This is a genomic window from Neoroseomonas marina, assembly GCF_012927745.1.
GTDB lineage: Bacteria > Pseudomonadota > Alphaproteobacteria > Acetobacterales > Acetobacteraceae > Neoroseomonas > Neoroseomonas marina.
On sequence record NZ_JABBKX010000007.1, the window covers coordinates 164,387 to 218,446 of the forward strand.

Genomic DNA, 54,060 nt, shown 5'->3' on the forward strand with positions numbered 1-54,060 from the left:
CGCCGCGCATCGGGGACCATCGCTCGGCGGCGGTCACGCGGGTGTCGCCGGCGCTCGCCGCGCTGCCGCGCCCGCGCAAGCACTACCACTGGCACTACGCGCAGCGCGGCGCGAACGGGGAGCTGATGGCCTGCCCGCAGGGCCTGCACGCCTTCTTCCGCGCCTACTACCACCACAAGTCGGGCGACTGGGCCGGCAACGACGTCTTTCCGCTGAAGGGCTGGACCGCCGAGGAACTCGCGAAGCTGCCGACCTACTACGTGATGGACCTGGCGGAGACGATGCCCGAGACCGTCGCGCACGAGATGCCCTCGCCCGCCCAGATCGCCGCCTGCGCCTGGATGACCGAGGCCGAGATGGCGGTCTACGCGCAGGAATACGGCCGCAGCGGCTTCCAGGGCGGGCTCAACTGGTACCGCACGCGCTTCACCGGCACGAACATGGAGATGGAGGCCTTCGCCGGGCGGCGCATCGACGTCCCCGCCACCTTCATCGGCGGCGCGCGCGACTGGGGCATCCACCAGGGCCCCGGCGCGCTCGAGGCGATGGCGACCACCGCGACCTCGGATTGGCGCGGCACGCATCTGGTGCCCGGCGCCGGTCACTGGGTGCAGCAGGAGAAGCCGGAGGAAACGGTCGCGCTGCTGCGCGACTTCCTGCGTTGATCGCAAACATCCGAATGACCGCACGCAACTACACGCGATGCGCGAATGTCTCCGCGACATGCTGTCGATCGCGCGACTCACACATGCCGTGAGGTCGAATCAGTATCGGTTTTGAGAATTCTCGCGGACAATTGACTGTTTCGCTGAGGTCTCGGCACCTGAATCGTTAAGTACCGCGTGGCGATCCATGATTGATATCGGGACGCAGAATCGCATCGCGCCCGTGACCTCATCCGCCGCCCCGCCCTTTGCCGTCCATGCGCCTGCCGCCTCAGCGCGGCGGGCGCGGCGCGTGCTGCGACGGCTGCGGGCCGGGCGGCGCCTGGCGATCTTCTCCGCCCCGGTGCCGCTGCCCACGACGCCCGACCTCGCCGAGGCCGAGCGCGAGGGCCTGTCGCTGGCCCTTGCCCCCTCGGTCACCGGACGCGCCAGCCCGCGCGGCCCGCGCCCGACGACGCCGGCCGCGCCGCCGGTCCGCACCCGCAGCCGCACCCGCCGGCGCCGACGAAGACCGGCGCCGGCGCAGCCGCGTCCGGCGCCTCCTCCCAGCCCGACCTGAATCCGGCGCCATCCCCGCCACGGCCCCCGTGGGCGTGTGGGCTGCGTCATGCCCAACCCCACGCCCCGACGGGCGACGCGATTGGATGAACACATGTCCTGGTCCGCAGGCGGTCCCAGCAACGGCAACGACACCTACACCGGCAGTGGCAGCGGCGATTCGCCGGCCGGCGCGCAGAACGGCAACGACAGCCTCCTCGGCAATGGCGGCAACGACTCGCTGCGCGGCGAGAGCAACAACGACACCATCCGCGGCGGGGACGGGAACGACACGCTCCTCGGCGGCAACGGCAGCGACTGGCTGTTCGGCGATGCCGGCAACGACCGCCTGCTCGGCGACGGCCAGGGCAGCGGCGGGTCCGAGGCCGACACGATGGACGGCGGCACCGGCAACGACACCATCATCGGCGTCGACGGCAACGACAGCGTCCTCGGCGGCGACGGCAACGACAGCCTGGTGCTCGCCGGCGGCAACGACACCGGGCTCGGCGGCGCCGGCAACGACACGATCGACGGCGGGTCGGGCAACGACGTCCTCGACGGCGGCGCCGACAACGACCGGCTGATCGGCGGGTCCGGCAACGACAACCTCCTCGGCGGCGCGGGCGCGGATTCCCTCGACGGCGGCTCGGGCGACGACACGCTGCAGGGCGGGGCCGGCGCCGACACCTTCGTCGATTCCGGCGGCGTCGACGAACTCTCCTACGCCTCCGACACGGTCGGCGTGACCGTGAACATGCAGCTCGGCACCGCGAGCGGCGGCGACGCCCAGGGCGATGTCTTCGCCGGCAACACCTTCGAGAACCTGCGCGGCGGATCGGGCAACGACTTCCTCACCGGCAGCACCCACTACGACAACATCATCTATGGCGAGGGCGGCAACGACACCATCGTCACCAACCTCGGCGACACCGCCTATGGCGGCGCGGGCGACGACAGCATCTACGGCTCGCCCGAATCCGGCAGCGGCAGCGAGGACATGCTGTTCGGCGGCGACGGCAACGACATCATCGTCGCGCGCGGCGGCACCGACACGGTCGGCGGCGGCGCCGGCGACGACACGGTCATCGCCGGCAACGGCGACGGCAACGACAGCCTCGACGGCGGGTCGGGCAACGACACGCTGCTGCTGCGCAACTGGGTCGGCCCGAACATCAACAGCGACGACATCACCAGCGGCGTCTACGGCAACTGGACGGTCAGCGGCGCGACCGGCACCGACGCCCTGCGCACCTTCACCTACAGCGATGGCACCATCCTGCGCGTCCGCGACTTCGAGGCGATCGTCTGCTTCACCGCCGGCACGCTGATCACGACCCCGCGCGGCGAGGTCCCGGTCGAGGCCCTCCGCCCCGGCGACGAGGTGCTCACCCTCCATAACGGCCCCGTGATCCGGCCGCTCGTCTGGACCGGCCGCACCAGCGTCGACGTCGCCCGCCATCCCGATCGCGTGAAGGTCGCCCCGGTGCGCATCACGCGCGGCGCCCTCGGCGACGGCATCCCGTTCCGGGATCTGGTGGTCTCGCCCGACCACGGCATCCTGCTCGACGGCCATCTCGTGGCCGCCGGGCTGCTCGTGAACGGCACCACCATCCTGCGGGAGACCTGGCACCACCGCGTCACCTACTACCACCTCGAGATCGAGGGGCATGGCCTGCTGCTGAGCGAAGGCGCCGTGACGGAGACCTACCTCGACGACGGCAACCGGCATCTGTTCGACAATGCCGCGCTCGCCACCATCGCGGTCGACTTCGCGGCGCTGCGCGGGAACGGCCGGTATGCGGCGGCCGCCTGCGCGCCGCTGCTCGCCGAGGGCGACCTGCGGCTGACCGGCATCCGCGCCCGCCTCGACGATCGGGCCGCCGGCGCGGACGCCCGCCGGCGCGCGCGCGCCTGAACCGCGTGGACGGAGCCGGGATCATGGAACCGACACAGGGGCCGCGGCGACGCGACGGCCAGGGGCCGGACGGGCGGCGCGATCCCGCCCGGGGTCGTGCCGACCCGCGCGACGTCCGCGCCTGGGCGACGCATCCGGTGTATGTTTCGCCACGGGGGGGTCCGGTGCGCATGCCGGCCCTGCCGTCCCGCAGCAAGTCAGAGGGCTCCGTGCCGCTCGAGAATTTGACGGCCCTTGCCAATCCCGTCCGCCACGAGGCCAACAACCTGTTGGCCGCGATCTCCGGTACCGTCGACATCCTGCTCCGCACGGCGGCGACGGACCGCGACCATGCGCGGGCGTCCCGGCTGCGCGAAGCGACCGATCGGCTCGAGGCCCTGCTGAAGGCCTACCTGTCGCTCGCTCACCCGCCATCGGCCGAGGACGGCATCGACGGCGCCCAGATGCTGCAGCTCATGCGCCCGCTGCTGGTGCTGACCATCGGGCCGGGACGCGTGGTCGAGATCGAGGCCGAGCCCGGCCTGCCCCGCCTGTCGGCCTCCCCGGCGATGCTGCAGGCCGGCATCCTCCGCCTGGCGCGCGAGGCCGCGGCGGCGGCGCCGGCCGGCGCGTCGCTGCGCGTCACGCTCACCCGCGTGCAGGACGGCGTCGCGCTCGCCGTCACCTCGAACCCCGAGGGCGCCGGGCCCGCGCCGCTGCTGCTGCATCCCTCCGGCGGCTAGCGGCCGCCGGATCGCCGGCTCAGGTGCGGATGTTGAGCAGCGTGTAGGCCGGGCAGAATCGCATCACGCCCGTCGCGAGGGGCACCAGGCCGACCAGCCCCCACCAGCGAAGGGGGCCGAACGCCCCGAGCGCGAGGATCGCGAGCCCCGCCAGGATGCGGAGCACCCGATCGGCATTGCCGACGTTGCAACTCATGCTTCCGGTTCCCTCGTCCGGCGGGCGCCGGTACGCCGCGCGCCCTCATTCATCGTCCCGGTCCGCGGCCCCGTCCTTGATCCGCATCAGTCGCAGCCGAGTCGCGTGGCCGCCGTTCCGAAAGGCCACCCACCCGTCTCCGACGGGCCCGGCGTGGCGCCCGGGCCACGCCAGCCGCCGATCTGGGGCAAAGCGATGCGCGCCAGCATCTTCGGGTGTAGGATTGCGACGAAGCCTGAACATTGACCCACATGCCCCGTGCCGCCCTTTCCGATGACGTGCGCAGCTCCGGTCGCCTGAGCGGCGCAAGCTTCCGTTTCGCCTCCCCGGCGGTCCGGGCCGTGCTGCGCCGCCGGATGAACGAACTGGCGGGCGTGCTGGTGGCCCTCGCCGCCGTCGCGCTGCTGGTCGCGCTCGGCTCGCACAACCCGTCCGACCCCTCGCTCAACACCGCCACCGACCGCCCACCCACCAATCTCGCCGGTCATCCGGGGGCGATCATCGCGGACCTGCTGCTGCAGACCTTCGGCTTCGCCGCGGCGCTGCCGGTCGTGGCCATGCTCGCCTGGGCCTTCCGGCTCGCGACGCAGCGCGGCTTCGGCTCGGTCGCCGGACGGATCGGCGGGCTGCTGGTCGGCCTGCCGCTGGTCGCCGCCGCCCTGACGCTGGTGCCCATGCCCGCCGCCGTGCCGGTCGAGGCCGGGCCGGGCGGCGCGGCCGGTCTCGTGCTGTCCTCGGCGATCGTGGACGGCCTGGCAGGCTGGCTGGGCCCGCTGGGCGGCATGGCCGCGAGCGCCTTGCTGTCCGTCGCCGCGGTCGGGTCGGCCTTCATCGCCTGCGGGCTGACCTTCGGCGAATGGCGCGGCGCGGGCCGCGCGGCCGTCGGCGCCGGCCAGGTCGCGGTCGGCGCGGCCTGGAGCGGTGCCGCCGCCCTGCGCCGCACCCCCGGTCCGCCGGACGACATGATGGAGGTCGAGGAACCGCCGCGCGCCCCGCTCTCGCGCCCCGCGCGCCCCGGCCTGTTCGCCCGCCTCGGCGCCCGGCTGCGCACCGCCCGCGACGGCGCCGGCGCGATGCTGCGGCGGGAACCGCGCGAGACCTCCCTCGGCGCCATGCTGCGCGCCGCGGACGAGGCCGCCGCGGCCGTGCCGCCCAGCCCCGCCGCCCCGCCCCCGCCCCTGCCGGGCGAGGAGGGCGACATTCGCCGCGGCACCGAACCCGAGGCGAAGCCGCGCCTCGCCCCGCGCACCCGCGTCACCACCCCTGCCGCCGACCGTCCGCGCCGCGTCCCGGAACAGCGCGCGCTGGATCTCGGCCCCGGCTGGCGCCTGCCGCCGCTCGACCTGCTGACCGAGGCGCCCGCCAAGCGCACCGGCCGGCCGTCGGAGGAATCGCTGCAGGCCAATGCGCGGCTGCTGGAATCGGTGCTCGAGGACTACGGCGTGCGCGGCCGCATCGCCGAGATCCGCCCGGGCCCGGTCGTCACCCTGTACGAACTCGAACCCGCGCCGGGCACCAAGTCGTCCCGCGTCATCGGCCTCGCCGACGACATCGCGCGGTCGATGTCGGTCATCGCGGTGCGCATCGCGACCGTCCCGGGCCGCAACGTCATCGGCATCGAGATGCCGAACGCGAAACGCGAGACGGTCTACCTGTCCGAGATGTTCGTCGACGAGGGCTGGGCGCGGAACCAGAGCCGGCTGCCGCTCGCCCTCGGCAAGGACATCGGCGGCACGCCGGTCATCGCCGACCTCGCGCGCATGCCGCATCTACTGATCGCGGGCACCACCGGGTCGGGCAAGTCGGTCGGGATCAACACCATGATCCTGTCCCTGCTGTACCGCTTCGGGCCGGACGAGTGCCGCTTCATCATGATCGACCCGAAGATGCTGGAACTGTCGGTCTACGACCGGATCCCGCATCTGCTCGCCCCGGTCGTCACCGAGCCGCCCAAGGCGATCGGCGCGCTGAAGTGGACAGTGCGCGAGATGGAGCGCCGCTACCGCGCCATGTCGCAGCTCGGCGTGCGCAACATCGGCGGCTACAATGAGAAGGTCTCCGCCGCCCGCCAGCGGGGCGAGGTCCTCACCCGCAAGGTGCAGACCGGCTTCGATCCCGACACCGGCAAGCCGGTCTTCGAGGAACAGCCCCTCGCGCTCGAGCCGCTGCCGATGATCGTCGTCGTCATCGACGAGATGGCCGACCTGATGATCGTCGCCGGCAAGGAGATCGAGGCCGCGGTGCAGCGCCTGGCGCAGATGGCGCGCGCCGCCGGCATCCACGTCATCATGGCGACGCAGCGCCCGTCGGTCGACGTCATCACCGGCACCATCAAGGCCAACTTCCCGACGCGCATCTCCTTCCAGGTGACGTCGAAGATCGACAGCCGCACCATCCTCGGCGAGCAGGGTGCCGAGCAGCTGCTCGGCCAGGGCGACATGCTGTTCATGGCCGGCGGCGGCCGCGTGACGCGCGTGCACGGCCCCTTCGTCACCGACAACGAGGTCGAGCGCGTGGTCGAGCATCTGCGCGAGCAGGGCGAGCCCGCCTACATCGAGGAAGTCACCGAGGAAGCCGACGAGGACGGCACCGGCGCGCTGCCGGGCATGCTCGGCGGCAACACGGATGGCGAGGCCTCGCTCTACGACCAGGCCGTCGCGCTGGTGACGCGGGAGGGCAAGGCCAGCACCTCCTTCGTCCAGCGGCACCTGAACATCGGCTACAACCGCGCCGCCAAGCTGATCGAGCAGATGGAGAAGGAAGGCGTGGTCGGCCCGGCGAACCATGTCGGCAAGCGCGAGGTGCTGGCGCCGGGGCCGCGGGACTGAGACGGGGTGGGGCGCTGCCCCGCCGGACCTTCCCAGCCAGGGCCGGCGGGCCTTTGCAGACCACGACCCGCGCCCGAAGTGTCTCGGTTTCCAAAGGCCTTTCGGCCTTTGGCGGGGAGAGCCCGGGGGGGGCGGGGCCCCTCTCGGTGCCCCATCACCGCTTCAGTACTGCCCTGGCCACTTCCGCGCGCCCCTGGGGCCGCGGCCCCTCGTCCCGCGCCACCGGCCCCTCCAGCAGTTCGAGCACCTCCAGCCCCGCGAAGTGCTGCTCGACCAGCGCGCGGGACCACAGCAGCGAGACGTCCTTCGGCCCGCCGCTGCGCCGGCCTTCCTGCGCCGGCGTGAAGCATTCCATCACCAGCAGCCCGCCGGGCGCGAGCGCGCGCATCGCGCCGGCGCAGGCCGCCGCGCGGTCGGCGGGCGGAAGATGCACGAAGATCCAGGCGATCAGGTCGAAGCCGGCGTCCGGCCAGTCCCACACGGAGACATCCGTGGTCACCGTCCGCAGCCCGACGCCGCGCCGCTCCGCCAGCGCCGCCGCCTTTGCCTGCCCGACCGGCGACCAGTCGACCGAGGTCGTGACCAGCCCCTGTTCCGCCAACCAGACGCCGTTGCGACCCTCGCCGTCGCCAACGGCCAGGGCGCGCATCCCGCGCCGCAGCCGGTGCGCCTGCGACAGCAGATACAGGTTCGGCGCCTCGCCGAACTGGAAGCCGCCGCCGGCGTAGCGTTCGTCCCAGGCGAGCGAGGTGCTCATGCCGGCAGCACCACCGGCTGCGGGTCGAGGAAGGTCTGGAACCAGGACAGCGAGAAATGCAGGTGCGGCCCCGTCACCCGCCCCGTCGCACCGGACAGCGCCACGCGATCGCCCTTCGCGACCATCTGCCCCTCCCGCACCTCGAAGGCCGAGAGATGCGCATAGAGCGTGTTCACGCCGTGCCCGTGGTCGATCACCACCAGATTGCCGAAGAAATGGAACGCGTCCGCGAGCGTCACCCGCCCCGCCGCCGCGGCCCTGAGCGGCGTGCCCGTCGGCACCGCGAAGTCGAGCCCGTAATGCGGCTGCCGCGGCTGTCCGTTCAGGATGCGCCGGCTGCCATAGACGCCGGAGATCCGCCCGCTCGCCGGAGGGACGAAGCCTTCGGCGAAGCCGGTCAGCGCGCTGTCCACCGCGCGCACCGTCGCGAGCTTCTCCCGCTCGCGCAGGATGCGCTGCAGCGTCTCCTCGTCGGGCGTGACCTGGGACGGCGGCAGGCCGTTGATGCGCTGTTCCTGCCACTGCCGCCGCGCGATCGACAGGCGCCGGTCCTCCCGCCGCCCGCCGGGCTCGGCGACGGACAGCGTGGCGCTCGGCCCCTGATCGCGCCCGAAGCCGAAGGCGAAGGCGCCATCCGCGGCGACGCGCACGGCACGGCCGTCGAGGGCGAGGCGCGTGCCGGGCGCGGCACGACCGACGACGAAGCCACCCTGGGCCAGGCCGCGGTCGGGGAAGGACACGGCGGCGGCGGCAGGGCGGGCGACAAGCAGTGTCGGGGCGGCCAGCACCGCGCGGCGGGAGATCGTGGAGGGGCCTTGCCCCTCCACACCACCCCACCAGAGGCCGAAAGGCCTCTGGACACCGTGTTGGTTTCCAAAGGCCTTGCGGCCTGAGCGGCTCCTTGGGCGTTGCTGCGCAACGTCCATGGGACCCGTGGCGGGGAGGCCCGAAGGGGCGGCGCCCCTCCGGTCATCATCGACCGTCACAGCAACGACCCCTGTTCCGGCACCGAACCCTTGCGGCGCGGCGCGCCCCCTTCCGCCTGCGCGCGAACGTCACCATCGGCGAAGGTCAACCGCAGTGCCTGGCCCGGCGCGACGCGCCTCGCAGCCGTTACCGGATGCCCCTCCGCGTCCCGCACCAACGCAAAGCCGCGCGCGAGCACCGATTGATACGACGCACTCTCGAGCCGCGCCGACAGCCCCTCCAGCACCGCCCGCTTCTGCCGCACCAGCGCCTGCACCGGCGCCGGCGACAGCCGGGCGAACGCCGGCGCACGCGCCCGCGCATCCCGCTGCCGCCCCCAGGCCGCCGACAGCCGCAGCGACAAGGACTGCACCGCCGCGCGCCGCGCCAGGATCCCCTCCCGCGGATGCGGCACGCGCAGCCCCGCCAGCGCCTGCCGCCGCGCGCCCAGCAGCGACACCAGCGCCCGCGGCAGCCTTTCCCCGATATCGTCCAGCCGCTGCCGCGACTGCGCGAGCCGCGCCGGCACGTCCGGCAACCCGCGTTCCGCCCGCAGCAGGCGCAGCCGCGCCCCGTTCAGCAGCCCCGCCGCAGCCTGCGCCAGCCGCGCCCCGGTCTGCGCCAGCCCCGCCATCAGGTCCGCCCGCGCCGGCACCGCCAGTTCGGCCGCCGCCGTCGGCGTCGGCGCCCGGCGGTCCGAGGCGAAGTCGATCAGCGTCGTATCCGTCTCATGCCCCACCGCGCTGATCAGCGGGATGGAACAGGCAGCGGCAGCACGGACCACGATCTCCTCATTGAAGGCCATCAGGTCCTCGAGCGACCCGCCGCCGCGCGCGACGATCAGCACGTCCGGCCGCGGCACCCGCCCGCCCGGCGCGATGGCGTCGAAGCCGCGGATGGCAGAGGCGATCTGCTCCGCCGCGCCCTGCCCCTGCACCATGACCGGCCACAGGATGATCCGGCGCGGGAAGCGCCGCGCGATCGTCGTGCGGATGTCCTGAATGACCGCGCCCTTCTCGGAGGTCACCACGCCGATCACGGCGGGCAGGCGCGGGATGGGCTTCTTGCGCGCCTCGTCGAACAGCCCTTCCTCGAGCAGTCGCTTCCGCAGCGCCTCGATGCGCGCGAGCAGCGCGCCCTCGCCGGCATATTCCAGCTGCTCGATCACCAGCTGGTACTTCGACCGGTCGGCATAGGTGGAGATCCGCCCCGTCGCGATCATCTCCACGCCGTTCTCGGGCAGGGTGCCGAGGTTGCGAACGGCGGACTTCCAGATCACCGCCTCGATCTTCGCATCCGCATCCTTCAGCGACAGGTAGATGTGCCCGGACGGATACCGCTTCATCTCGGTGATCTCGCCGCGCACGCGCACGCGGCCGAAGGCGCCCTCGAGGGTGCGGCGAATCGCCCCCGCCAGGTCCGAGACGGCATATTCCGGGATGTTGGTGGTCGCCGGGGTGTCCATCCGGCCACCCTATGCTAAGGCGCCGCCCGTCAGAAGCGGGGTGCGGGCGATGAAGGTCCTGGTGGTCGGCGGCGGCGGTCGCGAACACGCGCTGTGCTGGGCGATCGCGGCCTCCCCCCTGCTGGGCAAATTGTGGTGTGCCCCGGGCAATGCGGGCATTGCCGAGGTCGCGGAATGCGTGGCGATCGATTCGCTCGACATCCCGGCCCTGGTGGCCTTCGCCACGGCGCATGCGGTCGACCTGGTGGTGGTCGGCGGCGAGCCGCCGCTGGTCGCGGGCCTCGCCGATGCCTGCGCCGCCGCGGGGATCAAGTGCTTCGGCCCGAGCCAGGCCGCCGCGCGCCTCGAAGGCAGCAAGACCTTCACGCGGGAGGTCGCGGACGCCGCCGGCGCGCCCGGCGCGCGGTGGCAGCGCTTCACCGACCCGGCGGCCGCGAAGGCTTATGTCCGGGACCAGGGCGCGCCCATCGTGGTGAAGGCCGACGGCCTCGCCGCCGGCAAGGGCGTGGTCGTCGCCGCGACGGTCGAGGAAGCCGAGGCCGCCATCGCCGACATCATGGAATCCCGCATCCACGGCGAGTCCGGCGCGACCGTGCTGATCGAGGAATGCCTGATCGGGCAGGAGGTCTCCTTCTTCGCGCTGTGCGACGGGACGACGGCGCTGCCCCTCGGCGCCGCGCAGGACCACAAGCGCGTGGGCGACGGCGACACCGGCCCCAACACCGGCGGCATGGGCGCCTATTCGCCCCCGCCGGTCTTGGACCAGGCGATGCAGGACGCGACCATGTCCCGCATCGTCCGGCCCGTGCTGGCCGAGATGGCCCGGCGCGGAACCCCCTTCCGCGGCGTGCTCTTTGCCGGGCTGATGATCACCGCGGACGGACCGCGCCTGATCGAGTTCAACGTCCGCTTCGGCGATCCCGAATGCCAGGCGCTGATGGTGCGCCTGCGATCCGACCTGCTGCCCGCGCTGATCGCCGCCTGCGACGGGGAACTGGCGCAGTTCGACCTGCGGTGGGAGGCCCTGCACTCCCTCGTCGTGGTGATGGCCGCGAAGGGCTATCCGGGGTCCTACGCCAAGGGCAGCGAGATCCGCGGCCTCGAGCGCGCGGCGCAGGTCGCGGGCGTGCAGGTGTTCCACGCGGGGACGTCGCGGCGGGAGGATGGCGCGCTGGTCGCGACCGGCGGGCGCGTGCTCGGCATCACCGCAACGGGCGCCACCCTCGAGGCGGCCCAGGTCGCGGCCTATGCGGCGGTCGACGCGATCGACTGGCCGGGCGGCTTCTGCCGGCGCGACATCGGCTGGCGGGCCCTCTAGGCCCCGCTTGCCTTCGCACCTGCCTGAGCCCATTCTGTAGCGATCGTTAAAAAAGACCGTCGCGCGCGCCGGTCTTCCGCCACGGATCGGGACGCGATGGGCAAAGCAGCGGCCGGAGGCGCACCGCGCGGCTTCCTGGGCCAGGCCTGGGCGGGGGCGGCGGCGACGGCCTCCGGCAACGGCCTGGCGCGCTTCGCCTTCGTCCCGCTGTTCCCCGCGATGGTCGCCGCCGGCTGGGTCGATGGCGCGGAGGCCGGGGTGCTCGGCGCCGTGACCCTGTTCGGCTCGCTCATCGGGACGCTGGGCGGTCGGCATGTCGCGCTGCGGCTGCCGGTGCCGCTGCTGCTCGACCTCGGCATGGGAACGATCCTCGTCTCGCTGCTCGCCTGCGCCTGGAACGGCGGGCTGTGGTGGCTGATGCCCTGGCGCCTGCTCGCCGGCATCGGCGGCGGCATCCTGATGGCGCTGGCCGGCCCGGCCGCCGTGGCCGCCGCGCCGGCCGACCGCCGGGGCATGGCGGGCGGCATCGTCGTCGCCGGCGTCGGCCTCGGCATCGCCGGCGGCGCGCTGGCCGTGCCGGCCTTCCTGACGGCGGGCGGCGTGGCCGGAAGCTGGGCGGGGCTGGCGGGCCTGGTCGGGCTGCTCTGGATCCTGGCGCGCGGGTCCTGGCCGCTCGCGACCCCCGATCGCGCCGGGGGCGCGGCGCCGACCGGCGGCACGCTGCTGATCGCGACCTATGCGCTGCACAGCGCCGGCATGGTGCCGCCGATGGTCTACCTCGCGGACCTGGCGGTGCGGGGCCACCACCTCGCGCTCGGCATCGGCTCGCTGCTCTGGTTCGCCTTCGGCGCCTCGGGCGTCGCCGGCGGTATGCTCTCCGGGCGCCTCGCCGACCGGTTCGGCAGTCGCCGCGTGCTGATCGGCCTGCTGGTGACGCAGGCGACGGCGCTCGGACTGTGCATGCAGCCGCTGACGGCGCTGATCGTTCCGGCGGCGGCGCTGGCCGGCTTCGCGGCGGTGGGCACGACGACGGTGATCCTCGCCCTCGCGCGGGATGTCGCCGGGCCGCAGGCGACCCTGCTCTGGGTCCGCTGCACTGCCGCCTTCTCGGTCACGCAGGCGGGCATCGGCTTCCTGCTCGCCGCCGTCTTCGCGGCGACCGGTGAGAGCCATGCAGTGATCTTCGCCATCGGCACCGGCTTCTCGCTCGCGGCGCTGGTCTCCGCCCGGTACCTCTGACCTGGCCGCCTAGGCGACCAGCGCGTCGATCGCCTTCGCCAGCGCCACGTCCCGGGCGCTCAGCCCGCCCGCGTCATGGGTGGACAGCGTGATCTCCACGCGGTTCCACACGTTGAACCATTCCGGGTGGTGGTCCTGCTTCTCGGCCAGCAGCGCGACGCGGGACATGAATCCCCAGGCCTCGCTGAAATCCTTGAAGCGGAAGGTGCGGGCGATGGCGTCGCGGCCGTCGACCATCGCCCAGCCGGGCAGGTCCCGTGCCAGCGCCGCGCGCCCCGCCGCGTCCAGTTTCTCGACCATCGCGCCCTCCTCTGCTTGACGCCGGCGGGGCCGCCCGCGCATGGAGCGCCATGCGCTTCTCGACCCCGCCCGGCCTCGATGACCTCGTTGAGATGGCCGAGCACGCGCTCGCCGCAATCCCCGCGCCGCTGCGCGATCTCGTGCGCGGCACCGCCATCCTCGTCGAGGACACCCCCGATGACGAGATCATCCGCGACATGGGCCTCGAAAGCCCCTGGGAACTGACCGGCCTCTACCAGGGCGTGCCGCTGACCGCGAAGTCGGTCGGCGACATCCCGCGCGAACCGGACCGCATCCTGCTGTTCCGCGAACCCATCCTGCTCGAATGGATCGAGACGGGGGAGGACCTGTTCCGCCTGGTCCGCAACGTCCTCATCCACGAGATCGGCCACCATTTCGGCCTGTCGGATGACGACATCGCGCGGCTGGAGGAAGACGACTAGGTCGTCGTCCGATCGCGCGGCACCGGCCACCCGACGACAGTCTCCTGGATGGGTGGCCTGGTAGGATGCGGGACGGTGCCGTTTCCGGCAGGGCGCGGAAGGCGCCCTACCGGTTCTGCCAGTTCGGCTTGCGCTTCTCCGCGAAGGCCTTCGGCCCCTCGATGTAGTCCTGGCTGTCCCGGTTGCGCTGCTGCGACGGGTACATGGTGGTGATCGCCGTCTCGAGTGTCGGCTCGTCGAGCCCCGCATAGACGCATTGCTTCGACGCGCGCACCGCGAGCGGCGAGCATTCCAGGATCTGCGCCGCCCAGCGCTTCGCCCCGGCCAGCGCCTCGCCCTGCGGCACCACCTCGTTGACGAAGCCGAGCGTCCTGCCTTCGGCCGCGCTCACCCGCCGCCCGGTCAGGATCATGCCGAGCGCCTGCTTCTGCCCGATCATGCGCGGCAGCCGGTGCACGCCGCCCGCGCCCGCGACCAGGCCGACCCGCGGCTCCGGCAGGGCGAAGACCGCGTTCTCGGCGGCGACGACCAGGTCGCAGGCGAGCGCGATCTCGAAGCCGCCACCCATGGCGATGCCGTTCACCGCGGCGATCAGCGGCTTGTCGAGGTTGAAGCGCAGCGTCAGCCCCGCGAAGCCCGAAGGCGGCGTCGGCCCGCGCTTGCCGGCCGCCTGGACCTTCAGGTCGTTGCCCGCGGAAAAGGCGCGATCGCCCGCCCCGGTGACGATCGCGACCCAGAGGTCCGGGTTCGCCGCGAATTCGTCCCACACCTTCTCGAGCTCGAAATGCGCCTCGCTGTGCAGGGCGTTCATCACTTCGGGCCGGTTCAGCGTGACGATGCGCAGGCGGCCTTCGTCCTCGACGCGGCAGTATTTCAGTTCGCTCATCGACCCAGAACCTCCTCGTTATGTTCGCCCAGTTTCGGCGCGCCGCGCTGCGACCGCGGACGGACGCCGTCGAAGGCGATCGGCAGCCCGACCACCTTCGGCCCGCCGGGCAGTTGCTGCACGATCTCCATGGCGGCGAACTGCTCGCTCGCCACCACCTCCCCGATGTCGTTGACCGGCGCGCAGGGCACGCCCGCGCCTTCCAGCGCCGCAATCCATTCGTCGCGCGGGCGCGTCTTCAGCACCGCCGCGATCAGCGGGATCAGCGCGGGCTTGTTGCGCACGCGCGCGGCACCTTTCGCGAAGCGCTCGTCGGTCGCCCATTCCGGATGCCCCAGCACCTTCGCGCAGCGGCCCCAAAGCCGGTCATTGCCCGCCGCGAGGCACATCGGCCGGTCCGCGCAGTCGAAGACCTGGTAGGGCACGATCACCGCGCCGCCCGTCCCGTGCCGCTTGGGCACGTCCCCGGTCGCGAGATGGTTGTTCACCTGCCCCTCGACCCAATGCACCGCGGTCTCGAACAGGGAGGTGTCCACCAACCCGCCCTTGCCGGTGATGTCCCTCCGGCGCAGCGCGCCGAGCGCGCCGATCACGGTGAACATCCCCGTCGCCTTGTCGTTGATGGACGCGCCGCAGAAGGTCGGCGGATCCTCGGGGCGGCCGGTCACGCTCATCATGCCGCCATAGGCCTGCAGCAGCGGGTCGAAGCCCGGCTTCATCCTCATCGGCCCACGGTCGCCGAAGGCCCAGATCGAGCAATAGATCAGCTGCGGATGCCGCCCGAGCATCGCATCAGGCCCGATGCCGATCTCGTCGACCACGCCCGGGCGCAGGTTCTGGATCAGGATGTCGGCGGTCTCGCACAGCCGGTGCAGCGCCTCGACGTCCTCGGCCTTCTTGAGATCCAGCGTAACGGATCGCTTGTTGCGGTTCTGGCCGTGGAAATAGAGGGACGTCACACCATCCGCCGCGAAGGGTGGGCCCCAGCCGCGCGCGTCGTCGCCGCCATCGGGCTTTTCCACCTTGATCACGTCGGCACCCATGTCGGCCATGATGGCGCCGGCGAGCGGCCCGGCCAGCGCCTGGCCCACCTCAATCACGCGCACCCCGTCGAGCGGCAGCATTCCTCGCATTCCCTCCTGCAGTCCTTGCACGCAGCATAGGCCCCGCGCGCCCTTGCCGGCAGAGGGGGCGCCGCTACCCTGCGCGCGATGCCCGACACCGACGACTTCCGCGCATGAGCGCGCCCCGCAGCCGCTGGGCGGAGCTCGGCATCCTCGCCGCCTCGCGCGCCGCCATGGGGGCGCAGTTCCAGGTGGTCGGCGCGCTCGGGCCGCTGCTGATCGGTACGCTTGCGGCGGACTGGACCGAACTCGGCACGCTGATCGGCGCCTATTCGCTCGCGGGAATCGCCATCGCGCTGCCGGCCGGCTGGGTGATGGCGCGCATCGGGGACCGCGCGGTGCTGCTGTGGGGCGTGGGGCTGATGGGCCTCGGCGGCGCGGTACTCGCGCTGGCGCCGGGCTTCGCGGTCGCGATCGTTGGGCGGTGCATCGCGGGGCTGGGCGGCGCGCTGCTGTCGATCGCCTGCGCGAAGATGGTGCTGGACCGCTTCCACGGGGCCGCGCTCGCGCCCGCGCTGGGACTGATGCTGATGGCCTGGCCGTGCGGCATCGGCATCGCGCTCGTCGTGCTGCCGCTGCTCGGGACGGATTGGCGCGCCGGGCTGTGGCTGTCCGCCGTCGTGTGCGCCGCATCCTTCCTGCCCCTGTGGTTCCTGCTGCCCCGCCGGGATGGCGCGGGGGCGGCGCGGGCGCGGCGCGGCGGCCTGCTGCGGAGCGAATGGGCGCCGCTGCTCAGCGCCGGAACCATCTGGGGCTTCTACAACGCGGCTTTCGTGGTCGCACTCGGCTTCGGGCCCGCCTTCCTGGTGGCGCGCGGCTGGGGCGCGGAGCAGGCGGGCGTCGCGGCCTCGCTCGTCGGCTTCGGCATCCTGCCGGTGCTGCCGATCGGCGGTGCGCTCGCCGAACGCTGGGGGCGTCCTGTGCTGACCACCATCGCCTGCATGGCGGGCATGGCGGGCTGCCTGCTCGCCGTGATCGCGGGGTTCTCGCCCTGGGTGTCGCTGCTGCTGTTCGGGCTGCTCGCGGGGCCGCCCGCCTCGCTGGTGATGGCGATGGTGGGCCGCGCGCTGTCGGCACCGAGCCGCGCCTTCGGCATGGGCGTGCACTACACGCTGTTCTACGGATCGCTCGCGCTGCTGCCGCCGCTCGCGGGCCTGGCCCGCGACGTCACCGGCGCGCCGGAGGCGCCGCTGCTCGCAGGCGTCGCCTTCCTCGTCGTCGCGCTCGCCGCTGTGCCGGTCCATCTGCGCCTCGCGCCCCGGAGCCCCGCATGACCGCCCCGCCCGATCCCGACGCGCTGCACCCGATGCCGGAACACCCGGGGATGGTCTTCCTCAAGCCCCTTCTGGCGAGGAGCCCGCAGGTCGCGAACGTCATCGCGGGCGACTTCTCCTACTATCACGACCACGAGGACCCGCTGCGCTTCCTCGAGCTCTGCGTGCGCTACAACTACGGCTTCGGCAGCCTCGCGATCGGGCGCTACTGCGCCGTCGCGCATCGCGCGACCTTCCTGATGCCGTGCGCCAACCACGCCATGGTCGGGCCGTCCACCTACCCCTTCGGGATCATGGGCGGCGCCTTCGCCGAGGCGCTGCCGCTGGCCGAATACCCTTGGCGCGGCGGCGGGCCGATCGTGGTCGGCAACGATGTCTGGCTCGGCACGGAATGCCTCGTGCTGCCGGGGGTGACGATCGGCCATGGCGCGGTCGTCGCGGCGCGCGCGGTCGTCGCGAAGGACGTGCCGCCCTATGCCGTCGTCGCGGGGAATCCCGCGCGGGTCGTGCGGATGCGCTTCGACGCCGATACCATCGCCGGGCTGCTCGACATCGCCTGGTGGGACTGGCCGGCGGAGCGCGTCGCGCGCGCCGTCCCCGCGTTGGTGAAGGGCGACCTCGCCGCGCTCACTCGCGCCTGAGCACGCCGTCCACGAGGCGGTCGGCCCAGGGCGTGCTGCGGAACTCGGCGCGCAGCGCGTCTTCCGAATAATCGTCGCGCACCCAGTCGAGGAAGGGCTTCGGCCCCTTCTCCTTCACGAAGGCGGCATAGGTGCGGAAGAAGGCGTCGAGGATGCCGGTCCGCGCCGCCGCGACATGCCCGTAGCGCAAGGACAATTGATCGAGCGCCTGTTCCACAGGCCGTCCCTGCAGCAGCAGCCACAGCCCGGCGGCCAGCCCGGTGCGGTCCGCGCCCGACTTGCAATGGATCAGGGCCGGTTCCTCCATCCGCGCGAAGATGCCGGCGAGGCGCAGGATGCGGTCCCTGTGCGGCGCCCCCCGGCTTTCGAGCGGCGCGTCGATGTGCTCGAGCCCGAGATCCGCGGCGGCCTGTCGCCCGAGCGCGTCCGACCCGCAGGCCTCCCGGTGGCCGCGCAGGTTGATCACGGTGCGGATGCCGTAGCGCCGCACCGCCTGTTCGAGCTGCCAGGGCATCGGGTGGTTGGAACGGTACAGACGGCCGCTCTCGACCACGCCCCAGTTGCGCCAGCCGAGGCGCAGAAGGGCATGGTCGACGAAGAGGCTGTTGAGCCAGGCAGCCCGGCGGCTGCCTGGCGATGCAAGGTCGCGATCGGACATGAACGGCGGTGCTTATAGCGGTCGGGACCGCCCTTGGCATCCCGGGGGTTTCCCCCTGGGCGCCCAAGGAAGGTCGAGGGGGGTCCGGGGGGAGAAGTTTCCTTCTCCCCCCCGCCCCTTCACCCCTGCGCGAGCCGCCCCGCCACCTCCGCATGCAGGAAGAAATCCGGCTCCGCGCGGTGCTCCTCGAGAAACGCCGCGAAGCCCGCGAAGGACGCCGTCGCCGCATCCGCCGGCAATGCCCCCATCGCCTGCCAGAACCGCAGCAGCACGAGGAAGGTCGCCGCGACATCGGTCTCGCAATAGGTCGCGACCTCGGCCCCGCGGCCTGCCGTCATCGCCGGCTCGACCTCGGCGCCGTGCATCCCCGCCTTGGCGGTCAGCCCGATCAGCGCCGATGCCTCGGCGAGCGAGGGCATGGGCGAGGCACGGAAGCCCGAAAGCCGGTCCGCAAGGTCGATGTGGTCCTTGCCATAGCGGTAGCCGTAGTCGCGCCCGTTCGCCCCGTTCAGCGACGGCATCGGAACGCCGCAGGCCATGGCGCGATAACGCAGCACCGGCAGGTCGAAGCCCGATGTGTTGAAGCCCGCCAGCATCGGGCCGGGACGCCCCTGCGCGAGGGTGCGCTCGAACAGACCGAGGATCTCGGGCTCCGGCGTGTCGCCGGTATGCCGCGCGGCCATGCGGCGCACGCGCCAGGGTTCCTCATGCCCGTCGCGCTCGGCGACCAGCAGCGCCAGGCACGCGACGGCGTGCAGCGGCGGCTTGAGGAAGGCCGTCGCCGGGTCCTGCCCCTCGCGTGCGTAGCGGGCGCCGAGGCGCTCGCGCAGCGCGGCCTCGGGCAGGCCCTCGGCCTCCTCCCCCAGCAGCGCGCGCCCGGCGACGAGGTCCGGGACGGTCTCGATGTCGAAGACGACGACGCGTTCCATCGCGGCGATGCTGCCCGGCCTAGGCGCGCCGCCGCAACAGCAGCAGCGCGAGCAGCGCGCAGAAGCCCGCGAGCCAGACCCAGAAGCCACCCAGCGCGGCGCCGGCGCCGAAGCGGTCCACCGCGAGGCCCGTCAGCAGCGGCGGGATGCAGAACCCGGCATGGGCGACGAGGAAGACGCCGGCCGCCGCCCGCGCCCGATCCTCGCCCGAGGCCGCCTCCGAGGCGGCGGCGAGCGCGCCGACGAACAGGAACCCATAGGCCGCGCTGCCCACCAGCGCTCCGCCGGCGAGCAGCAGCGGCAGCGACGCCTGCAGCGTGCCGGTCAGCACCAGCGCCGCGCCCGCCAGCAACACCGGCAGCCCCGTCAGCGACAGCCGCCGCGCCGGCCAGCCGCCGATCGCCTGCTGCATGGCGGTACCGACCATGATCATGAAGCAGATCGCGAGCGGCCCGAGCCGCGGATACCCCGCCGCCGCAAGGGTGCTCGGCACCGAGGTCAGCGTGACGCCCGTCACCCCCCAGGCCGCGAACATCCCGAAGGAGGATGCGACCGTCCCGCGCGGGAAGGCCGGCACGCGCAGCCAGGCGACGCGCTCGGGCCGGCGCCGGTCCGGCAGGCGCGCGACGATCGGCAGCACCAGCAGCACGATCGCGACATGCGCCCAATAGGTCAGCGGCGGCGTATCGCCCCCATGCAGCCACAGCGCGGTCAGCGTGGTGAGCCCGCCCAGCGCATAGGACCCCGCGGTCGCGAAGGCCATCACGCGCGCCGCGCTCCGCCCGGCCTCCGGCCCGCCGGCGAGTTCCGCCGCCCAGGCCGTCGCCCCGCCGGCGATCAGCCCGATGGCGAAGCCCTGCAGCACGCGCGCGACGGTCAGCGCCGCGAGGCCGGGTGCGAGGATCAGCGCCACCGTGCCCAGCCCGGCGAAGACCAGCGCGGCCATGACGCAGGGCTTGCGCCCGACGCGGTCGGACAGGCCGCCGAGCAGCGGCGCGGTGACGATCAGCGTCGTCGCATAGGCGATGAAGGCGGCGGCCAGGCCGCTCGCCCCGCCGCCATCCATCGCCGCATAGGCGGTGTACAACGGCATCGGGAGCGTCGTGGAAGCGCCGATCGCGAATACCGCCGCACCGACCGTCACCACGCCCGGAGTCGTTGTCATGGCGCGGATGCTCTGCCGCGCGGACGGGGGCGTCAACGCGGGGGCGCCTCGCGAAGCGTTTCATCGTGCTGCCACGATCGGCGGTGCAGGATCCGCGCCCCGAAGGAGACCCGCCATGCGCCACGCCCTCGCCGCCGCCCTGATCGCCGCGCTGCCCGTCGCCGCCGAGGCGCAGGACCGCCCGCAGATCTATCCGACGCGCGACGTCGCCGTGACCTACCGCGTCGCCGGCCAGGGCCAGCAGGCCGAGCTGACCATGCTGTGGTCCGCCGCGCAGCGGCTGATGCGCATGAACATGCCCCAGGGCATGGGCTACATGGTCGCCGACCACCAGGGCCAGCGCGGCTTCATGGTCATGGAACAGATGCGCATGATCATGGACGTGCCGGTGGCCCAGGCCGCCGGCATGCAGCGCGACCTCGAGAATGCGCGCTTCACCCGCGGCGGGGTCGAGAAGATCGCGGGCCTCGACTGCACCGTCTGGCGCTACCAGTCCGCCTCCTCCCAGGGGGAAGCCTGCATCACCAATGACGGCGTGATGCTGCGGGGCAACGGGGCGGCCCAGGGCGCCGGCCAGGGCCGGATCGAGGCGACCCGCGTCGTCTACCAGCCGCAGGATGCCGCCCTGTTCCGCCGGCCGGAGGGGTACCAGACGATGCAGATGCCCCAGGGCGTGCCGCAGGGCATGCCGGGCATGCAGGGGGCGCCGCGCTGAGAGGGGCTTTCCCCGGGACGCCCGGCGGGCCACATCGGGTGGCGATGAAACGCCGTCCCCTCCTCCTCACGCCCCTTCTCCTCGCCACGCCGGCGCTCGCCCAGCGGGCCCAGGCCCCGGCGCGGCCGCCCGCCGCGGCGCTGACCGACCGCGACCGCGCCGACCTCGCCCGCGTCGAGACCTACCTCAACGCCCTGACCACCCTGCGCGCCCGCTTCCTGCAGATCGCCCAGAACGGCGCCTCGGCCGAGGGCACGGCCTGGATCTGGCGTCCGGGACGGATGCGGTTCGAATACGACCCGCCCGAGCCGCTGCTGCTGGTCGCCGATGCCGGCCAGTTCCTGATGTACGACCGGGAATTGCGGGCGCCGACGACGCTACTGATCAGCCAGACCCCGCTCGGCATCCTGCTGCGGCGGGAGGTGCGGTTGTCCGGCGACGTGACGGTCACCGGCATCGAACGCACCGGGCCGTTCCTGCGCGTCAGCATGTACCGCACCTCGGAACCCGGCGAAGGCGTGCTGACGCTGGTCTTCAACAACGAACCGCTCGAACTCCGCCAATGGGCGGTGATGGATGCGCAACGGCGCGAGACGCGGGTGACGCTGTCGCGCATCGAGACCGGCCAGCGATTCCCCGCGGGATTGTTCCAGTTCAACGACCCCCGCTTCTTCGAACCGGGCGGCTTCGGCGCCCCCCAGGGATCGGGGAACTGATCCGCGGACCGCGAAGTCGTGGCCGTCGATGCTCTGCCCTCAGACGCCGGGCGGACCCGCATCCGCGCTCCTTGGCTTCGCGGCACCCGCCGCGGGCCGCAGTCGCGGCCTCGGCCCTTCAGGCCGCGGTGTCCTTTGCCCTCAGACGCCGGGCGGACCGCATCCGCGCTCCTTGGCTTCGCGGCACCCGCCGCGGGCCGCAGTCGCGGCCTCGGCCCTTCGGGCCGCCTGACTGTCGGCGAGGCAGTCGCTTCGTGGATGCGCGGCATGCAGGCAACGCTTGTCCGCAATCCGCGAAAATCCTGTCTGACGCCTTGATCCCGCCATCACGTCGCGGAAGTGTAGCAATCGATGAAACCGCTCATCGGCATTTCCTGCTGCCAGAAGCCCTTCGGCATCTTCGGAACGCCCAACCACGCCGCGTCGGACAGCTATGTCCGCGTCGTGCGCGGTCCCGTCTCCGGGACGCCGGTGCTCCTCCCCGCCGCCGGGGAGGATCTCTCCGCGGAACTCCTGCCGCATCTCGACGGGCTGATCCTCACGGGCAGCCGGTCGAACGTGTGGCCCGGCCATTATGACGGCCCCGCCCATGCGGAAGGCACGCCGGAGGACCACCAGCGCGACGCCACCACGCTGCCGCTGATCCGGGCGGCGATCGACCACGGCGTGCCGCTGCTCGCCATCTGCCGCGGCATGCAGGAACTCAACGTCGCCCTCGGCGGCAGCCTCGACCAGCGCATCCAGGACCTGCCCGGCCGGATGGACCACTCGACGCCGTCCGACCAGCCGATCCCGCGGGTGCGCACCGGCAAGGCGCACGGCGTGCGTATCGAGACGGACGGCGCCCTCGCCGACGTCATCACCCTCGCCGCGCGCCGCGCGGGCCGGCTGGCGGTGAACTCGCTGCACAACCAGGGCGTGCAGCGCCTGGCTCCGCGCCTGGTCGCCGAGGCCTGGGCCCCGGACGGGACCGTCGAGGCGGTGCGCGTCGAAGGTGCGCGCGCCTTCGCACTCGGCGTGCAGTGGCATCCGGAATACGACTGGGATCGCGACGTCGACAGCCGTTCGATCTTCGAGGCCTTCGGCCGGGCCTGCGCCGCGCACCGCGCCGCCCGCCTCGCGCCCCTGACCCTCGCCCAGGCCGCGGAGTAACGTTCCGCGGCGCGATCGCGTGCCGGGATGGACGTCGAACGCGATTTGTCTTTTGCTTCTGCGGCTTGGCCGGGGTAGCTTGTTCTTGCCGGTTCATAATCGACCGGCGGTCGAGCCCCCCGGTGTCCCCTGCCGGCTCGCCCGACCATTCCGATCGGAATAAAATACGGCGCCCGGTCACCCCCCTGACCGGGCGCTACTTTTTTGTGATCAGGTCCTGAATTCATCGCCATGACTTCGCGATGGGGCACGAACTTCATGTGAAATCTCAGGAAGACGGCCTGCCATCCCCGGTGGCTTCCGGCACCGGCCGACCGCCTGTATAGACCCCGCACCATCCCGTCATCGGAGCCTCGCCCGCATGGTGTCCTACGTCCTGCCGCCGCCGCCGGTCGCCGCGATTCCCGTCAAGGGCAGCGACGCGCTGTTCCCCGTGCACCGCATCTACTGCGTCGGCCGCAACTACGCCGAACATGCGATCGAGATGGGCTCGGACCCGACGCGCGAGCCGCCCTTCTACTTCGCGAAGCCGGCCGATGCGGTGGTGATCAACGACGCCGACATGCCCTATCCGTCGGTCACCAAGTCGCTGCACCACGAAATGGAACTCGTCGTCGCCATCGGGAAGGGCGGGAAGAACATCCCGGTCGCCGAGGCGCTGGGCCATGTCTGGGGCTACTGCTGCGGCCTCGACATGACGCGCCGCGACATCCAGAACGAGGCGAAGAAGACCGGCCGCCCGTGGGACATGGGCAAGGGCTTCGACAAGTCCGCGCCGATGGGCGCGCTCGTCCCGGCCGCCGGCATCGACCCCACCAAGGGCAAGATCGAGCTCAAGGTGAACGGCAAGGTCGTGCAGACCTCCGACCTGTCCAAGCTGATCTGGTCGGTGGCCGAGGTCATCGCGAACCTCTCGGAACTCGTGGAACTCGTCCCCGGTGACCTCATCATGACCGGCACGCCCGAAGGCGTCGCCGCGGTCGTGAAGGGCGACGTGCTGGAAGGCTTCGTCGAAGGCGTGGGCGAGGTCCGCACGAAGATCGTCTGATGGCCGGCACGGCCGCTATCGGGCGGGCGCCGCTGCGCATCGCCACCTGGAACATCAACAGCGTGCGGCTCCGGCTGCCGCTGCTGACCGACCTGGTGGCCGCGCTCGAGCCCGACGTGCTCTGCCTGCAGGAGACCAAGTGCCCGGACGAGCTGTTCCCGCATGAGGGCGTCGCCGCCCTCGGCTTCGAACATCGCCTCGTCCGCGGCATGAAGGGCTACAACGGCGTCGCCATCCTCTCGAAGCGGCCGCTGCTGATGCGCGCCGAGGATCCCGACTGGTGCGGGAAAGGCGACTGCCGCCACCTCGGCGCCAGCATCGACGCCCCCGGCGGGCCGATCGAGCTGCACAATTTCTACATCCCCGCCGGCGGCGACATCCCCGACCGCGAGAAGAACCCGAAATTCGGCCACAAGCTCGACTTCGTGGCGGAAGGCACCGCCTGGTCGGCGGCGCGCCCGGCGAAGCGCGCGATCATGGTGGGCGACCTCAACATCGCGCCGCTCGAACACGATGTGTGGTCGCACAGGCAGCTGCTCGACGTCGTCTCGCATACCCCGGTCGAGGTCGCGGCGCTGACCGCCTGGCAGCAGGCCGGCGGCTGGCACGACGCGCTGCGCCACTTCGTGCCGTCGGACCAGAAGCTCTACACGTGGTGGTCCTATCGCGCGGCCGACTGGCGCGCCTCGGACCGCGGCCGGCGCCTGGACCACATCTGGGTCAGCCCGGACCTCGCCGGCGCGCTGACGCGCCATGCCGTTTTCAAGGACGCCCGCGGCTGGACCAAGGCCTCGGACCATGTGCCCGTGATGGTGGAGATCGCCCCGTGACCGTTCCCACGATGGGGCGCCGCGCCCTCCTGCTCGCCCTGCTCGCCTCCCTCGGCGCCTGCGCCGCGCCCGAGGAACCCGCGCCGGTCATCACCGACCCCGATCCCGACCCCGAGCAGGTCTACCGCCCCGGCCCGATCTCCTGGGCCGACCTGACGGACGAGCACAAGCGCCGCGCCCGCCAGGCGTTGACCCGGATGGGCGAGTCGGTGCCCGACGACGACACGCTGCAGGCCCGCTGGATGACCATGTCGCCCGCGCAGCAGCGCTTCATGGTCCGCCGCCCGCCGCCGCCCGCGCCGGCGCGCCCCGCCGCGCGCGGCCGCAGCACGAGCACGCGCCAGTCGACGCGCCACGGCGGCACCCAGACGCAGCGGCGCAGCGGTTCCACCACGCACCAGCGCAACACCACGCCGCAGACGCAGCAGCAGCGCCGGCGGCCGCGGAACCAGCAGCAGCAGCGGTAGTCGCGGCGCCGCCACCCTCCCGGGCCACGGCCCGGAAGGACCGCCGCCCCGCGGATGACGGCGCTACAGACCGTGCAGGCAGGCGCGCAGGCTGCGTGTCTCGGCCGACATCGTCGGCGCCAGCAGTCCCGGCGCGGATCCCGCCCGGGCGGCGGCGCGGGCGTCGCTCGGGCTCACGCCATAGGCGCGGCGGAAGGTTCGGCTGAAGGTGGACGGTTCGTGGAAGCCGCACGCCGCGGCGATCGCGGCCACCGACCGGTCGTCCATGGGATCGGTCAGCGCGGCGTAGCTCGCGCGCAGGCGGTGGCGCTGGATGTAGTGCGTCACGCCGCCCTCGCCTTCCAGCAGGCGATACAGCTGCGAACGCGACATGCCCACTTCGCGGCACAGCGTCGCCGGCGTCAGCGTGGCCGAGCCCAGCCGCCGCCGGATCACCTGGCGGACGCGCTCGAGCCGGGTGAGGTCCGTCTGCGCGGCGGCCTCGGCGATGCGCGTGGCCGTCGGGACGACGCAGGCCGCGACCATGGCGCTGATCGCCTCCGGCATCCGCGCGCGCTCGTCCTCGGCGAGGCCGGGCATCGCGTCCGCCAGCAGGCGCATGTAGTCGGCGAGCAGGCGGCCGGCGGCCCCGTCGATGCCGCGGCCGCGCACCCGGTCCAGTTCCGGGGCCAGCGCGGCGAAGCGATCGCGCGGCAGATACAGGTGCAGGCGGTCGTCCGCCTCGCGCTCGCTCTCGGACGGCTCACCGAGCGTGACGACGAAGGGCTGCCCCGGCGGTACGGTCAGCCGCCCGCCCTCGAGCGACAGGCGGGACGCCTGCCCGCCAAGCCCGATGACCCAATGGTCACAGGGGTCGCGGCGGATATGGACGGCCTTGCGGACGGCGCGCAGCCGCGGGGCGCAGACCCGGCTGAAGGCGGCGCCGCCGGCCTGCCAGACCGTGCTTTCGGCCGCGAAGCCGGTGCCATCGGGGTCATCCGCGAAATCGAGGCCGAACACCGGATCGAACCAGGCGCACCACGCCTCGCGCTGGTCGCGCGCGGGAAGGTTCCGGGTGGAGAAGACCAGCGTGCTCATGCGCGTGCGGCGTGCTCGGGATTGCGCAACGGATCGGTTCCGATGCGACTTGGCGCCGGCTAATCGCCGCGCCTGCCGGCGCGGGTCAAGGAAAAGCGTCGGCCGGGACCCGCGCTGGACCGGGGTCAGCCCTGCTGCTGCCGGCGCCGCCGCGACCGCCGGAAGGCGTAGGCGAGATGCGCCGCGTAGCCGCCGGCGGCGACGCCCACCACCACCCAGGCCAGCGGCTCGACCCAGCGTTCCACCAGGGCATAGTGGTCCTGCAGGAAGTAGCCGGCGACGGCGAGGAAGGAGAGCCACACGCCCGACCCCAGCGCCGTCCAGAGGTAGAAGACCCCGCGCGGGATCTCGACCATGCCCGCGGGCACCGAGATCAGCGTCCGCACGCCGGGGAACACGCGCCCGATGCAGATCGCGAAGGGCCCCCAGCGGCGCAGCATGTCGGTCGCGCGGTCGAGGTCCTCCTCCTCCACCGCGAACCACTTGCCGAAGCGGCGCACCAGCGGGCGGAAGCGCTCGACGCCGAGCCAGCGGCCGAGCTCGTACCAGAACAGGTTGCCGGCCAGGGTGCCGAGCACGGCGACGAGGATGATGCCGGGCAGCGAGATGGTGGCGCCCGGCTCGCCGGCGTGGAAACCGGCCGCGGCCATGATCAGTTCGGACGGAATGGGCGGGAACAGGTTCTCCAGCACCATCAGCAGGAAGATGCCGCCATAGCCGCCAGCCTCCACGAGGCTCCGCACCCACTCGAACATCCTCAGTCCACCTTGAACAGCGAGAGGGTGATCCACCGCCCGCGCACATAGTTGAGACCCGTCACCGAGCCGAGGTCGCGAAGGGTCAGCCCCCGCTCCGCCGCGGCCCGCCGGAAGGCGGCTTCCTGGCGGTCGCCGATGGCGGCAATGCGGCCGGGACCGTCCGCCAGGAAGGCAGCCGCGGCTTCACCCGTCGTCAGCAGGCGGATCTCCCCGCCCATGGCGAATTGCAGGGAGGGTTCGTGATGCCCGGCGACGCCGAAGTTCCGCGCGGGCAGGCCGGGCGCGACCTGGGCGACCGCGGCGGCGAGGCGCGAGGAGACCCAGACCGAGGTCAGGCGCGGGATCACGCCCTCGAGCACCGCGGCATAGACCGGGATGGCGAGGATGGCGCCGGCGAGCGCCGCGCGGCCCCAGGCCTGCCGGCGGGCCATGCGCAGCAGCAGCCAGGCCATGGCGATGCCGGCGATGACGCCGATCGCCGCCCCGGGCAGGACGACACGCTCGACGAACAGCCCGGCACCCAAGGCGACCGCCGGCAGCCCGACCGCCACGCCCGCGAGCGCGACATGGCCGAGCCAGCGCATCCAGGCGGGCGCCTCCTGCCGCAGCGGGTCCATCGCCCAGCGCGCGCCGAGCAGCATCAGCGCCGGGAAGGCCGGCAGCACGTAGTGCGGCAGCTTGGTCTGCACCGCCTCGAACAGCAGCCAGGTCGGCACGGCCCAGGCCAACAGGAAGCGCACCGGCGCCTGCATCCGGTCGGCCCAGGACCCGGGCAGGGATCGCAGCACGATCCAGGCCGAGGGGAAGGCGGTGATGCCGAAGATCGCGGCATACATCCCCGGCGGGCCCCAATGCGCCTCCTCGCCCGAGGAGACCTTGTCGAGCATGTCCCCGCCCAGCGCCTCGCTGAAGAAGCGCCCTTCGGTCGCGATGCCGATGGCGACGAACCAGGGGGCGGAGACCAGCACCATCAGCGGCAGGCCCCAGCCGAGGCGCAGCGACCGCAGCCAGGGCGCGGACAGCCGCCACAGGGGCGCGCCCTGCGGCCGGTCCATCACCGCGAGCGTGATGCCCGCGAGCAGCGGCACCATCGGCGCGATCGGCCCCTTGAGCAGCACGCCGAGGCCGAGCACGGCCCAGAAGGCCGCCGCCTGGCGCGGGGTGAAGGAATCAGGGGTGAGGTAGGCGCGCCCGAACAGCCCCATCGCGACGGTGATGGCCGCGAGCAGGGCGGCATCGGTCTTGGCGATGTGCGTCTCGACCACCAGCACCATGCAGGGGGCGAGCATCGCCGCCGCCACGAAGGCCGCCCGTCGCCCCACCAGCGCGCGGCCGAGCAGGCAGGTCGCCAGCACCGCGATCATCGCCCCGATCAAAGAGGGCAGCCGGTAGGCCCAGATCTGCGTCCGCGCCGGGATGCCCACGGCCTCGAGCCCATGGACCACCGCGGCCTGCGCCCAGTGGATGCCGGCGGGCTTCTTGTTGCGCTCGACCTCGCCGAGGCGGATGCGGACGTAGTCGTGGCTGTCCACCATCTGGCGGGAGGCCTGGGCGAAGCGGCTCTCGTCCCGGTCCCCGGCGGGGATGGTGAAGAAGCCGGGCAGCCAGAGCAGGAGGCAAAGCGCGATCAGCCAGGGGGCTGGCCGACGCGTCTCGGGCAGCCGGTCGAGGAAGGCGGCAAGGCGCATGATGCCGGCGCGTCTAGCACGCAGGGGCGCGGGGTGCCATGAAGCGGGCCGCCCGCCCCCGGACCCGCAGAGACCCTTGACCCCACCCCCCGGACTTCCGACCCGCAAGGCCGCGCGCGACCTGCTCGCCGCGACCCTCGACGAACGCCGCCCGCTCGAGGAGGCGCTGGAGGCGCTGCCCCGGCGGCTCGACCCGCGCGACCGCGCCGCGGCGCACCGCATCGCCGCGATGGTGCTGCGGCGCCTGGGCAGCATCGACGAGGTGCTGAGCCCCTACCTGCGCAAGGAACCCCCGCCGCCGGCGCGCCATGCGCTGCGCATCGGCGCGGCGGAGCTGCTGCTGCTCGAGACGCCGCCGCATGCCGCGGTCGCGACCGCGGTCGCCCTGGCCCCGCGCGCCTTCGCCGGGCTGGTGAACGCCGTGCTGCGCAAGGTCGCGGCCGAAGGCCCGGCGGCGCTGGAGGGGCTCGACGCCCCGCGCCTCGACACGCCCGCCTGGCTCTGGGCGGCCTGGCATGCCGCCTATGGCCCGGCGGTGCGCGCGATCGCCGAGGCGCATCGCGGCCCCGCGCCGCTCGACCTGACGCCCGCGCCGGGCGCGGAGCCCCCCGCGGGGGCCGAGGTGCTGCCCACCGGGTCCTGGCGCCTCGCGGCCGGGACGCGGGTGACCGACCTGCCCGGCTTCGCCGAGGGCCGCTTCTGGGTCCAGGACGCCGCCGCCGCGCTGCCCGCCCTGCTGCTGAAGCCGCAGCCCGGGGAACGCATCGCGGATCTTTGCGCCGCGCCGGGGGGCAAGACGGCGCAACTCGCCGCCGCCGGGGCGGATGTCACGGCGGTCGAGCGGGACGCCGCCCGCGTCGCGCGGCTGGCCGAGAACCTCGCGCGACTGCGCCTGCCGGCGACCGTGGTGCAGGCCGATGCCGCGACCTGGGCGCCGCCGGCGCCTTTCGACGCCATCCTGCTCGACGCCCCTTGCACCGCGACGGGAACGATCCGCCGCCACCCCGATGTCGCACACACCAAGCGGCCGCGCGACGTCCAGGGCGCGGTGGAGGCCCAGGCCCGGTTGATCGCGGCGGCGGCGAAGATGCTCGCGCCGGGCGGACGGTTGATCTTCGCCACCTGCTCCCTCCAGCGGGAGGAAGGGGAAGCGCACCTGGCCCGGGCGGAAGGCGCTGGCCTGCGGCACGATCCCTTCACGCCGGCGGAATTGCCGGGCCTGCCGGACGCCGTGACCGACGGCTGCCTGCGCACCCGGCCGGACTTCTGGCCGGACCGTGGCGGCATGGACGGCTTTTTCGCGGCGCGGTTCCGCCGCGTCTGACCGCCGGCGCACGGGGAACGCCGCGGGCGCTCCCCGAGCCTGTTCAATCGGCTCTCTGGAGCGGCTTCGCCGCTGCCGAGACCGTTCGCCGGCCGACCCGGATATAGGTCGCACGGCGCTTCGGCATGGTTGTCCCGGGCGATGAATCCGCCGGGGTGGAGGCGCGCAGCGCCGCCAGATCGGGCAGGCGCAGCAAAGCGGAACGCAGCAACAGGTCGCGACGTATCGACATCAACTCGACTTCCGAATCCAGAACCCCGGGATCAACCTGTTCAACCCGTTCATGGTTGCAGATGAATCGCTTCACGATGGCATGACCGTGACATTCCGCACGCGTGCCGCGCGGATCAGGCCCTCGTCTGGCGCGCAGCCTCGGCCCGCAGCGCCGCCATGGCGGCGTTCCGCAGCCGGATGCCCGCCACCGGAACGGGCAGGCCACCTTCGGCAAGCGCCCGCATGACCCAGGTGTTGCAGGTGAAACCCGGCGCATAGGCCAGGCGGCAGGCCAGCAGCACCGCCCCGCCGGTGGGCAGGGCGGCCGGGAGCGGTTCCGCGAGTTGTCCGGCGACGAAGGCAGCGATGGCCGCCAGGCCGCTGGGGGGCAGACGCAGGGAGACCACCTCCTCCGCCCCGGCGGGGACCGGGCCCGGCAAGGCACGCAGCCAGATCACCGCCGGTCCGCCCGTCAGCGCCGCCAAGGCCTCCCCGGACCCCGGGCGGGCTGCGCGCATCCAGGATTCGAGGCCGAAGCCCAGCGCGAAGGCCGCGGCCCCGGGCGCGGCCGCCGGCAGCGGCGCCAGTCGCGTCCCGCCGAGATCCTCGGCGCGAAGGCAGAGATCCGTGTGCCAGGACTCGGCCGATACGGTCACCGCGAGCGGCCCGAGCGGGCGCGGCGGCGACGGCGGCGGTTCCGCGGCGCAGCCGCCGAGCAACGCGGCGAGGACGACGCGACGGGCCGGCATGAGGCGCCAACACCACGGCTGCGGCCCGCCTGTCCATCTATTCGAGGCGCGCGCCGGCGCGGCGCACGACCTCGGGCCAGCGGGCGGCTTCGGCGCGGACCAGGGCGGCGAAGCGATCCGGCCCGTGGCCGGTCACCGTGAAGCCCTGGCGCTCGAGGTCGCCGGCCACCTCGGGCAGGGCGAGGATGTCCTGCAGGTCCTGCGCGAGGCGGGCAATGGCGGCCGACGGGGTGCCCGCCGGGGCGAGGACGCCCTGCCAGGTGACGACGTCGAAGCCGGGCAGCAGCGCCTCGGCGACCGTGGGCACCGCGGGCAGGGCCGCGGCGCGCTCGGCGCCGGTCACCGCGAGGGCGCGCAGGCGGCCGCCGCGGATATGCTCGATCGCCGCCGGCAGGGTGACGAAGAGCGCCTCGACATGGCCGGCGACCAGGTCGACCACGGCCGGCCCGCCGCCGCGATAGGGGACATGGGTGAAGGCCACCCCCGCCTGCTGCGCGAACAGCGCCCCAGCCAGGTGCCCGATCGAGCCATTGCCCTGGGAGGCGACGGTCAGGCGGCCATCGGCCTCCTTCGCCCAGGCGAGGAAGGTCGCGAGGTCGGTCGCCGGGGAGCGCGGGTTGACCACCAGCACCTGCGGGGCGCGCACCGCCTCCACGATCGGGGCGAAGTCGCGCACCGGGTCGAAGCCGATGCGGGGATAGAGGGCGGGGTTGATGGTGAGCGGGTCGGACCCGATCACGAGCGTCAGCCCGTCCGGGCGGGACCGCGCGGTCAGTTCGAAGGCGAGGTTGCTGCCGGCGCCGGGGTGGTTCTCGGCCACCACGGGCTGGCCGAGGCGCGGGGCCAGGTGGCGCGCCAGGATCCGGCCGAGGATGTCGAGGCTGCCGCCCGGGGCGACCGGGATGACGATGCGCACCGGCCGGTCCGGCGCCCAGGCCGGCACGGCCGATCCGGCCGCGGCGAGGCGCGGCATGGCCGCAGCCCCGGCGAGCAGCGCGGTGCGGAGGAGGAGGTCGCGGCGGAAGGTCATGGGCGGGGTTTCCGGCACTGGATTGGAATTCTGTTCTCCAAATGCCGCGAAAACTTGCAACAGAAAGATTTTCCTTCTACACGCCCCGCAGCACCGACCAAGGACTTGCCCGTGACCCGCAGTTTCGAGCCTGACGCCACCGATCGCGCGATCCTCCGGTTGATCCAGAAGGACGCGGCGCTGTCCCTGGCCGACATCGCCAAGGACGTCGGGCTGACGCCGACCCCCTGCTGGAAGCGCATCCGCAAGATGGAGCAGGAAGGGGTGATCACCGGGCGCGTGGTGCTGCTGGACCCGGAGAAGGTCGGGCTGGGCGTGTCGGTCTTCGTCGCGATCGAGACGGGCGACCATTCGGCGCCCTGGATCGAGGCCTTCGCCACGACGGTGGCGAAGATGCCGGAGATCGTGGAGTGCTGGCGGCTCGGCGGGGACGTGGATTACCTGCTGCGCGTGGTGGTGTCGGACATGCAGGCCTTCGATTCCTTCTACCGCCGCCTTACGGCGCAGGTGCCGAGCCTGCGCAAGGTCACGTCCCGCTTCGCGATGGAGCGGGTGAAGAGCACCACCGCTTTGCCCATCTGAGCGCGCCATCGGGGCGGTTCAGCGCAGGCGCCAGCGGCGCGGGGTGCCGCCGGCGCGGCCGATGAGCCGGGCGAGCGCGCCGAAGACGCCGGGCGGCTGCTGGTGCATGCGTTCGAATGCAACGCGGACCTTGGCCTGGACGATTTCGGACAAATCCGGATCGGGGAGGTAATGCGGTTCGGCCGGCAAGGCAGGCTGCAGGCCGAGACGCTTCGCCAGCAGCAGCTGCGAGAGGCGCACGACGCGCGAGATGCGGCGCCAGGCGCGGCAGATGCGCCAGGCGAGGTTGCGCAGGACAACATCCCTAGGGCCGCGATTGGCGACCTGGGTGAGCAGCAGGTCCATGTGGCCGGATTTCGCCCAGCGGCGCAGCGTGCGCGAGGCGGTGTCGGCGCGACCGTATTCGGGCGGCAGGTCCTTCCAGGGGCCCTTCGAGCAGGCGATCCAGAAGATGGCGTTCAGCGTGCGGCGGCGGTCCTGGGGCGGACGGCCGGGTCGGCCTTCGGTGGGCGGGAGGTGACGGGAGAGGAGGGCGTATTCGGCGTCGGTGAGGGGGCGGAAGGGGTGGGGGGCGAGGGCGGCGGGCATGGGGCGGATCCGTGCGACAGGACTGGGCAAGATGTAGGTTTTTTTTCCTTTTCACAAGCCGATTCAGCGCGTCGGCGTGGCGCGCCTCCCGACCGAGGCCCGACGGGCCCGGCATCATGGCGTCGCGTTTCAGTGCCTGCGCGAAGGAACGGGATGCGCCGGCGCATCGGCCATCACCGGCTGGCGATCGGCATCAGGATACGGTCCAGCCAGGCGCGGGGGCGGCGCCGGGCAGGACGGTCAGGCTGGAGCCGTGCATGGCTTCAGCGCAGGATTCATCTTCCTGGCATACCAGCGGCGCGCCGGATCGCCCGTCGGCGGGTCGGCGCCCCGCGTCATGGCGCGACATCGGTATGGCCCAACGCCTGAAGGACCCATTCGTGACCCTCGCTCTTCGTCTCCTGCCCCTGCTGGCGGTCTTCGCCTGGCTGTCGCCCGCCGTCGCGCAAGACGGCCCGCTGCCCAACTGCCCGGACGACTTCACGGGCCGGCGGCCCGGCGAGACCTTCACCTGTGCATGCCGCGCCGGCAGCATGGCCGACGGGCCGGTCTGGGGCACTGACACCTACACGGCCGATTCCCGCATCTGCGCCGCCGCGCGCCATGCCGGCCTGCTGGGCGCGAATGGGGGCGAGATCGTGGTCACCGCCGCGCGGGGCGCCGCGAGCTACCGGGGCAGCACGCGCAACGGCGTCCGGACCGAGGACTACGAGGCGTACGATTCGAGCTTCACCCTGCGCCCGGCGGCCGCGCGGACGGCCGCTCCGCAGACCTGCCCGGAGAATTTCGCACTCTATCGCGGGACCGGCGAGCCACTGCGCTGCCTCTGCCCGGGCGAGGCGACGGGGGCCGGCAGCGTCTGGGGCGTCGAGGTCTACACGGATGATTCCGGCATCTGCCAGGCGGCGGTGCATGCCGGCGCGATCCCGCGGACCGGAGGCGTGGTCACGCTGCGCAGCCTGCCGGGCCGCGATTCCTATGCCGGGGCGGCGCGCAACGGGATCCGCAGCAGCAATTTCGACGCGTGGCCGGGCAGCTTCCGCTTCGAGGGCGTCGCGGCGAATGGCGCCGCTCCGGCCGCGGCGGCGGTGCCGGTGCAGGCGCCGGTCGCGGCAACACTGGCCGCGCGTGGCCAGGTACAGCTCTACATCACCTTCCGCACCAATTCGGCGGAGCTCGATGCCTCGGCCGCGACGGTGCTGGGCGAGCTGCGTGCGGCGTTGCAGGCCGATCCGGCGCTGCGGCTGACCCTGGTCGGGCATACCGACAGCACGGGGACGGCGGCGCAGAACCGTCCGCTGTCGCTGCGACGGGCCGAGAGCGTGCGCGCCTGGCTGGTGGCGCAAGGCATCGAGGCCGGGCGGCTTGCGGTCGAGGGCAAGGGCCCGGACCAGCCGCTCGCCGACAATGCGAGCGAAGCCGGTCGGGCGCTGAACCGCCGCGTCTCGGCGATCCGTGCCGGGACCTGATCGGGAACGACGCCAGGTGACGGGTTCCGAGGGCCTTTCGGCCCTCGGCGGGTGGGTCCGGGAGGGGGGCGCCCTCCCGGTCGCCGGGGCCCCCGGTCTCCCTGTTGTCGCGCTTTGTCGCAAAGGGCTACAACCGCATGGGGCCCGCACCGCTGACTGCCCCTTCCCTCCTCGCTGCCGATTTCGCCCGCCTCGGTGACGAGGTCGAGGCCGTCGCCGCCGCCGGCGCCGACTGGCTTCACCTCGACATCATGGACGGGCATTTCGTGCCCAACATCTCCTTCGGACCGATCGTGGTGAAGGCGTTGCGCAAGCGCAGCGCGATCCCCTTCGACGTCCACCTGATGATCGCGCCGGCCGACCCCTACCTCGCTGCCTTCGCCGAGGCGGGGGCGGACTGGATTTCCCTGCATCCCGAGGCGGGGCCGCACCTGCACCGGTCGCTGCAGACCATCCGCGCGCTGGGCAAGAAGGCGGGCGTGGTGCTGAATCCGGCGACGCCGGTCGATGCCGTGGCGCATGTGCTGGACCTGACGGACCTCATTCTCGTGATGTCCGTGAACCCGGGCTTCGGCGGGCAGTCCTTCATCGAGAGCCAGTTGTCGAAGATCGCGACGCTGCGGCGGATGATCGATGCGTCGGGCCGCGACATCCGGCTGCAGGTGGATGGCGGGGTGACGGCGAAGACGGCGCCGCTCTGCGTCGAGGCGGGGGCGGACGTGCTGGTCGCGGGCACGGCGGTGTTCGGCCAGAAGGATTATGCCGCGGCGATTGCCGCGCTGCGGGCGCCGGTCAGGGCCGCCGCATGATCAACATCCTGCGCGGTGCCCGGCAGAAGCTCGCGCGGCTGCGTCCCGTCAAGGTTCCGGAGGCGCCCGCGCGGGCGTTCCGCGACCTCTGGCCGGGCGATGCCGCGCGGGGCGCCCGGCTGCTGCGCGGGGAGTTCGAGATCGCCGGCACCGCCCGGTCGCTGCGCCCCGGCGCGGCGGCGGCGGAAGGGTGGGATGCGCCGTCGGGCAGCATCGCCTGGCGGGCGGCGGCGCACGGCTTCGCCTGGATGCGGGACCTGCGGGCGCTCGGGACGGATGCGGCGCGGCTGCATGCCCGCGCGCTGAGCGCGGATTGGCTGAACCGCGGCGCGGACGAGCCGATCGCGGATGCGCCGGAGGTGACGGGGGCGCGGATCTCGGCCTGGCTCGGGCATTGGGATTTCTTCGCCGCCACGTCGGAAGACGTGTTCCGCAAGGCGATCATGACGCGGCTGGCGCAGGATGCGCGGGACCTGTCGGCGGCGCTGCCGGCCGAGGCCGAGCACCGCGGCGCGCTGGTGGCGCTGAAGGGCGCTCTGGCCGCGGCGATCGCGCTGGAGGAGGACGCCTATCTGCAGCGCGCGGTGCGCTTCCTGCCGGCGGAGATCGAGCGCCAGTTCCACCCCGATGGGGGGCATGTGGAACGCTCGCCGTCGATGCAGTTGCTGGCGCTGCAGGACCTGATCGAGATCCGCAACCTGATGCATGGGGCGGGCGTCGAGCCGCCGCCGCATCTGGCGGCCGTGCTGGATCGCGCGGCGCCGGCGCTGCGGCTGTTCCGGCACGGGGATGGCGGGCTCGCGCTGTTCAACGGGACGCGGGACGAGACCTCGGCGCTGCTGGACCTGGTGCTGACGCAGGGCCAGGCGCGGGGGCGGGCGCCGGCGGAACTGCCCGAGACGGGGTTCGAGCGGCTGCAGGCCGGGCGGACGCTGGTGATCGTCGATACCGGCGCACCGCCCGCGGGGCGCGCCGTGGCGGCGGCCGAGGGCGGGCTGCCGGCGGGGGCGGATCGCTTCGCCCATGCCGGGACGCTGGCCTTCGAGATGTCGGTCGGGCGCGACCGGCTGATCGTGAATTGCGGCGCGGCGCCGGCGGCCGAGGAGGCCTGGCGCGACGCGCTGCGCGCCACCGCGGCGCATTCGACGCTGGTGCTGTCGGACACCAATTCCTCCGAACTGCGCCCTGAAGGGCTCGGGCGGCGGCCCGAGCAGGTCGAGACGGCGCGGCACGAAGCGGCGGGCGCGCAGTGGCTCGAAGCGAGCCATGACGGCTGGCGGCGGGGCTTCGGGGCGCTGCACCGGCGGCGGCTGTACCTCGCGGAATCGGGCGACGACCTGCGCGGGGAGGACATGGTGGAGGTGCCGGGCGACGCGCCGGTGCCGGGCTTCGCGGTCCGGTTCCACCTCCATCCGGGCGTGACCGCATCCCTGCTGCAGGACGAGAGCGCGGCACTGTTGCGGCTGCCCTCGGGCGTGGGGTGGAAGCTCCGCGCGAAAGGCGCGCGGGTGGCGCTGGAGGACAGCGTCTACCTGGGCGGCGAACCGCGCCGCTCGAACCAGGTCGTGCTGATCGCCGAGGACGACGAGGCCTCGATCCAGTGGGCGATCACGCGGGTGTCGATGCCGGGGCCAGGCCCCACGGGGGAATGAGGCGCGCCGGCTGCTAGTGGAGCAGCCGGCCCAGGACGGGCATGGCGGCGGTGCCGACGATCAGGCCCGCGATCCCCGCCAGCGCGGCGCCCACCAGCCATTCGACCGCCCCACCGCCGACGGCGCGGCCCGCCGCGGCGGCGACGTCGTGCACAAGGTGCGGCAGGGCAGCGAGGCCGAAGGCTTCCAGCCCGTGCAGGATGATGCCGCCGCCGACCCAGACCATCGCGAGGGTGCCGACCACCGACAGCACCTTCAGCACGACCGGCATGCCGCGGACGAGGATGCCGCCGGCCGCGAAGCCGCGGCGGACCATCGCCACGCCGACATCGTCCGCCTTCACGATCAGCGCGACGACGCCGTAGACGGCGAAGGTGATCACGAAGCCGACGATGGCGAGCGTCGCAGCCTGGGTCAGGATCCCCGCCTCAGGGATGGTCGCGAGCGCGATCGCCATGATCTCGGCCGAGAGGATGAAGTCGGTCTTGATCGCGCCGGCGACGCGCGTGTCCTCGAGTTGCTTCGCGTCCACCGGCACGGCGGAGGACTGCGCCTGTTCCGGATGCGGCCGCACCCATTCGACGACCTTCTCCGCCCCTTCGAAGCAGAGATAGATGCCGCCGATCACGAGCAGCGGCGTGATCAGCCAGGGCGCGAAGGCCGAGAGCAGCAGCGCCGCGGGCAGCAGGATGAGGAACTTGTTCTTCAGCGACCCGAGGGCGATGCGCCCGATGATCGGCAATTCGCGCGACGCATCGAAGCCCACCACGTAGCGCGGCGTGACGGCGGCGTCGTCGATCACCACGCCGGCCGCCTTGGCGCCCGCCTTGGTCGCCTGCGCGGCGACATCGTCGATCGAGGCGGCGGCGACCTTCGCGATGGCCGCGACGTCGTCCAGCAGCGCCAAAAGGCCCGTGCTCATGGCGAACCTTCCCGGGGTTGCTGCGCTGCACCCTGCCGGAAGGCCGCGCCGCGTTCAATGCGGCCCCACGGCGGCCGCGCAATCCCGGTCACAATGGCGGCGCCGACACGCCCTCCCGCGCCGCCTCTCGACGGCAACGCATCGGCGCCGCCTGGGCAGGCGCCCCTCGGGAGGGCGCCGCCCGGTTCAGGCCCCGAAGCGGGGGAAGAGGACGTTGTTCTCGAGGTGGACGTGGTCCTGCAGGTCGTCGACGAACTTGCGCAGGCCGGCGCAGAGCGCGCGCCAGGTCGTGCAGGCCCCGGCCGGCGGCGTGGCGTCGTTCGACAGCGCCAGCAGCTGGGCCAGGCGTTCCCCGTGGTCGTCGTGTTCGTGCCGCATGACGGCGATCGGCGCCCCCGCCATGCCGCCGCGGCCGGCGAGGATCATCGGGAACAGCACGCCCTCCTCCTTCGCCATGTGGTCGGCGAGCGCGAGCTCCGTTTCCTCCAGCGCGTCGGCAAGCCCCACGGGTGCGCCTTCCACGCCGCGGTGCACGGCCTCGACGCGGCGGGCGAGGCGGATGAGCTCGGGCAGTTCCCGCCGATGGGCGAGGTGGTAGCGCTCAAGGATGCGGCCGATCAACGCCGAGGTCGGGAGATCCGTGTCGGGAACGCCGGCATCGCCGGCGAGCGCGGCGAGGTCGGCCTCGATCGCGGCGAGATCGACGCCCCGGGCCGCGGCGGCTTCGGCCAGCGGGACGGCGCCGCCGCAGCAGAAATCCATCTTGCGCTGCCGGAAGACGGCGGTGGCCCCCGGCAGGCTGGCGGCGATGTCCGACAGGTTGCGGTCGGCGAAGGCGGAGGCGGTCATGCGGGTGCTCCTGGAGTGCGGCCCGGCAAATCGCCCCGGGCGACGGCGATGCCCATTTCCAGGCTACGGGCAATGGTGCGGGCGCGGGCCGTCAGCAGCGCCGCGCCGGCGGGCGGGCAACGCTCGGCGACCGTGGCCTCGAACAATTCGAGCCAGCGGGCGAAATGCGCGGGCGTGAGGCCGAGGCCGAAATGCGCCCGCATCGGCTGGCCGTGGTAGCGGCCGGTCATCAGCGCCACCGAGGACCAGAAGTCGGTGACGGTGCCGATATGCGCATCCCAATCGCCGACCTTCGCGAAGACGGGGCCGAGCAGGTCGTCCGCGCGGGCGCGGGCGTAGAAGTCGCGCAGCGTCTCGGCGATCAGGGCGTCGCTGAGCCCCGTCTCGGCCGCGATGGCGGCGGCCGCCGCGGCGCGGCGGGCGGGGGTTTCGGGATGCGGGACGCTCGGGGGCTGCATATTGGTATCTCCGATACCAATTAACTGCCACGCTGATTGTGGTATCGTCAATACCAATTCAGGGACCCGACCGATGCGCCTCCTCGCCGCCACCGATTTCGCGCTGCGCGCGCTGATGCGCCTCGCCGCCGAGCCGGAACGGCGGATGTCCACCGAAGAGCTGGCCCGCGAACTCGGCCTGTCGCGCAACCACCTGCACAAGCTGGTGCAGGCGCTGGCGGCCGAGGGGCTGGTCGCGACGCAGCGCGGCGCGCAGGGCGGGGTGACGCTGGCCCTGCCGCCGGACCAGATCCGCATCGGGGAGGTCGTGCGCCGGATGGAACGCGACCAGGCGCTGGTCGAATGCTTCCGCGCCGATGGCGGCGGCTGTTCGCTGACGGCGCGCTGCCGGCTGAAGGCTGCGCTGGCGGGCGCGGAATTCGCCTTCTATCGCGCGCTGGACGCGGTCAGCCTGGCCGACTGCCTTCCCCCAGCGCCCCGTTGATCAGCCCCGAGACGATCGACACCACGATCGCGCCGAACACCGCCGACCAGAATCCGGCAATCGTGAAGGACGGCACCAGCGCCGCGGCGAGGGCGAGCATCCCCGCATTCACCACCAGCAGGAACAGCCCGAAGGTGAGGATCGTGAGCGGGATCGACAGGACCAGCGCCACCGGCCGGACGATGGCGTTCACGAGGCCGAGCACGAGCGCGGTGATCAGCAGCGCGCCCATGTCGCGCACGGCGAGCCCGGGCACGATGGCGACGGCGACCCAGAGGGCCCCGGCGGTGACGAGGGTGCGGATGACGAAGCCGGCCATTCCCTGACAGTCCTTCCTGGTTTAGTGCGCTGCATCCCCAGATGGTGACGAGGCGATGGGTTTGCCCAGTCTGGCCGGATGCGGCGCGCTGCTGCTCTGGGCCTTCCTTGCGCTGCTCGCGCGCATGGCGGCGGGCATTCCGCCGCTGGAGCTGACGGCGCTCGCCTTCGCTGCGGGCGGGGCGATGGCGCTCGGCGTCGTCGCCGCGCGCGGGCGGCTCGGCGCGCTGCGGCAGGGGCCGCTCGCGTGGGTGCACGGCGTGGGCGGGCTGTTCGGCTACCACGCGCTGTACTTCGCCGCGCTGGCGCTGGCGCCGGCGGTCGAGGCGAACCTGCTCAACTACCTTTGGCCGTTGCTGATCGTGCTGCTGTCGGGGCCGATCCTCGGGCTGCATCTCGGGCCGCGGCGGCTCGCGGGCGTCGCGCTCGGCTTCCTCGGCTGCGCGCTGCTCGTCGGCGCGGGGGCGTCGTTTCCCGCGGGAGCCTTCTGGGGCTTCGCCTGCGCGGTCGGCTGCGCCGTGGTCTGGGCCGTCTATTCCGTCACTTCGAAGCGCATGGCCGCCGTGCCGACCGAGGCGGTGGCCGGGTTCTGCATCGCCACCGCGCTGCTCGCCGGCGTGACCTCGGTCGCGTTCGAGACGCTGGTCATGCCCGACGGGCGCCAATGGCTCGCGATCCTGCTGCTCGGCGCGGGGCCGCTGGGCGCGGCCTTCTTCCTGTGGGATGCGGGAATGAAGCGGGGGGATCCGCGGTTGCTCGGCACGCTGGCCTATGCGGTGCCGGTCGCCTCCACGCTGCTCCTCGTCGTGGCGGGCGAAGGCGCGCTGAGCTGGCGCGTGGCGCTGGCCGCGGCGCTGGTCGCCGGCGGCGGGCTGCTCGCGGCGACCGCGCGCGGCTGAGGGTTTCCGCCCTTCCGCCGCCGACGCCGCGCCGGCCCGCATGATCGCCATCGAGGACGCGGCGTGAGCCGCGCCGCGGTCCTCACCGGCGGCGGGTCCGGCATCGGGGAAGGCATCGCGCGGCGGCTGGCGGGGGACGGCGTATCCGTGCGGGTCGCCGCCGTCGAGGCCGAGGCCCCGCACGCGTGGCGCCGGCGATCACTGCAGCGGGCGACCTTCCTCGATCGCATGGCGGCGAAGCGCCACGGCGCGCCTGAGACCGTCGCCTTCGTGTGCGGCGCGGAGCGCGCCTAGCCGCGCTCGTCGCTGACGATCCGGCCGTCGACCAGGTGCACGCGGCGCGTCGCGCGATGCGCGAGGTCCGCGTCATGCGTCACCACCAGCACCGCGCGGCCGTCTTCCTGCGCGAGGCGCGCGAAGATGTCGAAGACGGCCGCGGCGTTCTTCGTGTCGAGATTGCCGGTGGGCTCGTCGGCCAGCAGCAGCACCGGATCGTTGGCGAGCGCGCGCGCGACGGCGACGCGCTGCCGCATGCCGCCGGAGAGCTGTTCGGGCAGCTTCCGCGCGGCATCGGCGAGGCCGAGGGCCTCGAGCAGCGACATCGCCCGCGCCTCGGCGTCGGCGGGCTTGAGCACGCCGCGCCGGCGGATCGGGATCAGGACGTTGTCGAGCGCCGAGAACTCCGGCAGCAGGAAGTGGAACTGGAAGACGAAGCCGAGCCGCGCCAGGCGCAGCGCGGCGAGGGCCGGCGGCGCCAGCGTCGCGGTGTCGCGCCCTTCCAGCAGCACGCGCCCCGAGCTCGGGCGGTCGAGCAGCCCGAGCAGGTAGAGCAGCGAGGACTTGCCGGACCCCGACGGGCCTGTGATGGCGACGAACTCGCCGCCATCGACCTGCAGGTCGACGTCGCTGACCAGCGTGACGCCTTCGGGAAGGCGCCGGGTCATCGATTCCGCGGCGAGGAGGGTCATGCGGGGCCCGGGACGCCGGGCGCCCTGCCGCGAGAAGCCGAGTGAACGAGCATCCGGGACACTATACCGGACAGCGCCGCCGAACGGTCAGGCCGCGGGCGGGCGGCCGATCACGATCCGGGCGCCGCCGTGCCCGGTCCAGGGACCAGCAGGGAGGACCACGCCTCCAGGGTGGGGGCGGACTCGAGCGACCACAGCGCCTCGATCAGCGCATCGGCCCGGGCCGCCCACCCGCCGAGGCCGGCATTGTCGCGGAACTTGGCCTCGAGCGCCGCATCCGTCATCGGCACCTCGAGGCTGCCCTGCGGCGTGGTGACCGTGCGCGTGAGGTCCGATCCGTCCGCGAGGCGCAGATGCACCCGGGCGGCGCCGCGCGGCAGGTCCGCATCCAACCGCGCGGTCACCTTGCCGCGGAAGGCCGCCAGGGCAGGATCGGCGACGGCGGCCATCCCGAAATCGCGGACGCCGGCTCGGCCACGCAGGAGGCCGAGGGAGGCGGCATGGTGGATGCTGACGCGCGCGTCGCGTTCGTTGCGCACCACGCGGTCGCCGCGCGCGAGCAGGAGGGCGTCGCCGGAGACCGTGACGCTCTCGACCTTGCCGGCGTCGCCGCCAAGGTCCTCCCGCAGGGCCAGACAGGCTTCGATCACGGCGTGGAACACGATCCCGGCGGGGTAGGGCTTGTAGGTGTTCCGGCCGGCTTCCCACCGCGTGCCGAGCCCGCCCAGCACGGCCGCGCGGTCCGGCGGGTCGCCGGTGGCCCGCGCCCAGCCGAGCGGCCCTTCGATCGCCGTCGGCGCCGCTTCATAGCCGGCCTCGGCGAAGAGCGCGGCGAGCAGGCCGTTGCGGGCGGCATTGCCGACGGCGACGTTCTTCGCCGCGGTGGGCAGGTTCTCGACCAGGCCACTCGACTGGCTCGCCGCGATGCCGAGGGCATGGGCCGTCTGCGCCGCCGTCAGGCCGAGGAGCTTCGCGCAGGCCGCCGCCGCCCCGAACACGCCCGCGCTCGCCGTGATGTGCCACCCGCGCGCGTAATGGCCCGGCGAGACGCCGAGCCCGACGCGGCAGGCGACCTCGATGCCGAGCAGGATGGCGTGCAGCGCCGCCGCGCCCGACAGGCCCCGCTGTTCGGCCAGCGCGAGCGCCGGCGGCGCGACCGGCGCGGCCGGGTGGATGACGGTCGCCAGATGCGTGTCGTCGTAGTCGAGCAGGTTCGAGGCGATGGCGTTGACGAAGCTCGCCGCCATCGGATCCAGCCGCGTCCCCTGCCCGATCACCGCGGCGGCGGGGGCGCCGGAGAAGGGGCGCATCACCTCGAGCGCCGTGCGGACGGCAGGATCGCCGGCAACGCCGATCGCGCAGCCGACATGGTTGAGCAGGGCGCGCTTCGTTTCGTGCCGCAGCGCGGGCGGGACATCCTCCCAGCGCGCGGCGACGACGAAGGCCGCCAGGGCGTCGCTCAGATGAGCCTCGCACGTCTCGGACACCATGCTCGGAACTGCCCTTCCTGCCGCCGCATCCCGGTTGGTCGGAGCCCGATGCCGCGCCGCGGATGCAGGCCGATCCTGGTTAGCGCTATCATGCCCGGCTCCGGTACCGGCGCAAGACAGCCCGGCAGCTTGCTTGGTGCCGGGCTCGACTTGTCGTCGGTCGTGCCTCCTCATAGGTTACCGATCCCAAGCATGGGCGGTGCGGATGCAGGACCACACGCTCGCCGGCCGCCGGGCCCTGGTCACGGGTTCGACGGGCGGCATCGGGCTCGCCATCGCCGGGCAGCTGGCCGCGAGGGGCTGCGCCGTCCTGATCCACGGGCTGGCGCCGCCGGCCGAAGGCGACGCGATCGCCCGGGACCTCGCGGACCGCCATGGCGCCGCCGTGACCTACCGGCATGCCGACCTCTCGTCGCTCGCGGAGGTCGAGGCGCTGATGGCGGCGACGGACGATGGGCCCGACATTCTCATCAACAACGCCGTCACGCGGCACCTGCTGCCGATCGAGGCGTTCACGCCCGCGGCGTGGGAGGCCGACCTGGCGGTGAACCTCTCCGCGCCCTTCCACGCGATACGGCTCGCCTTGCCGGGCATGCGCGCCCGCCGCTGGGGGCGCATCGTCAACATGTCCTCGGTCTACGGCCTGTTCGGCACCGCCGGGCGCGCCGGCTACGTCACCACCAAGACGGCGCTGATCGGGCTGACGCGCGCGGTCGCGATGGAGACGCTGCAGGACGGCATCACCTGCAACGCCATCTGCCCGGGTTCCACCCCGACGCCGGCGATCGAGGCCCGCATCGCCGCCGGCATGGCGGCGCGCGGCCTGACCGACAGGGCGGCGGCGACCGCGGAGTTCCTCGCGGAGAAGCAGCCGACGCGGCGCTTCGTCTCGCCCGAGGCGGTGGGCGGCATGGTCGCCTTCCTCTGCAGCCCCGCGGGCGACGACATCACCGGCGCGGCCCTGCCCATCGACGGAGCATGGTCCGCCAGCTGAACGGGCCGGAACACGGGGAGGAAGCAAGAATGAAGCGTCGGGACATGCTGATCGGGACCATGGCCGCGCTGGCCACGCCGGGCATCGCCACCGCGCAGGCCTGGCCGGCCCGGCCGCTGCGCATGGTGATCCCGTGGCCGCCGGGCGGGACCACCGACATCCTCGCCCGGATCATCCAGCCGCCGCTGTCCGTCGCGCTGGGCCAGACCGTGGTGATCGAGAACCGCGGCGGCGCCTCCGGCGCGATCGGCACGGCCGAGCTGCTACGCGCCGCGCCGGACGGCTACAGCTTCGGAATCGTCACCAGCACGCTGGTGTCGGCACCGCTACTGTCGCGCCAGCCCTTCCACCCGGTGAACGACGTGACGCCCATCCTGCACCTGGCGGATGTGGCGAATATCCTCGCGGTGCATCCCAGCCTGCCGGTGCACTCGGTGCGGGAGCTGATCGACTACGGCAAGGCCAATCCCGGCAAGCTGTCCTTCGCTTCGCCCGGCATCGGGTCGGCGGTGCACATCTCGGGCGAGATGTTCAAGCTGATGACCGGCGTCGACATGGTCCATGTGCCCTATCGCGGCGGCGGGCCGGCCATCGCGGCGCTGGTGTCCGGCGAGATCCAGCTGATGTTCGGCAATGGCAGCTCGACCCTGCCGCACGTGCGCACCGGGGCCGTGCGGGCGCTGGGCGTGACCTCGGCGCAGCGCCAGCCGTACCTGCCCGAGGTGCCGACCATCGCCGAGGCCGCGCTGCCCGGCTTCGACATCGTCGAATGGTATGCGGTCATCGGCCCCGCCGGCATGCCGGACCCCGTGGTGGACCGGCTCAACCGCGAATTCATGGCCATCGTCGGCACGCCGGAGGGGCGCGCGCGGCTGCTCGATCTGGGCTCTCTCGTCGTCGGCGGCACGCCGGCCCAGATGGGCGCGTTGCTGCGCGGCGACATGGAGAAGATCGGACGCGTCGTGCGCGAGGCGCGGATCACGGCGGAATGACCCGTGGCCAGCCTGCCTCGCGCACGGCGGGGCGGATGTGAGCGGCACGGCGCGCAACGGGCCGGGACGCCGGCGCGGCCCCCGGGATGGGGACGCGCCGCTGCGCATGCGCGACGTCGCCGAGCGTGCCGGCGTCTCCGCGATGACCGTCTCCCGCGCGCTGAACGATCCGGACCGCGTCTCGCCCGAGGTGCGCCGCCGGGTGGAGGACGCCGTCCGCGACATCGGCTACGTGCCGAACCGTCTCGCCGGGAGCCTGTCCTCCAACCGGTCCAACGTCGCCGGCCTGATCGTGCCCAGCATCCGCAACACGCTGTTCTCCGACACGATCCAGGGCATCTCGGACGTGCTGCGCGCGAACGGCCATCACCTGATGGTGGCCGACAGCGGCTACAGCCCGGCCCAGGAAGAGGCGCTCGCCACCGCCTTCATCGCGCAGCGCGTGGCCGGGCTCGTGCTGCACAACACGACGCACACCCCGGCCTTGCGCGCGCTGGTCCGCCGCTCGGGCGTCCCGGTGGTCGAGAACGGGACGCTGACCGACGACCCGCTCGACATGGTCGTGAGCTATTCCAACGTCGATGCCGCCCGCGCCATGACGCAGCACCTGCTGCGGCTGGGCTATCGCCGCATCGGGCTCGTCACGCTGCCGCTCGCCCACAACGAGCGGTCCCAGGAACGCCGGCAGGGCTACGTGGCGGCGCTGGCCGATGCCGGGCTGCCGCTCGATCCGCGCATCATGCTGGAGATGCCGCCGGGGCTGCCTTCGGGCACCGAGGCGATCGTCCGGCTCGTCGAGACGACGCCGACCGTGGACGCCGTCTTCTTCGCCGGCGACGTCCTGGCGATCGGGGCCCTGCTGGAATGCCAGCGGCGCGGCTGGGCGGTGCCGGGGCGGGTGGCGATCGCGAGCTTCGACGACGTCGACCTGCTGCGCCAGCTCAACCCCGCGATCACCACGGTGCGGCTGCCCCGCCGCGATGTCGGGCGGCGCAGCGCGGAGATCCTGTTGGACCGGATCCGCGGACGGTCCGAGGAGCGCATCGCCGTGGACCTCGGCTTCGAGATCATCCAGCGGGGGAGCACCTGAGCGACCGCGCGTCCCGGCGCGACCCGGTCCCGGGTCGCACCATCCGTCCATCCTGCCAGGGAGCATGACATGGCGAAGATCCCGACATCCGCGGGGCGCGATCGCGTCCGCAAGACCGCCCCGGCGCTGGTCGCCTACACCGAGGGCGTCCTCTACGGCGACCTGTGGGAGCGGCCCGGCCTGTCGAAGCGCGACCGCAGCCTGATCACCGTCGCCGCGCTGGTCGCGACCTACCGCCCCGAGCAGCTCGAGACGCATATCGGCCGGGCGCTCGACAACGGCGTGACGCGGGAGGAGATCGCGGAACTCGTCACGCACCTCGCCTTCTACGCCGGCTGGCCGGCCGGCATGACCGGCGCGCGGGTGGCGACGACGGTCTTCGAGAATCGCGATGCCTGACGACACGATCACGGTCGGCTTCATCGGCCTCGGCACCATGGGCGCCTTCATGGCGGCCAACATCCAGAAGGCGGGCTATCCGCTCGTCGTGCACGACATCCGGCGCGAGGCGGGCGCGAACCGCCTCGCCGCAGGCGCCGCCTGGGCCGAGACCCCGCGCGCCGTCGCCGAGCGGTGCGACGTCATCTTCACCTCCCTGCCCGGCCCGAAGGAGTTCGAACCGGTCGTCTTCGGGCCGGACGGCATCCTCGCCGGCATCCGGCCGGGGGCGGCGCTGTTCGACCTGACGACCAACGCGCAGGCCCTGGTGCGGCGGATGGCCGCGGCGCTCGCGGAGAAGGGCGCCCACGGCTTCGACGCACCCGTCAGCGGCGGGCCGAAGGGGGCCGAATCCGGCCGGCTCGCCATCTGGGTCGGCGGGGACCGCGCGGTCTACGACCGGTTCAAGCCCGTGCTCGACGCCTTCGGCGACCAGGCGGCCCATATCGGGCCGATCGGGTCGGCGACGGTGGCGAAGCTCGTGCACAACATGGCCGGCTACGCGGTCCAGACCGTGATGGCCGAGGTCTTCTCGATGGGCGTGAAGGCGGGGATGGATCCGCTCGATCTCTGGGCGGCGGTGCGGCAGGGGGCGATGGGGCGTCGGCGGAGCTTCGATCGCCTCGCCGACCAGTTCCTGGTCGGAGCCTACGATCCGCCCGCCTTCCCGCTGAAGCTCGCGCACAAGGACATCTCGCTCGCCGTCGGCATGGGGCGGGACCTCGGCGTGCCCATGCGGCTGTGCAACCTGACGCTCGAGGAGGTCAACGAGGCGCTGGCGCGCGGGTGGGGCGACCTCGACAGCCGCGTGTCCATGACGCTGCAGCTGGAACGCGCCAATGTCGCCGTCCGATGCGATCCGGCGGCGGTGCAGGCGGTGCTCGACGCCGACGGCGCACCGACGGTCACCGCGCGGGGAGGGAAGGGATGAGCGAGGCGACCTACCGCGTCCACGCGCTGCGCTACGCCCGGCGCGACGCCCGCCGGCACGAGCACTTCGTCGGCGGCGACCCGCATGATGCCCCGATGCCCATGGACTACTTCGTCTGGGCCATGGTGAACGAGGATCGCGTCGTGATCCTCGACACCGGCTTCACCGAACCGGTCGCGAAGAAGCGCCGGCGGGAATGGCTGCGCTGCCCGGTCGACAGCCTCGCGCTGCTCGGCATCGATCCGGCGGCGGTCGAGGACGTGGTGATATCGCACCTGCACTACGACCATGTCGGCACCTTCCACAAATTCCCGAAGGCCCGCTTCCACCTGCAGGAGCGGGAGATGCACTACGCCTGCGGCCACTACATGCGCTACCCGAAGCTCCGCCATTCCTTCGAGGTGGAGGACGTGGCCGGCATCATCCGCATGACCCATGCCGACCGCGTCGTCTTCCATGACGGCGATGCCGAGCTGGCGCCGGGCATCACGCTGCACGCCGTGGGCGGCCATTCGATGGGGCTGCAATGCGTGCGGGTGAGCACGGCGCGCGGGAAGGTGGTCCTCGCCTCCGACGTCACGCACTTCTACGAGAACATGGACACCGGCCGGCCCTACACGACGGCCTTCCATCTCGGCGCGATGCTGGAAGGCTTCGATCGCCTGCGCGCCCTGGCGCCGAGTGCGCAGCACATCGTCCCGGGCCACGACCCGGAGGTGATGCGCCGCTACCCGGCCGTGCCGGGGCTGGAGGGCATCGCGGTGGATTTGCACCGGCCGCCGACCGGCTGACGCGACCGGCGCCCTATTCGGCGCCGAAGCGATAGCCGACGCCCGGTTCCGTGCGGATCAGCGCCGCCGCCGCGCCGAGCTTCTGTCGCAGGTGACCGATGTAGACGCGCAGATACTGGGCGTCGTCAACATGGGCGGGACCCCAGACCGCCGCCAGCAGCTGGCGTTGCGTGACGACGCGGCCTTCGCCGCCGCGGATCAGCGCCGCCAGCAGGTCCCATTCGCGCGGCGTCAGCTTCAGCGGCTCGCCCCCGTCCACCCGCGCCGTGCGGCGGCCGAGATCGACCTCGAGCGCGCCGGCGCGGAAGACGGCTTCCGCATCCGGGCGTCCCGGGGCGCCGGCCCGGCGCAGCGCGGCGCGGATGCGGGCGAGCAATTCCCCCAGCGCGAAGGGCTTCTCGACGTAGTCGTCCGCGCCGGCATCGAGCGCGGCCACCTTCTCGACCTCGCGGTCGCGCGCGGAAAGGACGACGACCGGCACCTGGGTGAAGGCGCGGAGCCGGGGAATGGCGAGTTTGCCGTCGCTGTCCGGCAGGCCGAGATCGAGCAGCACCAGCGCCGGCGACCGTTCGGCGGCAAGGCGCAGGCCCTCGGCCGCCGTCATCGCCCGCAGCGGCTCGTAGCCCGCCGCCTCCAGCGCCGGAGCGAGGAAGCGGTGGATCTGCGGCTCGTCGTCGACGACCAGGATGCGCGGGGACGGCGTCGCGTTCATGCGCCGGGGAACCTCACCACCATGCGCGTGCCGCGCCCATCGGGCCGCGCGGGGCTTTCGGCGGCGATGCGGCCACCCATGGCCTGCACCAGTCCGCGGCAGATCGCCAGGCCGAGCCCGCTGCCGGCGGCGACGCGGTCGGTGCGGGTCGCGCGGAAGAACGGATCGAAGACGCGCTGCAGCTCCTCGCGCGGAATGCCGGGACCGTCGTCCTCCACCGCGATGACGACCTCGGCGCCATCCCGCGCCAGGCGCAGCGCCACCTGCCCCTCGGGACCGGCATATTTCAGCGCGTTGTCGAGCAGGTTGGCCAGCACCTGGTCGAGCAGCGCGGGGTCGAGCCGCGGCGCGGCCGGGCGCGGGCCAGGATCGACCGTCACCGCCCGTCCATGGCTGCGCAGCGCCCGGGCGGCGGCGGTCTCGGCTGCCTCGGCCAGGTCCACCGTCTCCCGTCGCGGCGTGATCTGGCGGCTCTCGATGCGCACCATGTCGAGGATGTTGGCGATCCATCGGGACAGCCGTTCCGTCTCCTCCTCGGCGGTCGCGAGCAGGTCGGCGCGCGTCGCCTCCGACAGGGCGGGTCCGGCGCTGCGCAAGGTGCCGATCGCGCCGCGGATCGAGGTCAGCGGCGTCCGCAGGTCGTGGCCGAGCGAGGTGAGCAGCGCCGTCCGCAGCGCCTCCGTCTCGGCGCGCGCCTCGTCGCGGGCGCGTTCCTCCATCAGGTCCGCGCGTTCGAGCGCGACGGCGGCCTGGTCGAGCAGGGCGTCGAGCGCGCGATCGGCCTCTCCGTCCAGCGCGCCGGCGCCCTCGGGCCGGCGCAGCCCCACCAGGCCCGCGAGGCCGCGCGCCGTGCGCATCGGCCGGAACTGCCAGCCGGCGGACGGGAGCGTATCCGTGCCCCGGCCCGCGGCGCGTCCATGGGCGGCGGACCAGCGCGCCGCGGCCATGCTCGCCTCGTCGGGCTCGGCCATGATCGGGGCGCTGGCGCGCAGGACCGGCTCCGGGGCGTTCTCGCCGGGCAGCGGCGGCAGCAGGAGCAGCACGCAGGCGGGACCGCCCGCGATGCGCGACGCTTCCTCCGCGATCGCCATCAGCAGGTCGCCCTTGTCCCCCGGCGCGCCGAGCCGGCGACTGAATTCGACCAGGCGGCGCAGGCCGAGCATGCGCGCCCGTGCCGCGCGGACCGAGCGCCCGAGGCCCCCGGTGGTGCCCGCCAGCAGCAGCGCGACGAGCGCGAAGACGACGACGCCGACCACGTCCTGCGGGCCGGCGATGGTGAAGGTGTAGCGCGGGGGCAGGAACAGGTAGTTCCAGGCCAGGAAGGACAGCAGCGCGGCGACGGCGCCCTGCAGCGCGCCGAACCCCACGGCGGCCGCCACGATCGGCACGAGGTAGACCATGCCGAGCGCGCCTTCCGGCACCACGCCGTCGACGGCGAGGCCGATGCCGGTCGCCGCGGCGACGAGAGCCGCCGTCGTCGCCCAGCCGGCCCATCGCGGCAGCGGGCCGCGTTCGGCCAGCACGGATCGCGGCGGACCGGCCGTGGCGGGCACCAGGTGCAGCGTGAAGTCCGTGCCCTGCCGCAGCAGCGCCGCCGCAAGCGTGCGTCCCGTCGCGCGGCGCCACCAGGCCGGGCGGCCGCGGCCGATGACCAGGTGGGTGGCGTTGCGCGTCCGCGCCTCCCGCAGGATCGCCGAGGGCAGGTCCGCCGCCGCGAGGGTCTCCACCTCGGCGCCCAGGCGCTCGGCCAGCCGGAGCGCCGGGCCCGGATCGGTCGCGGGGTCGGCGGTCGGCCGCTCGACATGCAGCGCGACGAGCGGCGCCTTCAGCGCATCCGCGACCCGCCGCGCCTCACGCACCACCGTCTCGGCCGACGGATCGGCGCCGACCAGGGCCATCACCCGCTCACCGGCGGGCCACGGGCCGGCGATGGCGTTGGCGCGCATGTAGCCGGTGACGTCGGCATCCACGCGCTCCGCCGTCCGTCGCAGCGCCATCTCCCGCAGGGCGGCGAGATTGCCTTCCCGGAAGAAGCCGCGCAGCGCGCGCGCCGCCTGGTCGGACCGGTAGACCTTGCCCTGGCGCATGCGCTCGATGAGCTCGGCGGGCGGGATGTCGATCAGCTCGACGGCGTCCGCTTCGGCCAGCACGCGGTCGGGCACCGTCTCGGCCACGCGCACGCCGGTGATGCGCGCCACCGCGTCCGACAGGCTCTCGAGATGCTGGACGTTCAGCGTGGTCCACACCTCGATGCCGGCGTCGCGCAGTTCCTCGACATCCTGCCAGCGCTTCGGATGGCGACTGCCGGGCGCGTTGGTGTGGGCCAGCTCGTCCAGGAGCAGGATCTGCGGCCGCTGGGCCAGCGCGCCGTCGAGGTCGAATTCCTCGAGCCGCTGGCCGCGATAGGCAACAGTGGCGCGCGGCAGCACCGGCAGGCCGCCGATCGCCGCCTGCGTCTCGGCGCGGCCGTGCGTCTCGACGATGCCGACCAGGACCGCCGCGCCCCCGGCCTGGCGGCGGTGCGCCTCGGCCAGCATCTCCATCGTCTTGCCGACCCCCGGCGCGGCCCCCAGGAAGACCTTCAGGCGCCCCCGCGCTTCCCGCCGCGCGATGGCGAGCAGGGCATCGGGGTCCGGACGGGCGGGCTGCTCGACCATGGCCCCCTCGGATAGCAGGCCAGACGCGACCCCGCGCGGATCTTTACGCCGTCTTTATGCCGTCCGACCCGATCGCGCATGGAGGCTTTACGCCGCCCGGCACTACGACCGCCCCGATCCTGAGAACGGGAGCCAGGCATGCTCGATCTTCTCCTCCTCGCGCTCGGCGTCGGCGTCTTCCTCCTGCTCGCGGCCTATGCGGCCGGCTGCGAGCGGGTGTGATCGCCGTGGTCGAGCTTCTCCTGGCCGGCGGCGCGGCGGCCGGCCTCCTCCTCTACCTGCTGTGGGCCCTGCTGCGGCCCGAGGATCTCTGATCCATGACCCTCGAAGGCTGGGCGCAGATCGCGCTCGTCCTCCTGCTGGTGGTCGCTTCCGCGATCCCGGTGGGACGTTACGTCGCCGCCGTTGCGGCAGGACGCGTCACCTTCCTCGCGCCGGTCGAACGCGCGATCTACGGCATCGCAGGCGTGGACCCGGCCCGCGGGATGGGATGGAAGGGCTACACGCTGGCGATGCTCGCGGCGAACGCCGCCGGCTTCGCGCTGCTCTACGCGCTGCTGCGCCTGCAGGGCATGCTGCCGCTGAACCCGCAGGGCTTCGACGGCATCGCCCCCTGGCTCGCCTTCAACACCGCGATCAGCTTCGTCACGAACACCAACTGGCAGGCCTACAGCGGCGAGGCGGCGATGAGCTACCTCAGCCAGATGGCGGGGCTGTCGGTGCAGAACTTCCTTTCGGCCGCCACGGGCATCGCCCTCGCGCTCGCCGTCTGCCGCGCCTTCGCGGCGGGCGGGTTGAGGGACCTCGGCAATTTCTGGGTCGATCTCGTGCGGATGACCCTGTACCTGCTGCTGCCGCTCGCCCTGGCGGTGGGCCTGGCCTTCGTCGCCATGGGCGTGCCGCAGACCCTCGCGCCCTACGTCCAGGCGACGACGCTCGAAGGCGTGGCGCAGACCGTTCCGCTCGGGCCGGCGGCCTTCCAGATCGCGATCAAGCACCTCGGCACCAACGGGGGCGGCTTCTTCGGCGTCAACTCCGCCCATCCGTTCGAGGGTCCGTCGGCGCTTGCGACGGCGCTGCAGATCTGGGCGCAGCAGGTGATCCCCTTCGCGCTGGCCCTGACCTTCGGGCACATGGTCGGCGACGTGCGGCAGGGCCGGGCGCTGCTCGCGGTGATGCTGGGCTACGTCGTGGTCGCCACGGCGATCGTCTATGCGGCGGAAACCGGCGGCAACCCGCTCCACCTCGCGGCCGGCGTGGACCCCGGGATGGGGAACATGGAGGGCAAGGAGGTCCGCTTCGGCCAGGCTCTCGCCGCCCTGTTCACGGCGACGACCACGGGCGCCTCCTGCGGCGCGGTCAACGCGATGTTCGACAGCTTCACGCCCCTCGGCGGCCTCGTGCCGATGTTCCTGATCCAGCTCGGCGAAGTGCTGCCCGGCGGTGCGGGGTCGGGCCTGTACAGCATCCTCGTCTTCGCGCTGCTCGCGGTCTTCGTCGCGGGGCTGATGGTCGGGCGCACGCCGGAATATCTCGGCAAGAAGGTGCAGGCGCGGGAGGTCAAGCTCGCGATGCTCGCCGTGCTCGTGCTGCCGGCGGCCATCCTCGGCTTCACGGCGGTATCGCTCGTGCTGCCGGCGGCCATCTCCTCGATCCAGGACGCCGGGCCGCATGGCCTGTCCGAGATGCTCTACGCCTATACCTCCGCCGCGGGGAACAACGGCTCGGCCTTCGGCGGGCTGACGGCGGACACGCCATGGCTCAACGGGACGCTCGGGCTCGCGATGCTGCTCGGCCGCTTCGCCTACGTCGTGCCCGTGATGGCGATCGCGGGGTCGCTTGCCGCGAAGCCGAAGCTGGCGGAATCGCGCGGCACCTTCCCGACGCACGGGCCGCTCTTCATCGGGCTGCTCGCCGGCGTCGTCCTGATCCTCGGCGGCCTGCAGTTCCTGCCGGCCCTCGCCCTCGGCCCCATCGCGGAGCATTTCGCGCTGCTGGCCGGCCAGACCTTCTGAGGCCCGATCCCATGAACGCCACACCTGCCACACATGCGGGCGACAGCCGTCGCTCGGGCCGCGGCGCGGCCCTGCTGTCGGGCCCCATCCTGCGCCGCGCGGCGATCGAGGCGGTCGCCAAGCTCGATCCGCGGCGCCTGGTCCGGAACCCGGT

General features: G+C 73.1%; 58 protein-coding genes (2 of these 58 only partly in view). 33 read left to right on the forward strand and 25 right to left on the reverse strand.

Features of this window, described 5'->3' with window-relative positions:
• The 4 genes from GWK16_RS18825 to GWK16_RS18840 all read left to right on the forward strand — a co-directional run.
• Window positions 1-665 carry the 3' portion of an alpha/beta fold hydrolase gene (locus GWK16_RS18825; protein ID WP_170055510.1) on the forward strand. 445 nt of this gene lie to the left of the window's left edge, so the window shows 665 of its 1,110 coding nt (coding positions 446-1,110); its start codon lies beyond the left edge, outside the window; it ends in the stop codon at window positions 663-665.
• 292 nt (window positions 666-957) lie between these two features.
• Window positions 958-1,224: a hypothetical protein gene (locus tag GWK16_RS18830; RefSeq protein ID WP_211187544.1), complete on the forward strand. Its 267-nt coding sequence runs from the start codon at window positions 958-960 to the stop codon at window positions 1,222-1,224.
• Between the two features lie 93 nt (window positions 1,225-1,317).
• Entirely contained in the window at window positions 1,318-3,120 is a 1,803-nt protein-coding gene (locus GWK16_RS18835) for a Hint domain-containing protein (RefSeq protein WP_170055512.1), read from the forward strand.
• Window positions 3,121-3,143: 23 nt separating this feature from the next.
• Entirely contained in the window at window positions 3,144-3,842 is a 699-nt protein-coding gene (locus GWK16_RS18840; RefSeq protein ID WP_170055513.1) for a nitrogen regulation protein NR(II), read from the forward strand.
• A 19-nt stretch (window positions 3,843-3,861) separates the two neighbouring features.
• On the opposite strand, the gene GWK16_RS18845 is transcribed toward GWK16_RS18840, so the two are convergent.
• The gene (locus GWK16_RS18845) at window positions 3,862-4,038 is read right to left on the reverse strand and encodes a YgaP family membrane protein (RefSeq protein WP_170055514.1); all 177 of its coding nucleotides are present in this window, start codon (window positions 4,036-4,038) and stop codon (window positions 3,862-3,864) included.
• Between the two features lie 251 nt (window positions 4,039-4,289).
• Here GWK16_RS18845 and GWK16_RS18850 point away from each other — a divergent pair, with 251 nt between their 5' ends.
• Window positions 4,290-6,866 carry a DNA translocase FtsK gene (locus GWK16_RS18850; protein ID WP_170055515.1) on the forward strand — a complete coding sequence of 859 codons (2,577 nt, stop codon included), beginning with the start codon at window positions 4,290-4,292 and terminating at the stop codon, window positions 6,864-6,866.
• 154 nt (window positions 6,867-7,020) lie between these two features.
• Here GWK16_RS18850 and GWK16_RS18855 read toward each other — a convergent pair whose 3' ends face one another.
• The 3 genes from GWK16_RS18855 to xseA all read right to left on the reverse strand — a co-directional run bounded on the left by GWK16_RS18855 (window position 7,021) and on the right by xseA (window position 10,054).
• Window positions 7,021-7,623, reverse strand: a complete 603-nt coding sequence (locus GWK16_RS18855; RefSeq protein WP_170055516.1) for an SAM-dependent methyltransferase — start codon at window positions 7,621-7,623, stop codon at window positions 7,021-7,023.
• Entirely contained in the window at window positions 7,620-8,450 is an 831-nt protein-coding gene (locus GWK16_RS18860) for a M23 family metallopeptidase (RefSeq protein ID WP_338144512.1), read from the reverse strand. The genes GWK16_RS18855 and GWK16_RS18860 overlap by 4 nt, the downstream gene beginning before the upstream one ends.
• Window positions 8,451-8,605: 155 nt before the next feature.
• The gene (gene xseA / locus GWK16_RS18865) at window positions 8,606-10,054 is read right to left on the reverse strand and encodes an exodeoxyribonuclease VII large subunit (RefSeq protein WP_170055518.1); all 1,449 of its coding nucleotides are present in this window, start codon (window positions 10,052-10,054) and stop codon (window positions 8,606-8,608) included.
• A gap of 49 nt (window positions 10,055-10,103) precedes the next feature.
• On the opposite strand from xseA, the gene purD reads away from it, so the two are divergent.
• Window positions 10,104-11,372, forward strand: a complete 1,269-nt coding sequence (purD, locus tag GWK16_RS18870) for a phosphoribosylamine--glycine ligase (RefSeq protein WP_170055519.1) — start codon at window positions 10,104-10,106, stop codon at window positions 11,370-11,372.
• Window positions 11,373-11,468: 96 nt separating this feature from the next.
• A complete protein-coding gene (locus GWK16_RS18875; protein WP_170055520.1) occupies window positions 11,469-12,611 on the forward strand; it encodes a YbfB/YjiJ family MFS transporter in 1,143 nt (380 codons plus the stop codon).
• Window positions 12,612-12,620: 9 nt separating this feature from the next.
• Here the strand turns inward: GWK16_RS18875 and GWK16_RS18880 are convergent, their stop codons facing one another.
• A complete protein-coding gene (locus tag GWK16_RS18880; RefSeq protein WP_170055521.1) occupies window positions 12,621-12,911 on the reverse strand; it encodes a 4a-hydroxytetrahydrobiopterin dehydratase in 291 nt (96 codons plus the stop codon).
• A 50-nt stretch (window positions 12,912-12,961) separates the two neighbouring features.
• Between GWK16_RS18880 and GWK16_RS18885 the strand changes: the two genes are divergently transcribed.
• On the forward strand, window positions 12,962-13,354 hold the full coding sequence (locus GWK16_RS18885) for a metallopeptidase family protein (protein ID WP_170055522.1): 393 nt from the start codon (window positions 12,962-12,964) through the stop codon (window positions 13,352-13,354).
• 106 nt (window positions 13,355-13,460) lie between these two features.
• Here GWK16_RS18885 and GWK16_RS18890 read toward each other — a convergent pair whose 3' ends face one another.
• Together GWK16_RS18890 and GWK16_RS18895 are read right to left on the reverse strand one after the other, a co-directional pair.
• Window positions 13,461-14,240 carry an enoyl-CoA hydratase-related protein gene (locus GWK16_RS18890; RefSeq protein WP_170055523.1) on the reverse strand — a complete coding sequence of 260 codons (780 nt, stop codon included), beginning with the start codon at window positions 14,238-14,240 and terminating at the stop codon, window positions 13,461-13,463.
• On the reverse strand, window positions 14,237-15,364 hold the full coding sequence (locus GWK16_RS18895; RefSeq protein WP_211187546.1) for a CaiB/BaiF CoA transferase family protein: 1,128 nt from the start codon (window positions 15,362-15,364) through the stop codon (window positions 14,237-14,239). Before GWK16_RS18895 ends, GWK16_RS18890 begins: the two co-directional genes overlap by 4 nt.
• Before the next feature lie 113 nt (window positions 15,365-15,477).
• Between GWK16_RS18895 and GWK16_RS18900 the strand changes: the two genes are divergently transcribed.
• Both GWK16_RS18900 and GWK16_RS18905 read left to right on the forward strand, forming a co-directional pair.
• Window positions 15,478-16,638, forward strand: a complete 1,161-nt coding sequence (locus GWK16_RS18900) for an MFS transporter (protein ID WP_170055525.1) — start codon at window positions 15,478-15,480, stop codon at window positions 16,636-16,638.
• Complete coding sequence (locus tag GWK16_RS18905; protein WP_170055526.1) at window positions 16,635-17,279, forward strand: CatB-related O-acetyltransferase; 645 nt, start codon at window positions 16,635-16,637, stop codon at window positions 17,277-17,279. The genes GWK16_RS18900 and GWK16_RS18905 overlap by 4 nt, the downstream gene beginning before the upstream one ends.
• Here the strand turns inward: GWK16_RS18905 and GWK16_RS18910 are convergent.
• From GWK16_RS18910 to GWK16_RS18920, 3 genes are all read right to left on the reverse strand, one after another.
• A complete protein-coding gene (locus tag GWK16_RS18910; RefSeq protein WP_170055527.1) occupies window positions 17,266-17,937 on the reverse strand; it encodes a tyrosine-protein phosphatase in 672 nt (223 codons plus the stop codon). The two genes, GWK16_RS18905 and GWK16_RS18910, sit on opposite strands and share 14 nt — an antisense overlap.
• Window positions 17,938-18,056: 119 nt before the next feature.
• Window positions 18,057-18,866 carry a 3'-5' exonuclease family protein gene (locus GWK16_RS18915; RefSeq protein ID WP_170055528.1) on the reverse strand — a complete coding sequence of 270 codons (810 nt, stop codon included), beginning with the start codon at window positions 18,864-18,866 and terminating at the stop codon, window positions 18,057-18,059.
• 19 nt (window positions 18,867-18,885) lie between these two features.
• Window positions 18,886-20,031: an MFS transporter gene (locus GWK16_RS18920; RefSeq protein ID WP_170055529.1), complete on the reverse strand. Its 1,146-nt coding sequence runs from the start codon at window positions 20,029-20,031 to the stop codon at window positions 18,886-18,888.
• Window positions 20,032-20,146: 115 nt separating this feature from the next.
• Between GWK16_RS18920 and GWK16_RS18925 the strand changes: the two genes are divergently transcribed.
• From GWK16_RS18925 to GWK16_RS18950, 6 genes are all read left to right on the forward strand, one after another.
• The gene (locus GWK16_RS18925) at window positions 20,147-20,746 is read left to right on the forward strand and encodes a DUF4412 domain-containing protein (protein WP_170055530.1); all 600 of its coding nucleotides are present in this window, start codon (window positions 20,147-20,149) and stop codon (window positions 20,744-20,746) included.
• Window positions 20,747-20,790: 44 nt separating this feature from the next.
• Window positions 20,791-21,462: a LolA family protein gene (locus GWK16_RS18930; protein WP_170055531.1), complete on the forward strand. Its 672-nt coding sequence runs from the start codon at window positions 20,791-20,793 to the stop codon at window positions 21,460-21,462.
• 351 nt (window positions 21,463-21,813) lie between these two features.
• Window positions 21,814-22,614, forward strand: a complete 801-nt coding sequence (locus tag GWK16_RS18935; RefSeq protein WP_170055532.1) for a gamma-glutamyl-gamma-aminobutyrate hydrolase family protein — start codon at window positions 21,814-21,816, stop codon at window positions 22,612-22,614.
• Between the two features lie 361 nt (window positions 22,615-22,975).
• Window positions 22,976-23,662 (forward strand): fumarylacetoacetate hydrolase family protein, encoded by a 687-nt coding sequence (locus GWK16_RS18940; protein ID WP_211187548.1) that lies wholly within the window; start codon window positions 22,976-22,978, stop codon window positions 23,660-23,662.
• Window positions 23,662-24,492: an exodeoxyribonuclease III gene (locus GWK16_RS18945; RefSeq protein ID WP_170055533.1), complete on the forward strand. Its 831-nt coding sequence runs from the start codon at window positions 23,662-23,664 to the stop codon at window positions 24,490-24,492. Before GWK16_RS18940 ends, GWK16_RS18945 begins: the two co-directional genes overlap by 1 nt.
• Window positions 24,489-24,959: a hypothetical protein gene (locus GWK16_RS18950; RefSeq protein WP_170055534.1), complete on the forward strand. Its 471-nt coding sequence runs from the start codon at window positions 24,489-24,491 to the stop codon at window positions 24,957-24,959. Before GWK16_RS18945 ends, GWK16_RS18950 begins: the two co-directional genes overlap by 4 nt.
• A gap of 63 nt (window positions 24,960-25,022) precedes the next feature.
• On the opposite strand, the gene GWK16_RS18955 is transcribed toward GWK16_RS18950, so the two are convergent.
• From GWK16_RS18955 to GWK16_RS18965, 3 genes are all read right to left on the reverse strand, one after another.
• On the reverse strand, window positions 25,023-26,036 hold the full coding sequence (locus tag GWK16_RS18955; protein WP_170055535.1) for a helix-turn-helix domain-containing protein: 1,014 nt from the start codon (window positions 26,034-26,036) through the stop codon (window positions 25,023-25,025).
• 125 nt (window positions 26,037-26,161) lie between these two features.
• Window positions 26,162-26,779 (reverse strand): DedA family protein, encoded by a 618-nt coding sequence (locus GWK16_RS18960; protein WP_338144513.1) that lies wholly within the window; start codon window positions 26,777-26,779, stop codon window positions 26,162-26,164.
• A gap of 14 nt (window positions 26,780-26,793) precedes the next feature.
• Entirely contained in the window at window positions 26,794-28,482 is a 1,689-nt protein-coding gene (locus GWK16_RS18965) for an ArnT family glycosyltransferase (RefSeq protein WP_170055537.1), read from the reverse strand.
• Window positions 28,483-28,558: 76 nt separating this feature from the next.
• Here GWK16_RS18965 and GWK16_RS18970 point away from each other — a divergent pair, with 76 nt between their 5' ends.
• Entirely contained in the window at window positions 28,559-29,806 is a 1,248-nt protein-coding gene (locus tag GWK16_RS18970) for an RsmB/NOP family class I SAM-dependent RNA methyltransferase (protein ID WP_248291480.1), read from the forward strand.
• Between the two features lie 43 nt (window positions 29,807-29,849).
• On the opposite strand, the gene GWK16_RS18975 is transcribed toward GWK16_RS18970, so the two are convergent.
• Genes GWK16_RS18975 through GWK16_RS18985 form a run of 3 tightly spaced genes read right to left on the reverse strand, consistent with a single transcriptional unit; the run spans window position 29,850 to window position 31,798 of the window.
• The gene (locus GWK16_RS18975) at window positions 29,850-30,113 is read right to left on the reverse strand and encodes a hypothetical protein (protein ID WP_170055539.1); all 264 of its coding nucleotides are present in this window, start codon (window positions 30,111-30,113) and stop codon (window positions 29,850-29,852) included.
• Window positions 30,114-30,153: 40 nt separating this feature from the next.
• A complete protein-coding gene (locus GWK16_RS18980; RefSeq protein ID WP_170055540.1) occupies window positions 30,154-30,768 on the reverse strand; it encodes a DUF2459 domain-containing protein in 615 nt (204 codons plus the stop codon).
• Window positions 30,769-30,805: 37 nt separating this feature from the next.
• Complete coding sequence (locus GWK16_RS18985; RefSeq protein WP_170055541.1) at window positions 30,806-31,798, reverse strand: Bug family tripartite tricarboxylate transporter substrate binding protein; 993 nt, start codon at window positions 31,796-31,798, stop codon at window positions 30,806-30,808.
• A 111-nt stretch (window positions 31,799-31,909) separates the two neighbouring features.
• Here GWK16_RS18985 and GWK16_RS18990 point away from each other — a divergent pair, with 111 nt between their 5' ends.
• A complete protein-coding gene (locus tag GWK16_RS18990) occupies window positions 31,910-32,380 on the forward strand; it encodes an Lrp/AsnC ligand binding domain-containing protein (protein WP_170055542.1) in 471 nt (156 codons plus the stop codon).
• An 18-nt stretch (window positions 32,381-32,398) separates the two neighbouring features.
• Here GWK16_RS18990 and GWK16_RS18995 read toward each other — a convergent pair whose 3' ends face one another.
• Window positions 32,399-32,968: a transposase gene (locus GWK16_RS18995; RefSeq protein WP_170055543.1), complete on the reverse strand. Its 570-nt coding sequence runs from the start codon at window positions 32,966-32,968 to the stop codon at window positions 32,399-32,401.
• 380 nt (window positions 32,969-33,348) lie between these two features.
• Between GWK16_RS18995 and GWK16_RS19000 the strand changes: the two genes are divergently transcribed.
• The 3 genes from GWK16_RS19000 to GWK16_RS19010 all read left to right on the forward strand — a co-directional run bounded on the left by GWK16_RS19000 (window position 33,349) and on the right by GWK16_RS19010 (window position 36,898).
• A complete protein-coding gene (locus GWK16_RS19000; RefSeq protein WP_170055544.1) occupies window positions 33,349-34,437 on the forward strand; it encodes an LCCL domain-containing protein in 1,089 nt (362 codons plus the stop codon).
• A gap of 137 nt (window positions 34,438-34,574) precedes the next feature.
• Window positions 34,575-35,246 (forward strand): ribulose-phosphate 3-epimerase, encoded by a 672-nt coding sequence (gene rpe / locus GWK16_RS19005; protein ID WP_170055545.1) that lies wholly within the window; start codon window positions 34,575-34,577, stop codon window positions 35,244-35,246.
• Window positions 35,243-36,898, forward strand: coding sequence for a heparinase II/III family protein (locus GWK16_RS19010; protein ID WP_211187552.1), 1,656 nt, complete (start codon window positions 35,243-35,245; stop codon window positions 36,896-36,898). Before rpe ends, GWK16_RS19010 begins: the two co-directional genes overlap by 4 nt.
• A gap of 13 nt (window positions 36,899-36,911) precedes the next feature.
• On the opposite strand, the gene GWK16_RS19015 is transcribed toward GWK16_RS19010, so the two are convergent.
• From GWK16_RS19015 to GWK16_RS19025, 3 genes are all read right to left on the reverse strand, one after another.
• A complete protein-coding gene (locus tag GWK16_RS19015; RefSeq protein ID WP_170055546.1) occupies window positions 36,912-37,820 on the reverse strand; it encodes a DUF808 domain-containing protein in 909 nt (302 codons plus the stop codon).
• A gap of 186 nt (window positions 37,821-38,006) precedes the next feature.
• On the reverse strand, window positions 38,007-38,669 hold the full coding sequence (gene ytfE, locus GWK16_RS19020; protein ID WP_170055547.1) for an iron-sulfur cluster repair protein YtfE: 663 nt from the start codon (window positions 38,667-38,669) through the stop codon (window positions 38,007-38,009).
• Window positions 38,666-39,127, reverse strand: a complete 462-nt coding sequence (locus GWK16_RS19025; protein ID WP_170055548.1) for a group III truncated hemoglobin — start codon at window positions 39,125-39,127, stop codon at window positions 38,666-38,668. Before GWK16_RS19025 ends, ytfE begins: the two co-directional genes overlap by 4 nt.
• Before the next feature lie 73 nt (window positions 39,128-39,200).
• Between GWK16_RS19025 and GWK16_RS19030 the strand changes: the two genes are divergently transcribed.
• Complete coding sequence (locus GWK16_RS19030; RefSeq protein ID WP_170055549.1) at window positions 39,201-39,611, forward strand: RrF2 family transcriptional regulator; 411 nt, start codon at window positions 39,201-39,203, stop codon at window positions 39,609-39,611.
• Here GWK16_RS19030 and GWK16_RS19035 read toward each other — a convergent pair.
• Window positions 39,574-39,930 (reverse strand): phage holin family protein, encoded by a 357-nt coding sequence (locus GWK16_RS19035; RefSeq protein WP_170055550.1) that lies wholly within the window; start codon window positions 39,928-39,930, stop codon window positions 39,574-39,576. The two genes, GWK16_RS19030 and GWK16_RS19035, sit on opposite strands and share 38 nt — an antisense overlap.
• A gap of 55 nt (window positions 39,931-39,985) precedes the next feature.
• Here GWK16_RS19035 and yddG point away from each other — a divergent pair, with 55 nt between their 5' ends.
• Window positions 39,986-40,828, forward strand: coding sequence for an aromatic amino acid exporter YddG (gene yddG / locus GWK16_RS19040; RefSeq protein WP_170055551.1), 843 nt, complete (start codon window positions 39,986-39,988; stop codon window positions 40,826-40,828).
• 63 nt (window positions 40,829-40,891) lie between these two features.
• Window positions 40,892-41,122, forward strand: coding sequence for an SDR family NAD(P)-dependent oxidoreductase (locus GWK16_RS25025; RefSeq protein ID WP_211187554.1), 231 nt, complete (start codon window positions 40,892-40,894; stop codon window positions 41,120-41,122).
• Here GWK16_RS25025 and GWK16_RS19050 read toward each other — a convergent pair.
• Window positions 41,119-41,772: an ABC transporter ATP-binding protein gene (locus tag GWK16_RS19050; protein ID WP_248291481.1), complete on the reverse strand. Its 654-nt coding sequence runs from the start codon at window positions 41,770-41,772 to the stop codon at window positions 41,119-41,121. The genes GWK16_RS25025 and GWK16_RS19050 overlap by 4 nt on opposite strands.
• 134 nt (window positions 41,773-41,906) lie before the next feature.
• Window positions 41,907-43,286: an MmgE/PrpD family protein gene (locus GWK16_RS19055; protein WP_170055553.1), complete on the reverse strand. Its 1,380-nt coding sequence runs from the start codon at window positions 43,284-43,286 to the stop codon at window positions 41,907-41,909.
• Window positions 43,287-43,491: 205 nt separating this feature from the next.
• Here GWK16_RS19055 and GWK16_RS19060 point away from each other — a divergent pair, with 205 nt between their 5' ends.
• The 6 genes from GWK16_RS19060 to GWK16_RS19085 all read left to right on the forward strand — a co-directional run bounded on the left by GWK16_RS19060 (window position 43,492) and on the right by GWK16_RS19085 (window position 48,522).
• Window positions 43,492-44,280 carry an SDR family oxidoreductase gene (locus GWK16_RS19060; RefSeq protein ID WP_170055554.1) on the forward strand — a complete coding sequence of 263 codons (789 nt, stop codon included), beginning with the start codon at window positions 43,492-43,494 and terminating at the stop codon, window positions 44,278-44,280.
• A 29-nt stretch (window positions 44,281-44,309) separates the two neighbouring features.
• On the forward strand, window positions 44,310-45,272 hold the full coding sequence (locus GWK16_RS19065; protein WP_170055555.1) for a Bug family tripartite tricarboxylate transporter substrate binding protein: 963 nt from the start codon (window positions 44,310-44,312) through the stop codon (window positions 45,270-45,272).
• 106 nt (window positions 45,273-45,378) lie between these two features.
• Entirely contained in the window at window positions 45,379-46,362 is a 984-nt protein-coding gene (locus GWK16_RS19070; protein ID WP_170055556.1) for a LacI family DNA-binding transcriptional regulator, read from the forward strand.
• A 69-nt stretch (window positions 46,363-46,431) separates the two neighbouring features.
• Complete coding sequence (locus GWK16_RS19075; protein WP_170055557.1) at window positions 46,432-46,761, forward strand: carboxymuconolactone decarboxylase family protein; 330 nt, start codon at window positions 46,432-46,434, stop codon at window positions 46,759-46,761.
• Window positions 46,754-47,731 carry an NAD(P)-dependent oxidoreductase gene (locus GWK16_RS19080; protein WP_211187556.1) on the forward strand — a complete coding sequence of 326 codons (978 nt, stop codon included), beginning with the start codon at window positions 46,754-46,756 and terminating at the stop codon, window positions 47,729-47,731. Before GWK16_RS19075 ends, GWK16_RS19080 begins: the two co-directional genes overlap by 8 nt.
• Window positions 47,728-48,522 carry an N-acyl homoserine lactonase family protein gene (locus GWK16_RS19085; RefSeq protein WP_170055558.1) on the forward strand — a complete coding sequence of 265 codons (795 nt, stop codon included), beginning with the start codon at window positions 47,728-47,730 and terminating at the stop codon, window positions 48,520-48,522. Before GWK16_RS19080 ends, GWK16_RS19085 begins: the two co-directional genes overlap by 4 nt.
• Window positions 48,523-48,535: 13 nt before the next feature.
• Here the strand turns inward: GWK16_RS19085 and GWK16_RS19090 are convergent, their stop codons facing one another.
• Entirely contained in the window at window positions 48,536-49,234 is a 699-nt protein-coding gene (locus tag GWK16_RS19090; protein ID WP_170055559.1) for a response regulator, read from the reverse strand.
• Entirely contained in the window at window positions 49,231-51,891 is a 2,661-nt protein-coding gene (locus GWK16_RS19095) for a sensor histidine kinase (RefSeq protein ID WP_170055560.1), read from the reverse strand. Before GWK16_RS19095 ends, GWK16_RS19090 begins: the two co-directional genes overlap by 4 nt.
• Window positions 51,892-52,109: 218 nt before the next feature.
• Between GWK16_RS19095 and GWK16_RS19100 the strand changes: the two genes are divergently transcribed.
• The 3 genes in view from GWK16_RS19100 to kdpB are tightly spaced (at most 11 nt apart) and all read left to right on the forward strand, a layout consistent with a single transcriptional unit that may run on beyond the window.
• Window positions 52,110-52,205 (forward strand): potassium-transporting ATPase subunit F, encoded by a 96-nt coding sequence (locus tag GWK16_RS19100; RefSeq protein ID WP_170055561.1) that lies wholly within the window; start codon window positions 52,110-52,112, stop codon window positions 52,203-52,205.
• A 3-nt stretch (window positions 52,206-52,208) separates the two neighbouring features.
• On the forward strand, window positions 52,209-53,906 hold the full coding sequence (kdpA, locus tag GWK16_RS19105) for a potassium-transporting ATPase subunit KdpA (RefSeq protein ID WP_170055562.1): 1,698 nt from the start codon (window positions 52,209-52,211) through the stop codon (window positions 53,904-53,906).
• 11 nt (window positions 53,907-53,917) lie between these two features.
• Window positions 53,918-54,060, forward strand: the start of a protein-coding gene (kdpB, locus tag GWK16_RS19110) for a potassium-transporting ATPase subunit KdpB (RefSeq protein WP_170055563.1). Its footprint extends 1,927 nt past the window's final position; only the first 143 of its 2,070 coding nucleotides appear in the window; the start codon lies at window positions 53,918-53,920; its stop codon lies beyond the right edge, outside the window.

Bases quoted from the DNA above. Each gene is read 5' to 3' on its own strand.
- GWK16_RS18985 (WP_170055541.1), bottom strand. From the start codon at position 31,798: ATGACCTTCCGCCGCGACCTCCTCCTCCGCACCGCGCTGCTCGCCGGG.
- GWK16_RS18945 (WP_170055533.1), top strand. From the start codon at position 23,662: ATGGCCGGCACGGCCGCTATCGGGCGGGCGCCGCTGCGCATCGCCACC.
- GWK16_RS18935 (WP_170055532.1), top strand. From the start codon at position 21,814: ATGAAACCGCTCATCGGCATTTCCTGCTGCCAGAAGCCCTTCGGCATC.
- GWK16_RS18925 (WP_170055530.1), top strand. From the start codon at position 20,147: ATGCGCCACGCCCTCGCCGCCGCCCTGATCGCCGCGCTGCCCGTCGCC.
- GWK16_RS18880 (WP_170055521.1), bottom strand. From the start codon at position 12,911: ATGGTCGAGAAACTGGACGCGGCGGGGCGCGCGGCGCTGGCACGGGAC.
- ytfE (WP_170055547.1), bottom strand. From the start codon at position 38,669: ATGACCGCCTCCGCCTTCGCCGACCGCAACCTGTCGGACATCGCCGCC.
- GWK16_RS19030 (WP_170055549.1), top strand. From the start codon at position 39,201: ATGCGCCTCCTCGCCGCCACCGATTTCGCGCTGCGCGCGCTGATGCGC.
- GWK16_RS19050 (WP_248291481.1), bottom strand. From the start codon at position 41,772: ATGACCCGGCGCCTTCCCGAAGGCGTCACGCTGGTCAGCGACGTCGAC.
- rpe (WP_170055545.1), top strand. From the start codon at position 34,575: ATGGGGCCCGCACCGCTGACTGCCCCTTCCCTCCTCGCTGCCGATTTC.
- xseA (WP_170055518.1), bottom strand. From the start codon at position 10,054: ATGGACACCCCGGCGACCACCAACATCCCGGAATATGCCGTCTCGGAC.
- GWK16_RS19090 (WP_170055559.1), bottom strand. From the start codon at position 49,234: ATGAACGCGACGCCGTCCCCGCGCATCCTGGTCGTCGACGACGAGCCG.
- GWK16_RS19010 (WP_211187552.1), top strand. From the start codon at position 35,243: ATGATCAACATCCTGCGCGGTGCCCGGCAGAAGCTCGCGCGGCTGCGT.
- GWK16_RS18930 (WP_170055531.1), top strand. From the start codon at position 20,791: ATGAAACGCCGTCCCCTCCTCCTCACGCCCCTTCTCCTCGCCACGCCG.
- GWK16_RS18940 (WP_211187548.1), top strand. From the start codon at position 22,976: ATGGTGTCCTACGTCCTGCCGCCGCCGCCGGTCGCCGCGATTCCCGTC.
- GWK16_RS18840 (WP_170055513.1), top strand. From the start codon at position 3,144: ATGGAACCGACACAGGGGCCGCGGCGACGCGACGGCCAGGGGCCGGAC.
- GWK16_RS18850 (WP_170055515.1), top strand. From the start codon at position 4,290: ATGCCCCGTGCCGCCCTTTCCGATGACGTGCGCAGCTCCGGTCGCCTG.
- GWK16_RS19035 (WP_170055550.1), bottom strand. From the start codon at position 39,930: ATGGCCGGCTTCGTCATCCGCACCCTCGTCACCGCCGGGGCCCTCTGG.
- GWK16_RS19070 (WP_170055556.1), top strand. From the start codon at position 45,379: ATGCGCGACGTCGCCGAGCGTGCCGGCGTCTCCGCGATGACCGTCTCC.
- GWK16_RS18845 (WP_170055514.1), bottom strand. From the start codon at position 4,038: ATGAGTTGCAACGTCGGCAATGCCGATCGGGTGCTCCGCATCCTGGCG.
- GWK16_RS18905 (WP_170055526.1), top strand. From the start codon at position 16,635: ATGACCGCCCCGCCCGATCCCGACGCGCTGCACCCGATGCCGGAACAC.
- GWK16_RS19025 (WP_170055548.1), bottom strand. From the start codon at position 39,127: ATGCAGCCCCCGAGCGTCCCGCATCCCGAAACCCCCGCCCGCCGCGCC.
- GWK16_RS18890 (WP_170055523.1), bottom strand. From the start codon at position 14,240: ATGAGCGAACTGAAATACTGCCGCGTCGAGGACGAAGGCCGCCTGCGC.
- GWK16_RS19055 (WP_170055553.1), bottom strand. From the start codon at position 43,286: ATGGTGTCCGAGACGTGCGAGGCTCATCTGAGCGACGCCCTGGCGGCC.
- GWK16_RS18980 (WP_170055540.1), bottom strand. From the start codon at position 30,768: ATGCCGGCCCGTCGCGTCGTCCTCGCCGCGTTGCTCGGCGGCTGCGCC.
- GWK16_RS19060 (WP_170055554.1), top strand. From the start codon at position 43,492: ATGCAGGACCACACGCTCGCCGGCCGCCGGGCCCTGGTCACGGGTTCG.
- yddG (WP_170055551.1), top strand. From the start codon at position 39,986: ATGGGTTTGCCCAGTCTGGCCGGATGCGGCGCGCTGCTGCTCTGGGCC.
- GWK16_RS19015 (WP_170055546.1), bottom strand. From the start codon at position 37,820: ATGAGCACGGGCCTTTTGGCGCTGCTGGACGACGTCGCGGCCATCGCG.
- GWK16_RS18920 (WP_170055529.1), bottom strand. From the start codon at position 20,031: ATGACAACGACTCCGGGCGTGGTGACGGTCGGTGCGGCGGTATTCGCG.
- GWK16_RS19075 (WP_170055557.1), top strand. From the start codon at position 46,432: ATGGCGAAGATCCCGACATCCGCGGGGCGCGATCGCGTCCGCAAGACC.
- GWK16_RS19080 (WP_211187556.1), top strand. From the start codon at position 46,754: ATGCCTGACGACACGATCACGGTCGGCTTCATCGGCCTCGGCACCATG.
- GWK16_RS18900 (WP_170055525.1), top strand. From the start codon at position 15,478: ATGAGCGCGCCCCGCAGCCGCTGGGCGGAGCTCGGCATCCTCGCCGCC.
- GWK16_RS18875 (WP_170055520.1), top strand. From the start codon at position 11,469: ATGGGCAAAGCAGCGGCCGGAGGCGCACCGCGCGGCTTCCTGGGCCAG.
- GWK16_RS19095 (WP_170055560.1), bottom strand. From the start codon at position 51,891: ATGGTCGAGCAGCCCGCCCGTCCGGACCCCGATGCCCTGCTCGCCATC.
- purD (WP_170055519.1), top strand. From the start codon at position 10,104: ATGAAGGTCCTGGTGGTCGGCGGCGGCGGTCGCGAACACGCGCTGTGC.
- GWK16_RS18965 (WP_170055537.1), bottom strand. From the start codon at position 28,482: ATGCGCCTTGCCGCCTTCCTCGACCGGCTGCCCGAGACGCGTCGGCCA.
- GWK16_RS18855 (WP_170055516.1), bottom strand. From the start codon at position 7,623: ATGAGCACCTCGCTCGCCTGGGACGAACGCTACGCCGGCGGCGGCTTC.
- GWK16_RS19065 (WP_170055555.1), top strand. From the start codon at position 44,310: ATGAAGCGTCGGGACATGCTGATCGGGACCATGGCCGCGCTGGCCACG.
- GWK16_RS18955 (WP_170055535.1), bottom strand. From the start codon at position 26,036: ATGAGCACGCTGGTCTTCTCCACCCGGAACCTTCCCGCGCGCGACCAG.
- GWK16_RS19085 (WP_170055558.1), top strand. From the start codon at position 47,728: ATGAGCGAGGCGACCTACCGCGTCCACGCGCTGCGCTACGCCCGGCGC.
- GWK16_RS18885 (WP_170055522.1), top strand. From the start codon at position 12,962: ATGCGCTTCTCGACCCCGCCCGGCCTCGATGACCTCGTTGAGATGGCC.
- GWK16_RS18835 (WP_170055512.1), top strand. From the start codon at position 1,318: ATGTCCTGGTCCGCAGGCGGTCCCAGCAACGGCAACGACACCTACACC.
- kdpA (WP_170055562.1), top strand. From the start codon at position 52,209: ATGACCCTCGAAGGCTGGGCGCAGATCGCGCTCGTCCTCCTGCTGGTG.
- GWK16_RS18910 (WP_170055527.1), bottom strand. From the start codon at position 17,937: ATGTCCGATCGCGACCTTGCATCGCCAGGCAGCCGCCGGGCTGCCTGG.
- GWK16_RS18915 (WP_170055528.1), bottom strand. From the start codon at position 18,866: ATGGAACGCGTCGTCGTCTTCGACATCGAGACCGTCCCGGACCTCGTC.
- GWK16_RS18895 (WP_211187546.1), bottom strand. From the start codon at position 15,364: ATGCTGCCGCTCGACGGGGTGCGCGTGATTGAGGTGGGCCAGGCGCTG.
- GWK16_RS18995 (WP_170055543.1), bottom strand. From the start codon at position 32,968: ATGCCCGCCGCCCTCGCCCCCCACCCCTTCCGCCCCCTCACCGACGCC.